This is a genomic window from Sphingomonas sp. (assembly GCF_035944535.1).
Lineage (GTDB): Bacteria > Pseudomonadota > Alphaproteobacteria > Sphingomonadales > Sphingomonadaceae > Sphingomonas_B.
The window spans coordinates 1-56,757 of sequence record NZ_DASZBC010000001.1 but is presented as its reverse complement, the minus strand read 5'-3'; the positions used below and the strand labels follow the sequence as shown (position 1 = coordinate 56,757).

At 65.0% G+C, this 56,757-nt stretch carries 50 protein-coding genes, 2 tRNA genes and 2 pseudogenes (1 of these 54 only partly in view); 32 read left to right on the top strand and 22 right to left on the bottom strand.

The window, feature by feature from the left end; translation table 11 throughout:
- The 4 genes from VGT77_RS00265 to VGT77_RS00250 all read left to right on the top strand — a co-directional run.
- Positions 1–233: the 3' end of a sugar ABC transporter permease gene (locus tag VGT77_RS00265; RefSeq protein WP_327458489.1), read on the top strand. It extends 649 nt beyond the left edge of the window; 233 of the gene's 882 nt are visible here — the last part of the coding sequence; its start codon lies off the left edge, out of view; the stop codon is at positions 231–233.
- A complete protein-coding gene (locus tag VGT77_RS00260) occupies positions 223–1,056 on the top strand; it encodes a carbohydrate ABC transporter permease (RefSeq protein ID WP_327458411.1) in 834 nt (277 codons plus the stop codon). The genes VGT77_RS00265 and VGT77_RS00260 overlap by 11 nt, the downstream gene beginning before the upstream one ends.
- Complete coding sequence (locus VGT77_RS00255) at positions 1,053–2,378, top strand: extracellular solute-binding protein (protein WP_327458409.1); 1,326 nt, start codon at positions 1,053–1,055, stop codon at positions 2,376–2,378. The genes VGT77_RS00260 and VGT77_RS00255 overlap by 4 nt, the downstream gene beginning before the upstream one ends.
- Positions 2,379–2,533: 155 nt before the next feature.
- Entirely contained in the window at positions 2,534–5,245 is a 2,712-nt protein-coding gene (locus tag VGT77_RS00250) for a TonB-dependent receptor (protein WP_327458407.1), read from the top strand.
- A gap of 6 nt (positions 5,246–5,251) precedes the next feature.
- On the opposite strand, the gene VGT77_RS00245 is transcribed toward VGT77_RS00250, so the two are convergent.
- From VGT77_RS00245 to VGT77_RS15555, 3 genes are all read right to left on the bottom strand, one after another.
- A complete protein-coding gene (locus tag VGT77_RS00245) occupies positions 5,252–6,286 on the bottom strand; it encodes a glycoside hydrolase family 43 protein (protein ID WP_327458405.1) in 1,035 nt (344 codons plus the stop codon).
- 676 nt (positions 6,287–6,962) lie between these two features.
- The gene (locus tag VGT77_RS00240; RefSeq protein ID WP_327458403.1) at positions 6,963–7,364 is read right to left on the bottom strand and encodes a nuclear transport factor 2 family protein; all 402 of its coding nucleotides are present in this window, start codon (positions 7,362–7,364) and stop codon (positions 6,963–6,965) included.
- A gap of 721 nt (positions 7,365–8,085) precedes the next feature.
- Positions 8,086–8,433, bottom strand: coding sequence for a DUF6894 family protein (locus VGT77_RS15555; protein ID WP_414713334.1), 348 nt, complete (start codon positions 8,431–8,433; stop codon positions 8,086–8,088).
- A gap of 56 nt (positions 8,434–8,489) precedes the next feature.
- On the opposite strand from VGT77_RS15555, the gene VGT77_RS00235 reads away from it, so the two are divergent.
- On the top strand, positions 8,490–9,626 hold the full coding sequence (locus VGT77_RS00235; RefSeq protein ID WP_327458401.1) for a sensor histidine kinase: 1,137 nt from the start codon (positions 8,490–8,492) through the stop codon (positions 9,624–9,626).
- 159 nt (positions 9,627–9,785) lie between these two features.
- On the opposite strand, the gene VGT77_RS00230 is transcribed toward VGT77_RS00235, so the two are convergent.
- Positions 9,786–10,505: a Crp/Fnr family transcriptional regulator gene (locus VGT77_RS00230; RefSeq protein ID WP_327458399.1), complete on the bottom strand. Its 720-nt coding sequence runs from the start codon at positions 10,503–10,505 to the stop codon at positions 9,786–9,788.
- A gap of 277 nt (positions 10,506–10,782) precedes the next feature.
- Complete coding sequence (locus VGT77_RS00225) at positions 10,783–11,166, bottom strand: response regulator transcription factor (RefSeq protein ID WP_327458397.1); 384 nt, start codon at positions 11,164–11,166, stop codon at positions 10,783–10,785.
- A 534-nt stretch (positions 11,167–11,700) separates the two neighbouring features.
- Here VGT77_RS00225 and VGT77_RS00220 point away from each other — a divergent pair.
- A complete protein-coding gene (locus VGT77_RS00220; RefSeq protein WP_327458395.1) occupies positions 11,701–12,465 on the top strand; it encodes a DUF2243 domain-containing protein in 765 nt (254 codons plus the stop codon).
- 27 nt (positions 12,466–12,492) lie between these two features.
- Here VGT77_RS00220 and VGT77_RS00215 read toward each other — a convergent pair whose 3' ends face one another.
- Positions 12,493–13,236 carry a Crp/Fnr family transcriptional regulator gene (locus VGT77_RS00215; RefSeq protein ID WP_327458393.1) on the bottom strand — a complete coding sequence of 248 codons (744 nt, stop codon included), beginning with the start codon at positions 13,234–13,236 and terminating at the stop codon, positions 12,493–12,495.
- Positions 13,237–13,402: 166 nt separating this feature from the next.
- Between VGT77_RS00215 and VGT77_RS00210 the strand changes: the two genes are divergently transcribed.
- Complete coding sequence (locus VGT77_RS00210; RefSeq protein ID WP_414713333.1) at positions 13,403–13,717, top strand: DUF6894 family protein; 315 nt, start codon at positions 13,403–13,405, stop codon at positions 13,715–13,717.
- 156 nt (positions 13,718–13,873) lie between these two features.
- The gene (locus VGT77_RS00205) at positions 13,874–14,029 is read left to right on the top strand and encodes a DUF6894 family protein (protein WP_327458389.1); all 156 of its coding nucleotides are present in this window, start codon (positions 13,874–13,876) and stop codon (positions 14,027–14,029) included.
- Between the two features lie 774 nt (positions 14,030–14,803).
- Here the strand turns inward: VGT77_RS00205 and VGT77_RS00200 are convergent.
- A tRNA-Ser gene (locus VGT77_RS00200) sits at positions 14,804–14,893 on the bottom strand.
- A 122-nt stretch (positions 14,894–15,015) separates the two neighbouring features.
- Between VGT77_RS00200 and hspQ the strand changes: the two genes are divergently transcribed.
- Positions 15,016–15,387: a heat shock protein HspQ gene (gene hspQ / locus VGT77_RS00195; protein ID WP_327458387.1), complete on the top strand. Its 372-nt coding sequence runs from the start codon at positions 15,016–15,018 to the stop codon at positions 15,385–15,387.
- Here the strand turns inward: hspQ and VGT77_RS00190 are convergent.
- A complete protein-coding gene (locus tag VGT77_RS00190; RefSeq protein ID WP_327458385.1) occupies positions 15,384–16,175 on the bottom strand; it encodes a Crp/Fnr family transcriptional regulator in 792 nt (263 codons plus the stop codon). The two genes, hspQ and VGT77_RS00190, sit on opposite strands and share 4 nt — an antisense overlap.
- Before the next feature lie 413 nt (positions 16,176–16,588).
- On the opposite strand from VGT77_RS00190, the gene VGT77_RS00185 reads away from it, so the two are divergent.
- The 6 genes from VGT77_RS00185 to VGT77_RS00160 all read left to right on the top strand — a co-directional run bounded on the left by VGT77_RS00185 (position 16,589) and on the right by VGT77_RS00160 (position 24,304).
- On the top strand, positions 16,589–17,296 hold the full coding sequence (locus tag VGT77_RS00185) for a hypothetical protein (RefSeq protein ID WP_327458383.1): 708 nt from the start codon (positions 16,589–16,591) through the stop codon (positions 17,294–17,296).
- A 98-nt stretch (positions 17,297–17,394) separates the two neighbouring features.
- The gene (locus VGT77_RS00180; protein ID WP_327458381.1) at positions 17,395–18,159 is read left to right on the top strand and encodes a hypothetical protein; all 765 of its coding nucleotides are present in this window, start codon (positions 17,395–17,397) and stop codon (positions 18,157–18,159) included.
- A 181-nt stretch (positions 18,160–18,340) separates the two neighbouring features.
- Complete coding sequence (locus VGT77_RS00175) at positions 18,341–19,084, top strand: TnsA endonuclease N-terminal domain-containing protein (RefSeq protein ID WP_327458379.1); 744 nt, start codon at positions 18,341–18,343, stop codon at positions 19,082–19,084.
- On the top strand, positions 19,081–21,231 hold the full coding sequence (locus VGT77_RS00170) for a hypothetical protein (RefSeq protein ID WP_327458377.1): 2,151 nt from the start codon (positions 19,081–19,083) through the stop codon (positions 21,229–21,231). The genes VGT77_RS00175 and VGT77_RS00170 overlap by 4 nt, the downstream gene beginning before the upstream one ends.
- Entirely contained in the window at positions 21,228–22,331 is a 1,104-nt protein-coding gene (locus VGT77_RS00165; protein ID WP_327458375.1) for an AAA family ATPase, read from the top strand. Before VGT77_RS00170 ends, VGT77_RS00165 begins: the two co-directional genes overlap by 4 nt.
- On the top strand, positions 22,328–24,304 hold the full coding sequence (locus VGT77_RS00160) for a TniQ family protein (RefSeq protein ID WP_327458373.1): 1,977 nt from the start codon (positions 22,328–22,330) through the stop codon (positions 24,302–24,304). The genes VGT77_RS00165 and VGT77_RS00160 overlap by 4 nt, the downstream gene beginning before the upstream one ends.
- Before the next feature lie 153 nt (positions 24,305–24,457).
- On the opposite strand, the gene rnhA is transcribed toward VGT77_RS00160, so the two are convergent.
- Positions 24,458–24,904: a ribonuclease HI gene (gene rnhA, locus VGT77_RS00155; protein ID WP_327458371.1), complete on the bottom strand. Its 447-nt coding sequence runs from the start codon at positions 24,902–24,904 to the stop codon at positions 24,458–24,460.
- Complete coding sequence (gene thrB / locus VGT77_RS00150; protein ID WP_327458369.1) at positions 24,901–25,830, bottom strand: homoserine kinase; 930 nt, start codon at positions 25,828–25,830, stop codon at positions 24,901–24,903. Before thrB ends, rnhA begins: the two co-directional genes overlap by 4 nt.
- Positions 25,831–25,928: 98 nt before the next feature.
- Here thrB and VGT77_RS00145 point away from each other — a divergent pair, with 98 nt between their 5' ends.
- Both VGT77_RS00145 and VGT77_RS00140 read left to right on the top strand, forming a co-directional pair.
- The gene (locus tag VGT77_RS00145; RefSeq protein ID WP_327458367.1) at positions 25,929–27,995 is read left to right on the top strand and encodes a hypothetical protein; all 2,067 of its coding nucleotides are present in this window, start codon (positions 25,929–25,931) and stop codon (positions 27,993–27,995) included.
- A gap of 136 nt (positions 27,996–28,131) precedes the next feature.
- Positions 28,132–29,454, top strand: a complete 1,323-nt coding sequence (locus VGT77_RS00140) for a PEPxxWA-CTERM sorting domain-containing protein (protein ID WP_327458365.1) — start codon at positions 28,132–28,134, stop codon at positions 29,452–29,454.
- Between the two features lie 150 nt (positions 29,455–29,604).
- On the opposite strand, the gene rplL is transcribed toward VGT77_RS00140, so the two are convergent.
- Both rplL and rplJ read right to left on the bottom strand, forming a co-directional pair.
- The gene (rplL, locus tag VGT77_RS00135; protein ID WP_327458363.1) at positions 29,605–29,985 is read right to left on the bottom strand and encodes a 50S ribosomal protein L7/L12; all 381 of its coding nucleotides are present in this window, start codon (positions 29,983–29,985) and stop codon (positions 29,605–29,607) included.
- A 90-nt stretch (positions 29,986–30,075) separates the two neighbouring features.
- On the bottom strand, positions 30,076–30,591 hold the full coding sequence (gene rplJ, locus VGT77_RS00130; RefSeq protein WP_327458361.1) for a 50S ribosomal protein L10: 516 nt from the start codon (positions 30,589–30,591) through the stop codon (positions 30,076–30,078).
- Positions 30,592–30,901: 310 nt separating this feature from the next.
- Between rplJ and VGT77_RS00125 the strand changes: the two genes are divergently transcribed.
- The 5 genes from VGT77_RS00125 (at position 30,902) to rplA (ending at position 34,655) form a co-directional block, all read left to right on the top strand.
- The gene (locus VGT77_RS00125; RefSeq protein WP_327458359.1) at positions 30,902–31,915 is read left to right on the top strand and encodes a heme-binding protein; all 1,014 of its coding nucleotides are present in this window, start codon (positions 30,902–30,904) and stop codon (positions 31,913–31,915) included.
- Between the two features lie 141 nt (positions 31,916–32,056).
- Positions 32,057–32,773, top strand: coding sequence for a PEPxxWA-CTERM sorting domain-containing protein (locus VGT77_RS00120; protein ID WP_327458357.1), 717 nt, complete (start codon positions 32,057–32,059; stop codon positions 32,771–32,773).
- Complete coding sequence (locus VGT77_RS00115; RefSeq protein ID WP_327458355.1) at positions 32,766–33,374, top strand: L,D-transpeptidase family protein; 609 nt, start codon at positions 32,766–32,768, stop codon at positions 33,372–33,374. The genes VGT77_RS00120 and VGT77_RS00115 overlap by 8 nt, the downstream gene beginning before the upstream one ends.
- Before the next feature lie 153 nt (positions 33,375–33,527).
- Positions 33,528–33,959 carry a 50S ribosomal protein L11 gene (gene rplK / locus VGT77_RS00110; protein ID WP_327458353.1) on the top strand — a complete coding sequence of 144 codons (432 nt, stop codon included), beginning with the start codon at positions 33,528–33,530 and terminating at the stop codon, positions 33,957–33,959.
- 3 nt (positions 33,960–33,962) lie between these two features.
- The gene (gene rplA, locus VGT77_RS00105; RefSeq protein ID WP_327458351.1) at positions 33,963–34,655 is read left to right on the top strand and encodes a 50S ribosomal protein L1; all 693 of its coding nucleotides are present in this window, start codon (positions 33,963–33,965) and stop codon (positions 34,653–34,655) included.
- Positions 34,656–34,747: 92 nt separating this feature from the next.
- Here rplA and nusG read toward each other — a convergent pair whose 3' ends face one another.
- The 4 genes and pseudogenes from nusG to VGT77_RS15550 all read right to left on the bottom strand — a co-directional run.
- Positions 34,748–35,287: a transcription termination/antitermination protein NusG gene (gene nusG, locus VGT77_RS00100; RefSeq protein WP_171131858.1), complete on the bottom strand. Its 540-nt coding sequence runs from the start codon at positions 35,285–35,287 to the stop codon at positions 34,748–34,750.
- 17 nt (positions 35,288–35,304) lie between these two features.
- On the bottom strand, positions 35,305–35,505 hold the full coding sequence (gene secE, locus VGT77_RS00095; RefSeq protein ID WP_327458345.1) for a preprotein translocase subunit SecE: 201 nt from the start codon (positions 35,503–35,505) through the stop codon (positions 35,305–35,307).
- 300 nt (positions 35,506–35,805) lie between these two features.
- Positions 35,806–35,881 (bottom strand) — tRNA-Trp (locus VGT77_RS00090).
- A gap of 70 nt (positions 35,882–35,951) precedes the next feature.
- Positions 35,952–36,053: pseudogene (locus VGT77_RS15550) on the bottom strand (PEPxxWA-CTERM sorting domain-containing protein); the annotation flags it as partial.
- Between the two features lie 618 nt (positions 36,054–36,671).
- Between VGT77_RS15550 and VGT77_RS00080 the strand changes: the two are divergent.
- Positions 36,672–38,198 carry a winged helix-turn-helix domain-containing protein gene (locus VGT77_RS00080; protein ID WP_327458341.1) on the top strand — a complete coding sequence of 509 codons (1,527 nt, stop codon included), beginning with the start codon at positions 36,672–36,674 and terminating at the stop codon, positions 38,196–38,198.
- On the opposite strand, the gene VGT77_RS00075 is transcribed toward VGT77_RS00080, so the two are convergent.
- Together VGT77_RS00075 and VGT77_RS00070 are read right to left on the bottom strand one after the other, a co-directional pair.
- Positions 38,195–40,129, bottom strand: a complete 1,935-nt coding sequence (locus tag VGT77_RS00075; RefSeq protein WP_327458339.1) for a putative bifunctional diguanylate cyclase/phosphodiesterase — start codon at positions 40,127–40,129, stop codon at positions 38,195–38,197. The two genes, VGT77_RS00080 and VGT77_RS00075, sit on opposite strands and share 4 nt — an antisense overlap.
- A gap of 155 nt (positions 40,130–40,284) precedes the next feature.
- Positions 40,285–42,006 (bottom strand): fatty acyl-AMP ligase, encoded by a 1,722-nt coding sequence (locus VGT77_RS00070; RefSeq protein WP_327458337.1) that lies wholly within the window; start codon positions 42,004–42,006, stop codon positions 40,285–40,287.
- 162 nt (positions 42,007–42,168) lie between these two features.
- Here VGT77_RS00070 and VGT77_RS00065 point away from each other — a divergent pair, with 162 nt between their 5' ends.
- The 4 genes and pseudogenes from VGT77_RS00065 to VGT77_RS00050 form a co-directional block, all read left to right on the top strand.
- Positions 42,169–42,708: a regulatory protein RecX gene (locus tag VGT77_RS00065; protein ID WP_327458335.1), complete on the top strand. Its 540-nt coding sequence runs from the start codon at positions 42,169–42,171 to the stop codon at positions 42,706–42,708.
- A gap of 75 nt (positions 42,709–42,783) precedes the next feature.
- Positions 42,784–43,380, top strand: coding sequence for a cold-shock protein (locus VGT77_RS00060; protein WP_327458333.1), 597 nt, complete (start codon positions 42,784–42,786; stop codon positions 43,378–43,380).
- 58 nt (positions 43,381–43,438) lie between these two features.
- Entirely contained in the window at positions 43,439–43,840 is a 402-nt protein-coding gene (locus VGT77_RS00055; RefSeq protein ID WP_327458331.1) for an NADH:ubiquinone oxidoreductase subunit NDUFA12, read from the top strand.
- Positions 43,837–44,262 (top strand): annotated as a pseudogene (locus VGT77_RS00050) (DUF2155 domain-containing protein); the annotation flags it as partial. The gene VGT77_RS00055 and the pseudogene VGT77_RS00050, both read left to right, overlap by 4 nt.
- 35 nt (positions 44,263–44,297) lie before the next feature.
- On the opposite strand, the gene aat reads toward VGT77_RS00050, so the two are convergent.
- Entirely contained in the window at positions 44,298–45,029 is a 732-nt protein-coding gene (aat, locus tag VGT77_RS00045) for a leucyl/phenylalanyl-tRNA--protein transferase (RefSeq protein ID WP_327458329.1), read from the bottom strand.
- Between the two features lie 95 nt (positions 45,030–45,124).
- Between aat and VGT77_RS00040 the strand changes: the two genes are divergently transcribed.
- Positions 45,125–45,469, top strand: coding sequence for a VanZ family protein (locus tag VGT77_RS00040; protein WP_327458327.1), 345 nt, complete (start codon positions 45,125–45,127; stop codon positions 45,467–45,469).
- Here VGT77_RS00040 and VGT77_RS00035 read toward each other — a convergent pair.
- Entirely contained in the window at positions 45,457–46,071 is a 615-nt protein-coding gene (locus VGT77_RS00035) for a PilZ domain-containing protein (protein ID WP_327458325.1), read from the bottom strand. The genes VGT77_RS00040 and VGT77_RS00035 overlap by 13 nt on opposite strands.
- Before the next feature lie 115 nt (positions 46,072–46,186).
- Between VGT77_RS00035 and VGT77_RS00030 the strand changes: the two genes are divergently transcribed.
- Positions 46,187–48,259, top strand: coding sequence for an autotransporter assembly complex protein TamA (locus tag VGT77_RS00030; protein WP_327458323.1), 2,073 nt, complete (start codon positions 46,187–46,189; stop codon positions 48,257–48,259).
- Positions 48,259–52,398: a translocation/assembly module TamB domain-containing protein gene (locus VGT77_RS00025; RefSeq protein WP_327458321.1), complete on the top strand. Its 4,140-nt coding sequence runs from the start codon at positions 48,259–48,261 to the stop codon at positions 52,396–52,398. The genes VGT77_RS00030 and VGT77_RS00025 overlap by 1 nt, the downstream gene beginning before the upstream one ends.
- 91 nt (positions 52,399–52,489) lie before the next feature.
- Here the strand turns inward: VGT77_RS00025 and VGT77_RS00020 are convergent, their stop codons facing one another.
- Positions 52,490–52,900, bottom strand: a complete 411-nt coding sequence (locus tag VGT77_RS00020) for a cell envelope integrity protein TolA (RefSeq protein WP_327458320.1) — start codon at positions 52,898–52,900, stop codon at positions 52,490–52,492.
- 67 nt (positions 52,901–52,967) lie between these two features.
- The gene (locus VGT77_RS00015; RefSeq protein ID WP_327458319.1) at positions 52,968–53,399 is read right to left on the bottom strand and encodes a hypothetical protein; all 432 of its coding nucleotides are present in this window, start codon (positions 53,397–53,399) and stop codon (positions 52,968–52,970) included.
- Between the two features lie 377 nt (positions 53,400–53,776).
- On the opposite strand from VGT77_RS00015, the gene VGT77_RS00010 reads away from it, so the two are divergent.
- Positions 53,777–54,913 carry an NAD(P)/FAD-dependent oxidoreductase gene (locus VGT77_RS00010; RefSeq protein ID WP_414713336.1) on the top strand — a complete coding sequence of 379 codons (1,137 nt, stop codon included), beginning with the start codon at positions 53,777–53,779 and terminating at the stop codon, positions 54,911–54,913.
- A complete protein-coding gene (locus VGT77_RS00005) occupies positions 54,910–56,427 on the top strand; it encodes an acetyl-CoA acetyltransferase (protein ID WP_327458315.1) in 1,518 nt (505 codons plus the stop codon). The genes VGT77_RS00010 and VGT77_RS00005 overlap by 4 nt, the downstream gene beginning before the upstream one ends.
- Positions 56,428–56,757 lie beyond the last annotated feature (330 nt).

Genomic DNA, 56,757 nt, shown 5'->3' with positions numbered 1-56,757 from the left:
TGCAGACTGCGGCGCAGTTGCAGATATTCGGCCAGGCGCAGCTGCTGACTGGCGGCGGACCTGGCGGCGCGACCCGCACGATGGTGCTCTTCATCTTCGAAGGCGCGTTCGGCCGGTGGGAGCTGGGCTATGCGGCCGCCGCCGCGGAGATCCTGTTCCTGCTCATCGTGCTGCTCACGCTGACGCAATATGCTGCCACCATGCGCGGCTCCGAAGACGAACGTGGCCGCTAAAGGAAGCCAAGCACGGTCGCCGCTGACCCTAGTCGCGCTGCTACTCGCCGCGCTGGTGATGCTCGCGCCTCTGATCTGGACCCTGCTGCTCTCGCTCAAGGAGAATAGCGAGCTGGTCGGCAATAGCGGCGCAGCCCTGTCGCCGCCCTATACGCTCGAAAACTACGCCTCGATCCTAAAGGGCAATCAGGTGTTCCGCTGGCTGATCAACAGCTTCATCGTGTCGACCGGCACCACCATCGGCGTGCTCGCCCTCTGCAGCCTGGCCGGCTACGGCTTCGCCCGGCTCGACTTCCCGTTCCGCAAGACCTTGTTCGTGTTCATTCTGCTGGGCCTTGCCATCCCCGAGCAGGCGGTGATCCTGCCTCAGCATCGGCTGTTCGCAGACCTTAGGCTCCACAATTCCTATCCCGGGCTGATCCTTCCGGGCCTGGCGGGGCCGTTCGGCGTGTTCTTCATGACCCAATATTTCCGGGCGATCCCGCGCGACCTCGACGAGGCTGCGATGCTCGACGGCGCGTCGCGCTTCCGGACCTTCTGGACGGTATTGCTGCCGCTCACCATGCCGGCGCAGGCGACGCTCGGGGTTTTCACCTTCCTGGCATCGTGGAACAGTTACTGGTGGCCGCTCATCTCGGCGACGCGCAGCGACATGTACACGCTCACCGTCGGGCTCGCCTCCGCGCAGATGAATTACGCGCAGACCAGCGGCCTCGGATTCCTGATGGCGCAGGCGGTGTTCGCCTCGATTCCGATCTTCATCGTCTACGTCCTGTTCCAGAAGCAGATCGTGCGCGCCATGGCGGGGACGGCGGTGCGATGAGGTGGCCATTCCTCATCCTTGCGCTGCTGATCGCCGGCAGCTGCGCCCAAGCTGGCGATGACGAACGCGCGGAAATTTACTTGCAACGTTTCTTCGGCGAGTGCGGCGCGGAGTTCGGCAGGGCCACCGACGTGTCAAAGGCGGAGGGCGAGTGCGGGATCATCACCACGATGATCAACAAGTTCAACGCGCAGAACCCCGATATCGAGCTGAGCAGCAATGTCGTTGCCTGGCCCGGCTACCCGCAGCTCAATGCCCAGATGGCGGCGCGCGACCCGCCCGATCTGGTGACCATGCACACCGGGCTGATCTCCGACTATGCGGCAAGCGACCTGATCGAGCCGATCGGCCCATATCTGGCCGAAGCCGGCCTCTCACCCGACGCTCTCACTGACGCCAGCCGCAGCGCAGTGGCACTCAACGGCCAGCTCTACGGCCTGCCGTTCGACACGCACGGCGGCCTGTTCCACATCAACACCAAGCTGTTTGCGCAAGCCGGGCTGATGAAGAACGGCAAGCCGGTCCTGCCGACCTCGCCCGAGGAATTCCTGAGCCAGTCGAAGCAGTTCACCGAGCGCACGGGCAAGCCCTACATCATCCAGAGCCTGGTCGGCGACAACGCCTATGCGGCGCGCAACTTATACACCTATCTGCTTGCGCAGAACGCCGCCTTTTTCCCCAATGCCCGGGAGATAAGGCTGCGGACGCCGGAAGCCGAGCGGATCGTGGACCTGTTCCGCTCGATTACCGCGTCGGGGGTGAGCACACGCAACCAGGACACGCCGGCGGCAATCGCCAGCTTCGTCGGCGGCGAGGGAGGTATCTATCCGACCGGCACCTGGATGATCGGCCAGTTCGAGAAAGAGGCGAAGCAGCCGGGGCGGCCGCTTTACCAAAGCTATGCCGTCTACCCCTATCCGCGGCTGTGGGGAGAGCATGTCAGCTATGTGAGCGGCCACGCCTGGGTGGTCCCGAAGCGGAAACGGACGGACAAGCAGCGGCGCGCCATTGCCCGCTTCTTCCGCTTCGTCGCGGATTACAATTTCGACTGGGCACGGACCGGGCACCTGCCGGCATTCAAGGCGGTGGTGGAGAGTCCCGCCTTCGCCGCTCTGCCCTATCGTCAAGGCATCGCCTCGGTGGCCACCACGGGCCGGCCGCTACCGGCCGGCGTGCAGCGGCAGAACGCAATCGAGGGTCTCATCGGCGAGGAAGTCGCGGCGGCGTTCAACGGCCAGAAGAGCACCAAGCAGGCGCTCGCCGACGCCGAGCGGCGCGTGAACGAGCTGTTCGCCGAGCTGTTGCCGACAAGCAACAACTGACCGAAAATCGTCACACAGGACGATCTGCCCCCGCTTCCAAGAGCCGGAACTGCGCTAGGTCGATGCGGACAAATATTTGTGCAGCAACATTATCGTTTCGGGAGCGTTACGTTCGAAACGGCTGTGCACGGCCAAGAAGAAGTAAAGGGGAGAAGATGATGCGCACCATGTATCTGCTTGCGGCGACCGTATCGCTGGCCGCCCTGACCGCCGCGCCGGCTCAGGCGCAATCGCCTGCACCGACTAACACGGATGCCCCCACCGAAGCGGCGATGGAAGAGACTGGCGAAGCCGACATCGTCGTGACCGGCCTGCGCGCGGCCCTTGAGTCCGCTCAGACGCTCAAGCGGACCGCGCCGCAGGTGGTCGACGCGATCGTCGCCTCCGACATCGGCAAGCTCCCCGACCTCGCGGTCTCCGACACGGTCGGACGTCTGCCGGGCGTTCAGGTCTATCGCCAGGCGGGCGAGGCGTCGCGCGTACTGATCCGCGGCCTGCCCGACTTCGCCACTACCTATAATGGCCGCGAGATCTTCACCGCCGAGACCCGCGTCGTGGCGCTGCAAGACTTCCCGTCCGCAAACATCGCCGCGCTGGAGGTCTACAAGACCTCGACCGCCGATCTCGTCGCGCCGGGCCTGGCCGGGCTCGTCAACGTCCGATCGCGGCGCCCGTTCGACTTCGAAGGCGGCCAGATCGCCGGTTCGGCTTGGGGCCTCTACACGATCCAGGCGGAGAAGCTCACCCCCAACTTCAACGTGCTGGCGACCAACCGGTGGGAGACCGGCGCCGGCGAGTTCGGCCTGCTCGTCAATGGCTCCTATACCGAGCTTCAGTATCTCGACAGCGAGCCGTCCAACACCGACTTCCTCCAGACCTTCCGGCAGGAAGGGTCTCGCCTGATCGCCGATGGCGCTGGGCAGGCAGCGCGTTTCCCGGACATCCAGCGGCTGTTCTACCGTTCGGGCAACCGCGTCCGTCCTTCGATCAACGCCGCGGCGCAGTGGCGGCCGAACCCGGACCTCGAAATCTACGCCGACTTTTTGTGGCAGGGCTTCCGTAACAAGATCGACGACCGCCTGGTCGCGGTCGAACTGTTCAACGGCTCCAGCTATTCCAATCTCGCCTTTCGCCCGAACTCCAACCTGCTGAGCAGCGGCACGGTGGTGGGCGCGCCCAATTCGGTTTTCACCTTCCAGGGCGGCACCTACAACAAGACGAACACCTTCCAGTACGCAGGCGGGGCCAAGTACGACAACGGCCAGTTCAAGATCTCCGCCGACCTGGCTTACACCAAGTCCACCTTTACCGGTTCCACCGAGTCGGTCGATCGGCGCTTCGCCGGCACGCCGACCATCACCTTCGATCTGGAGCGCCCGCAATTTGCGGTTTCCGGCCTCAACCCGCTCGATCCGAACGCCTTCATCTTCGCCGGCCTGTTCGAGGAAAATCAGCGCTCGTCGGGCCGCGACTGGCAGGGCCGGGTCGACGCGCAATATGACTTCGACGACGACTTCTTCATCCGCAACATCCAGCTCGGCGCACGCTTCACCGACCGTGACGCCATCCGCCAATATGCGAACCGGTTCGCCGGGCCGCTGGTGCCGACCGGCGGCGGCGCCCTGCCTCTGACTTTCCGGACGACGCCGGAAGGCTTCAAGGGCGCGGGAGACCTGCAGCCATTCCGCCAGTTCGCGTCGCCCACCTACGGCAGCATCCGCAAGAACCGCGAAGCGCTCCGTGCGATCGTCGGCTTCCCGGCGGCGCCAGTCGAGCGGCGTCTCGAATATACCGCGGACGAGCAGACGCTCGCCGGCTATGCGCAGCTTGCTTACGGCTTCGGCGAGAATGTGGATGGTCAGATCGGCATCCGCGTCGAGCGCACCGAGACGAAGGTTGCGGGCCCGATGCCGACCGGCATCGAGGCGATCGATAGGGGCAATGAATATACCGACTGGTTGCCCAATGCGAGCATCCGCTTCCGCATGATGCCCGAGCTGCAGCTGCGCCTTTCCTACGCGCAGACCCGCACACGGCCGAATTTCGTCGATCAGCGGCCCAACATCCAGCTCGGCGCCGCGCCTCCGGGCGGGGTGGGTACCGACAGCGCGCCCTATCCGGCGACCGGCGGCAATCCGTTCCTGCAGCCCTTCACGTCCGACAACTATGACGCGAGCCTGGAATATTATTTCGGGCCGTCGAGCTTCGCCTCCGTGGCCGTGTTCCGGCGCAACATTGACGGCTTCATTCAGCCCTCCGCGTTCCGTTTCACGGATCCGAATCTCGGCGTCGTCCAGGTCACCGGCCGCACCAACACCGGCAAGGGACGGATCACCGGCGTCGAGGGTCAGTTCCAAACCTTCTTCGACTATGAGTTCTTGCCCGACTGGGCGCGCGGCTTCGGGGTGCAGGCCAATGTCACCTATCTGGACGCAGAGACCCAGCAGCTCGTGTTCGGCGGGCCGGCCGGCGCGCTGGAGTTCGACCGCATCTCGTTCGACGATGGCATTCGCAACGGCGTGTCGAAGTGGAACTTCAACTTTGTCGGCCTGTACGAGCGGGGGCCGCTATCGGCTCGCCTGACCTATTCCGGCCGGTCGAACTTCCTTGCTTTTCGCGACAATCGCGGGACGTCCGACCCCTATCGCGAGTTCGGCAACCCGAACGACCGGCTCGACCTGTCGGTCAACTACAATATCTTCGAGAACCTGACCGTCTTCGCCGACTGGACCAACATCACCATGAACCCGTTCGAGGTAGACTTCAGTTCGGCCCGCGACGGCCGGCCGGAGGCGCGCTATCCGCGCTACCTGCGCTATGATGAGTCGACGGTGTCGCTTGGCGTGCGTTTCCGCTTCGGCAAGTAGGGCAAATTAGCGCAGACTTGCGCCGATCACCGGTGTGGCGCCGTTCCACGTAAGCGGCGCCACATACATATAGCGGCCCTGGCCCGCGCGCAGGCAGCGTGCCGTCGCAGACCAAGCGTGAAAGACCAAATACTGCCGCCCGCCAGTCTCCAGAACCGTCTGGTGGCCCGGCCCGCTCAGGCAGCCGCGGCTCTTTCCGTAATAGCTCTTGAGGATCGGGTTCTCGGGCGCCTTCGTGCACGGCCCCTGCGGTCCGGCGCAGGTCGCGTAACCGATCGCGTAGTTGGACAGGCGCTGGTCATTCTCCCAGCCGAAATGATTGGCTGAGAAGAAGAGCACGTAGCTTCCATTGCTGGCGAGGGTCATTGCCGGCGACTCGACCACCCGCCATTCCCATTTGAGAGTGTTGCCAATCAGGGGTTTCGCAGCACCAGTGAGTGACAGCCCATCGGGGGTCAGCGGCTGCACCCAAATTTGCGAGGGCTTCAAAACCAACGGATTGTTCCCGTCATTCTTGTAGTAGAGGTAAAGGCTGCCATTGCGATCGCGAAAGGGGCTCGCATCGATAGTGCCGCCGAGGTCGCGTTGGCACACGAGCGGCGCTAAATCTTGTGAGACATAGGGTCCGGTAAGCTGCTTAGACGCAGCCGCGCCCACACATTGGAGTCCGGTCCCCCTCTCGCGCGCCGTAAAATAAAGCACGTAGCGGCCGGCGATCTGCATCACTTCCGGAGCCCAGGTGCGCCCCGCTTCTGCCCAGGGCGGCAGCTGCGGCATCGCATCGTGCAGGCGCCCGCCTGCCTCCATCAAGGACCAGCTCTTTAGGTCCGGCGAGCGAGCCACTTGTACATTCGCCCGCAGCTCTGTGGCGTTCGTGGCGAATGCGACATAGCCGTCGTCTGCCGCTATGATGAAGGGGTCGGGAAAGTCGGTCGCAAAAGTGGGCTGGAGACGCGTGCCGGAATCTGGCTGTCGCGCCATTACGAGATCGCCCGCGACCGCCGCGCCAAGCAGACAGCCAGCCCGAAGCAAAGTGCTCATGTTCGTGTATGACCACATCGGGTTACCTCCAGCTGCGAGCATAACTCCCCTCAGACATCGACGAGGCAAGTCCATGTCGTGACAACGATGCTACGGGCAGTTGGTATGCCCGTTCGCTTGTAGATCAAAGACGCCTTCGTTCGACGAAGTGAGTGGGTGCCGAAGAGAGCTGGGTCCAACCCGATTGCCGCCAACCACTCTCCGGCCAAACGAGCGTAACAGCGCGTGCTGATGTGATCACTTGGTTCTATCCGGTGGGAAGCGGAAGTCCTTAGGCCTCCCAGCAGACGGCACGCGGCATTGTTCGCAATGGATCGAATAAAGGACGCTCCGAGCGAGGCGCCAGTTGGCAGCTATAGGCGCTAAGCGGACGTCCACCCCTCCAGCACTGCACGGCAGAGATGGGCGCGTTGCGGACGTTGGAGCCGGCCAGACGCCGAATGTCCGCTATGGGTGGAAAGCAGACATCCACGCATGGTTGGAAAGACTGAAGATCCCAACTTGGGGGCCAGCCTCCTCTTGGATCATCCCAAGAGTTGGCCAATTACGCGGCAAGCCGCTGATGCGCTCCGAAGGCGCTGCCTTACGGGTCGCGAGGAACAGGCTGCGGCGTGTTGGCCGAAATAGGCTGGTCCGGGATCGAGGGAGCTGAAGGTTCCGGTGGCTAGCAAAACCGCTACTTCGTTCGATAAATCGTGGCCTGGCGGATGGCGAGCTTCCAAGTCCCGGAGAGGTCGGTCCACACTTCGGTAGTCCGTCTTCTGATCTTCTCACCTGCGAACTTGGCCTTGCCAACCGGCGTCAACACTTCCTCACCCATGAGCACCACGTCGTGATCGCCGCGAGTGGCGGCATATTCGATGCTGCGCTCGAGAGTAGCGTAGTCGATGAGGCCGGTGGCGAGGTTCCGCTCAGCGTCCTTTTTGCGCGCGATCCGGTTGAACGGGTTGTTCACGACTGCGTCGTCCGCGAAGGCTGCAGAAAACTCGACCGCGTCTCGGCTCAGGATCGCCCTTGTCCATGCGATCGGCCGCTGCCAACGCCGCAGCAATGCGCGGCGTGCGAGCAGCGGACTCAACAGCGGGATTCGCGGCTCGCCACGAAGCTGATGCGGGTGCACTCAGAAGGAGGAGCGTGCCGAAGATCGTACCGGTTGCGCGCATAAAGCCTCCAGGTCTGGGTGAATAAGTTGGGCTTAGCACGGTTTGCACAGCTTCGTCGTGTGTCGCGGGGCTATTCATTCCCCTCTAGGCGTTCGTTCCGGACTGGACGGCTGTTCGGAACCGTCTTCGTCTGCGGTCCGCTCGTAAGTGTCTGCCAGTTCGAGAAGTGACGCTCTCAACTGATTATCGGTAGTGCCGCGTGCGAGCCGTCTGCATCGTTGAGCTTGCCCGATTAGGAAGTTCCGACCCGGCATCGCGGCTCTAACGGTAGCCGCTGACCGTCGTTCCAACCTAAGTTGATTTAGTAGAGGACTATTCTCACGCGACCTTCGGACGGGATGGGAGCTTCGCGACCATACGCGCCGCCTTGCCATAGCTCGCAGTCATAATCGTCGTGCTCACGATCCCGTGCGATTTTTACCGCCGCCTGATCGTCTGTCGCTTCGATGTCGTGCGCCTGCTTGATGTGACCGTCCCCATCCAAGCAGTAAAGCCGGTATTCCGACATACGCTCATCCCCCACACACGAGTCGTCCAGACATCGTAAACCACGATTAGTGCGCGGAAAATGGGCAGTCACCGACACAGGTAATAGGATTGACGGCGCCTATCTGATCTTGGCAGCGGCTGCGAGGCTTAACCGCCCATGGAAATCTCCCACAGCGCGAGCCCACCTTCGTCTTTGACAGTGACGCTCCACGGACGAGAGCCCCAAAATCCATCTGGAGCATCACGCATCATCTCGCCACAGGTGCGGATAGCTGTCGTCGCGCTTCCACCGCACTGTCGAGGTCCAGACCCTCCGCGTCCCCAAGCGGACGTCCCCTCGCGAGGTAGCAACGGGCGCTGGCGCGGCGCCTTGTATGGAGCGAAGTTCGGCGCTGCGACCGTATACCTGCAAGCTGAGAGGCTGGGCCCGAAGAAAGAGATTGGCTCCGCGCCCGCGCGCTGAACGTCCGCCACGAGTAAAGCGCAGACCCGCATACAAGCTGATGCGTCGGTTTCGATTGCGCATGCCCGGCATAAGCCTACGCAGGCTCATGAACGAATATGAAAGTGGTATCGCAGATACCAACGCGCGGACTTCGGCCGAGGGCCAGATCGAAGATACCCGGCTGCGAGGCGGCATTTTCGTAGATGCGGTCCGGCTCACTCGCATGCCGATGATGGTTTCCGATGCGACGTTACCAGGCAATCCCATCGTGTTCGTGAACGAGGCGTTCCTCACCCTGTCCGGCTACTCCGAGGAGGAGCTGCTTGGGCAGCAGCCTCACTTCATGAACGGCGTCGCCACCGACCCTCACGCCATTGCTGCCTACGAAGCGGCAATGGACCAGGGCAAAGACGCGACCCTGGAACTGCTTCAATATACCAAAGGCGGTGAGCCATTTTGGGCGATGCTATTTGCCAGTCCGCTACTCGATGATGACGGTAAGGTCCGGAACCACTTCCTTTCATTCCTCAACATCCAGGCTCGCCACGATGCCGAGGATGCCCTCAAGCAGGCATCGCGCGAGCTGGAATCAAGAGTGGCTGAGCGAACAGAAGAGCTGCGAAAGCTCGTCGCGGAGCGCGAGTTGCTGATGACAGAGGTCAATCATCGCGCCAAAAACAGCCTAGCCGTTGCAGCGTCGATTTTGGACATGCAGGTCAGGCGGCAATCTGATCCCGCGGTAGTCGAGGTCTTCGCCGAAATTCGTGAACGGATAACGTCAATGGCTCGGCTTCACGATCTTCTAAGCCGAGGGTCATCCGTGCAGCACGTCGATCTGGCAGCCTATATTGCGGATTTGTGCGAGAGCATCAAAGCCTTAAATCCAAGCGACCGTATCAAGATGCACATGTCGGCAGAATATGGGATCAACGTGAAGGCCGATACCGCTTTCCCTCTCGGTATCGTCATCACGGAGCTCATCACCAACTGCGTGAAGTATGCCTTTCCCGAGCCCAATACAGGTGAGATTGTCACCTCGATCGAGCGAGACGACAATGGCTGGGCGACGCTCCTGGTGCGTGACAATGGGGTGGGCATGGGGGAGGTGCGTGCAGGATCGCTAGGTTATGGCTTGGTCCGCGCACTGGTAAAGCAGATCAACGGACAGATCGAGATCGAGCACAAGCAAGGTGTTGGTGTGCTCATCAAGTTCCCGGCGCCGGTGCTAGATATAGCAGCCTAGCTTCGCAGCCCCGTCCATGGCTTGAAAGCGGCAGGGCCCGAACGGTAGCAGTCGCCAAGCAGGCCGTGAGAACGTCCGCTATGGTGGTTGGCGGACCTTTCCGCCGGTTGTAACGTCAACATCTGCGAAGGTGAGAAAATCGATCTTCGGCTGCCACCCTCAAGCTAGCGCAGGCTCACTTTGACGCAGATGCAGGTAGGTGCTGTCGAAGTCTCCAGCCTCGGCAAGTTTCTTCCAGTCGCCGATGGTGACGGTGCGGCTGGAGCGCCTGGTAATCAACTGCTCGGCCTCCAAGACCTTCAGCGTGCGGTTCACGTGCACGGGAGTCAATCCAGTGCAGTCGGCCAACTGCTCCTGCGTCATCGGCAGCTCGTACTCGGTCGCTTCGCCAAGGCCGGCTACTTTCAAGCGAAGGGAAAACTCGCAAAGGAGGTGTGCCAGGCGAGTGTGTGCATCACGGCGCCCCACGTTCGCGATCCACTCCCGGAAGATCGAGCCATCCACCAACGTGTCAAACCACATTGCCATGCCTACGTTCGGACGGGAGAACGCAAGTTCCTTCACGTTTTCCCTTGGAATGAAGGCAACCTTGCCGGGCGTGATCATCTGAACGCTATGATCAGCAACTCCGAGAAAGGAGTTCTGCAGATCAACCAGATCGCCTTTCATGTGCACGGCGACGATTTGCCTCGCACCATTCGAGACGATCTTGTGCCGGATCGCAAACCCTTCAATCACCAGACAGGAATGCGTGGCCATCTCACGCTCCCGCACGACGAATGCATGACGCTCCATCAGCTTCACCTTGTGGGGCAACCGAAGCAGCGCTTGCGTGTCGTCATTGTCAAGCGACCCCCAGTAGGACAGCTTATCCACCATCGGGCGCAATGCTTGATCTGAGGGGCTGACCAACGGAGTTCTCCACTTAGGCGGGAGCACGTCGGTCTCACAGTCGCTGATATGCCCGAAAAGGTTCAGCGATGTCGAGGTTATGCGCCTTTCTAGCAGGCGGTTCCATGACTTATGTTCATGCCTACATCAAACCCTCGAACACCCGCCGCAATCGCTCGGTACGCCGCGCTACTTTCTTGGGCTTGATGGATAGGAAATGCCTTGCAAGGGATCGCTCGACTTCTAGCGCCGGGGCGTGGCTGAGTTACGCGGGCGGAAAGGCGTTCAAAAGAGTCGAAATGGCGGTGATTATCTGCACCGACGCGAACGGCTTCTGCACCATAATGCTATTCGGAACGCCGCTTACCGTGTGCTGGTGCGCGCTGTCACCCGAGACGTAGATGACGGGGACATGGGGAATCAGCTCGCGTGCATGGCGAGCAACCGCCCAGCCATCAACGTCTCCGCCAAGCTGAATGTCAGTGATGACCCCCGCCACGTTGGCCTCGCAAGCATCGATCGCCGCGAACGCACACTCCCCGTCGGGTACGTGACAGACTGCGAAGCCCGCCTCTTCTAAAGCTTCCTGCAGGTTGAGCGCTATCAGGGACTCGTCCTCCACTAGCAGGATTGTGACTACGTCGCGCATGCATGATCCACGATGGCTGGGTGGAGAGTCGGTCGAAGCGATCTCTCGGCGCGGGCAAGCCAACCAAGCGGGCGGTAGATGACCTTACCCGTAGGCTGCTGACAAAGATACTGTTTAGAGCAGACCCAAAGAAGGACTGACATCTGAGCTCCGGGCTAAGATGACTCTGATGCAAATCAAAAATCCAGTTGAGCGCGAACCGACTGCCGATGGAGGATAAGGGCGCGGCAAAGCTGGGAGCTGTTATGAGCGTAGATGACCTCATCGAATATCATTCGAGCCGTGCCACCGAAGAGCTGGACCGTGGTCTTACCACAAACGGACTAGCTGCAGCGCGAGCCCACCTCGGGCTTGCGACCCTTCACTTTGATCGACTGAGGAGCCTCACCGTTAGCTCCGGTCATAAGCTATCACCACCATTGCAGATGTAGCGCCAGCCAATCCCGAGGTGAGTTGCCACTGCCGCTTGAGCGGCTCAGAGGTTGAGCGCAATCCTCTAAAAGTCGTTGCTTGTCGGGCGAGGAGGCCATTCGGATGATCAGCTTTGTCAGAGATCGTTTGCTAGTTGCCTGCGCCATAGTCGGCGTGGGGCTAAGCGGCTTCTTCGACGGTATTCTCCTGCATCAGGTTCTTCAGTGGCACCACCTCCTGAGCCTAGTCCCAGGGGAAAGGCTTCAAGACATAGGCAATCAGATCTTCGCCGACGGCATGTTCCATGTCTTGATGTACCTTGTGACCGGCTTCGGCCTCTATCGCCTGTATCTGGCTCGCGAGGATCTCCGACTGGCTGGTGCCGGCCGACGAGCTATCGCCGGCGCACTCCTGGGCTTCGGCCTCTGGAATATCGTTGATGTCGCTGGCTTCCACTGGCTGCTCGGCATTCACAGGATCAGGGTCAATGTCCCCAACCCGATGCTTTATGATGTAGGCTGGCTCACTCTTCTCGGCCTGCTGCCGGTCGCTGTAGGAGTGACCCTTGTGAGACGACGAGGGGGGATGGCAGGCTCCTCGGCCGGAGCGATCTTACCCGCCCTAGCCTTGATCGCTGCACCACTTGCTTCGCTTCCGGCGCCTGGGTCAACGTCAGCTCTCGTGGTCTTCCCCCACTCCTACGGTGCTGCGAACGCGCTCAATGCAGTTATAAGCAGCCACTCAGGCATTCTGTGGGCCGACACGGCGGGCCGCTTCGTGGCCGTCCGGCTCCAAGACGATAGCTCGGCAAAGCAGCTCTATCAGTCGGGCGCTCTGCTGGTCACGCGATCGCCGGCACTTGCTGGTTGCGTGGCGGCAGTCAGCTAACGGCTGCAAGCTGTAGCGAAATCTCAGCTAGCTACCGGACCGCTGCGGCTCCAGGTGCAGGTAGCGTTGATTGAAGTCGCCAACGCGACGTAGCCGGTTCCAATCGGGAAAACCGACTGACCGTTTCGAGCGCACGATCAGGCCTTCCGCTTGAAGCGCTTTCAACGTGCGATTGACGTGCACGGGGGTGAGGCCAACAGCATCGGCTAGCTGCTCCTGGGTCATGGGCAGCTCGTAGCCATATTCCATCGCCAATCCCTCGACGTCTAGGCGTACGCCAAGCTCGCAGAGAAGGTGCGCGATCCTGGTCCTCGCGTCACGGCGCCCTACGTTGAGCACCCACTCCCGGAAGATGGAGGCCTCAACGAGTGTTTTCACCAAGATCGCGTGCCCGACGGCCGGTCGTTCACGGGCAAGCACCTGTAGATCACGCATCGGCACGAACGCGACCTCAGCACGGGTGAGCATCTGAAGGCTGTGATCCGAGACGTCGAGAAAAAGGTTCTGAAAGTCGAGCGCGTCCCCAGGAATGTGGAGAGCAACGATCTGCCTAGCCCCATCCCCCGTCAGCTTCTGCCGATAGGCGAAGCCGGACATCAGCACTACACAATGCTCGGGAGCGTCGGCCTCCCGTATCGTGTAGGTGGCTGCTTCGAGGGTGGGAACGGTGTGAGGCAGGCTAAGCACTGCCTTTCGGTCTTCCTGAGGCAGTGGGGAGCGCAGTTCGAGGTTTCGAACCAAGAGTTCGAGAGGATGGCGAGCGCTACTCATGTCGTTCTCCCGTGCGGGGCGGGAGCACGAAGCATCTCTCGGTCGCCGGAGCCCTTATAGCTTTCCAACGATGCTCCACCATAACATGCGGTGCTGCAGCAGCGCAACCAAATGTTTGAAACATTTGATAAAAACATAGATTGGATGAGAAAGGTGTGTTATTTCAGTGCATCGTCGAGAAAGCCTTGGACCTCGATGGCTGAGAGACCCGCAGTGCTCCCGCCCTTTTCGCGAGGAGCCGCTTGTGCCACGCTATTTCTTTCACGTGTACGACGATATCATTGCTCAGGACGAAGAGGGCGAAGAGCTGCCAAACTTCGCGGCTGCTCGCCTGAACGCTCTGAAAGGTGCTCGTGAGCTTATCGCAGAGCAGGTGAGGCACGGTTACATCGTTCTCTCCCATTGGATCGATGTTGTGGACGAGCAGGGCGACGCCGTGCTCACCGTGACATTCAAGGATGCTGTGGACATCAAGGAGTGAATTCGGCTGATCACTTCAAAACAGAGTTGGCGCAGACCAAACGCATGTGAATGCGCGGCACCTCGCCGCTGTTAGCATCCTCTGATCGCCGGCTTGATCTGGGCGCCGACGGCTGAGAGACCGCGCGCGCTCCCGCCCTTATGTAGGAGCCGGTCAGTGCGGATTTATTTCTTCGACACGCGAGACAACGACACCTTCATCGAGGACGATGTTGGGGTCGAATACCCCCACATAGAGGCCGTGAAAGCCGAAGCCGCACGTTCGCTCGCCGAACTTGCGCGGGATGTCATCCCCGGGCACTCTCAGACGTGAGCTGGCTGTCGAAGTTCGTGACGAGCTTGGGCCGGTCCTGATCGCTAAGATGACGTTCGAGGCAATCGTTCTGAGAGCCGCAGTCTAGACGAGGTAAACCTGCCGAGCCGCCCAACTGGCTGGCGACGGTAACTGGGCGATGTGGCTTCGCCCTCATCGACAATCTGGCGGAGGACCTTAGCCGCTCGTCGCGTGGCTATACGGCCGCCCGCAATGTCCGCAATGGGTCGTTAGCTGATGTTCGCAGTAGCACTGCGGAAGGTCGGCTAAGGGCGCACAGCGGCCCTCACGAGCGATTGGATGCGATGGTTGCCCATGTCATCCATGTGCCCTTTGCAATTGATGCTGCGGACTTGCCTCCTTAAGCTCAGGCGATCAGGCTCGAAAAAATAATCTTTTTTGCGCGGTACTACTTTCAGATTTGACCCCGGGAGGGGCGAGACAGTCTGAATGGAACCCCAAAGATTTCGACCCGGGCTCGCTACACCACGTGTAGGGTGACGCCTGTGCCTCAACTCCGCGGCAAGATTTGGTTGTAGTGCTATTGTCAGTTTTGTCGGTGCGAGCTTGGGTTGTTTGCCGACAGGAAATCGACGTGCGTCTGTGCCGCTGCATTAAGCCGTGGCCTGGTGGCCGACCTCCGGTGAGCGCGGAACGGCCGGCCATGCTCGCGGGCGTTCGCCTGCAGTTAGTCCGCATTGTGGGAGGCGATGTGGGATAAACTCTATCGATGGGCAGTTTATCTGCCTAAAACATAAACTTACGTCAAGGTAATGGCGGAGAGGGTGGGATTCGAACCCACGGTACCGTTGCCGGCACGCCGCATTTCGAGTGCGGTGCTTTCGACCACTCAGCCACCTCTCCTGGAAGATACTTGGGCCCCTGAACGGGCGCCCGGTCGAGCGAAGCGGTGCCCCTAGCGGAACGGAAGGGAGGGCACAAGCGTCTGCTTGTCTGTGCTCCGGCGCGACCTAAATAGGTGCGTAATGAACAAAGCGTCCGCCCTGCCTGACACCCACCTCGCCGCCCCGCCGATCGTGCATGCACGTTTCACCGTGGGAGACGTCGTCCGCCACCGGCTGTTCGATTTCCGCGGTGTGGTGTTCGACGTCGACCCTGTCTTCGCCAATTCCGAGGAATGGTATGAGGCGATCCCCGAAGAGGTGCGGCCGCGTAAGGACCAGCCTTTCTACCACCTGCTCGCCGAGAATGCCGACAGCAGCTATGTCGCTTATGTGAGCCAGCAGAACCTGATCGCCGACGATGAAGCCGGGCCGGTCAGCCATCCGGCAATCAACGGCATCTTCGAGGATTATCGCGACGGCCGCTATCAGCTCCGCCGCGAACATCGCCATTAGGTCGCGGTCTTCGCGTCCACGACTTTCTGCGGCCGCGTGTCGGGCAGCACCGCGCGGAAATGATTCTGCACGTCCCGATAGCATTCGCACGCGCATTGCTCGATCGCCGTGCGGTCGAGAATGACCATGCGGCCGCGGCTATACGCGATCAGGCCGCGTTCCTGCAGCAGCCGGGCGACGCCGCTGACTGTCGTGCGCTGCACGCCCAGCATTTCCGCCAGATATTCCTGCGTCAGTGCGATCTCGTCGGAATCGACCCGATCATGCGTGGTCAGGAGCCAGCGGCACAGGCGCGCGTCGATGGCGTGGAGCGCATTGCAGGCGACCGACTGCATGGTCTGCGCGAGCAAAGTGTCGGCATAGCGGCTGAACAGGTCGCGGATCACCGCGGAACGTTCCTTGGCAGCCTCCAGCGCCAGCGTCTCCATGCGGAGAGCCGTGCCGCCGATCTGCACGACGGCGCGGGCGAAAGCGGGTTTGTTGCCCGCGCTGACGATGCCGCCGATCGCGCCTTCGCGGCCGATCGTGCAGGCCTCCACCGCACGGCCGTCGCTCATCGTCACGACCAGCGAAGCGACTACGCCAGGACCCGGGAAATAGGTGTGAGTCACGTCCTCGCCTGGCTCGAACAGCACGTCGCCGCGATTGAGGATGATCGCGGTCATCAGCGGCTCGAGCATGGCGCGCTCCGCCGGCTTTAGCGAGGCGAGCAGGCGATTGCCGGCAAATTGCAGCGCGACGTTGAGGGTGGTGACGTCGCTGCGCCCATTATTGTTTTCGTTGCTCATCGCGCCCCCCGGCGAGGTCATGCCCCCCACGGGCACAACCGGACATTGGCGTAACGACTATCGTCACTTAGCTGACACGTCTGTCCGCAAGCCGACATAAGCGGACACAATCATTCTGTGTCACTTCGGCACAACATTCCAGATCAAGTCCGGAGGCGAAATGAGTTAACTGAGGGCGCGGGCATAAGATGTCCCCACCTTCCCCGCCGCGCTCTCGGCGGACGAGCCGTGGACAGCTAGCACAAATAGGCCGCTGCCTGGCTATAATCTGTCCTGCTCGAATACGCCGTCGGTCAAAATCTGTCCGACCGCGGCTGCCCAGCCGAAACTAACCCCACCATCTGACGATCGCACCTCGTCGGCGGACAATCCGCCCGACGCGATCTGTCGTGCCCAGATTCTGGAGAACCAAAATGAGCGCGATCAAAAACGCCATGCACGACGCAATGGACGCCCTCGGCGAGGAGGCGTTCGACTCTCTTTTGGCGAACGACGTCGATCGAGCCATCGACGAGGTGATCGAGCAGAGGAAGGCGATTGAGCAGGCCTATGAGCAGCTCCGTTCAGGTGGACTGGAGGTGCAGCACCAGACACTGCGGACTGTGCTCATGCGACTGCATGGCGTCCAGCCCGAGGGCACGCCTGCCTTCAACGCACGACTCAAGCACCTGCTTGAGATGGGCCTAATCACCGATCGTCGAGTGCTCGGAAGAGGGCGGCGGTCCTATCGCCTTGTCGACATCCTCGAGCTCGCGCTCTGCCTACAGCTGCAGCGCAGCTATGTGCCGCCAGCCACCGCGGTCAGGTTTGTCATGGTCAATCGAGACCATCTGGATAAGGTTTGGGTAGGCGGTTCCACCGGCAATCAGACTCCCCTCCACCTCCGGGTCGATGCCCTGGCCGCAATAGGCGATGCCAGTCGGACGATGGGGCGAGGATCTCGCGGGAACGAAACCGGCACCATCAGCCTGACAAGGATGAGGCATCCCGGCCCGAAGGCCGTGCCGCCGGCCACGCTCACCGTCGATATGCTGCATCTGCAGCTTCTCGTGCATGATCATCTCGTTCGCGCTGCTGTTCAGCGTCTGGGACTGATCCGACCATCCGGAGATGACCAATGAGGAACGGAGCCTGCCCACGATGGCGACCGCTCATCGAAGCGCTTCAGCAGGAAGCCGGCTTCGACCCGGAGCTCGACGATGTGCGCAGCACCGCCACAATGCTGGAGATCGACACCACGTTCAAAGGCTTCAAAGCCACCTACTATCTCAGCAACTACGACTTCGGTCCTAGTGCCAACGCCCAAGCCGATGCGCAGGAACTGGTAGCCTTCCTGCGGGAGAGGCAACTCCTTCGGGAAGGCGACCTCGTCGCGCCTCTGGAACGGCATCTACCAAGACACCGGCTGATGGAGGCGATCACATCCCACGCAGGCATCGAGACCCAGCTACTGCTCAACGAGCTATGGCGACTTAGGATCGAGCATGAAGCGCGGGTCGGCCCGAGGGCCCGCTACCGGTGGGCGACCGTTCCAGATCTGCCAGCCATTCTGTTGGAGAAGAAATCACTCGCGGCGCGCGAGATCGACGGATACGCCAAGCTTCCGAATGGCGCTCCCTATCTCGCTGGAGATCTGCTCAACGGGTCTTGGGTCATCGACACCGTGGTGCTCGCAGGAAGGGTCATCATCACCATCGAGAACCAGGGGATCGTCGCATCCTTTCCCGACAGCGTTCCCGAGACGGTGATGGCAGGGATAGTCGGTCGGCGACTGCGCGAGATCGTCAGCATCCCGGCGCTCGATCCGCTCGAAATCGTCGTGTCGGCTGCCAGGCGCCGGGGTGAGCTCACCGCACTGTGGCTTGGTGGACCTGATGTACGCGAAGGCTGGCCGTCGGGGCAGACCATCGATCCATCCACAATGGGCGAACTGCCGCACACCACCGCCGCCTTCGCAGCGCTTAATAGGCGACGCTGGCGCTAACTCCGGAAATAACCTCGTCTTTACGCGACTCCGCGCAGGACGACGCGACAACCCCGCGCCCGGCTCGATCACTAAAGAAGGGTAATGTCCCGTCATGAGACGGTGCGATTCAGCAAATTTGCAATTTGAACCGCAGAACACATGTCCATGACCATTCGCTGTTTGGACTAGGAATGGTCTAATGATGTTCCGCTGGTGGCCTGGGCTCGACATCTCGATGACGCCGCTGCGAAAGGTCGTCAGCCGATCGTCATCCGTGAACAATGGCTGGCACCGCACCACCAAGCATCCTGCCGGGTTCATTGGGGCGGAGTCCCGACCAGAGCTCGCGCTGTTCCTGGTCCTCGCTGAGATGGACCCGAACGTCACGGCGATCGCCGCACAGCCCACGAAGGTCGACTTCGAGCTGGACGGCAAGTCGTGTCGCCACTTCCCAGACTTTGCCGTGATCGAGGCGGAGGCCAGTCGCATCTACGAGGTGAAGACGGCGAGGAAGTATGCGGACGAGGCCATTCGCCGCCGCCTTTCCGCCGCCGCTCGATCGATCGAGGCGCGGGGCTGGTCCTACGACGTCGCCCTCGACACGGACATGCGGAACGATCCTCGGTTCCGGCATGTCGAGGCGCTGTGGCGCCGCCACCGCCCAATCTACGACAAGCTACAGCAGTTCGCGGTCGAGCAGGCCGTCGGAACCGGAGAGCGGCGTGTCGCCGACGTCGTCGCTGATCTCACGCAACTGGGAGACAAGGCGCCTAGGACGGAGCACGTCCTGTCCCTGGCCGCCAACGGCAAGGTGTTCATCGACCTTACAGCGCCGATCGGACCGGCAAGCCTGATTCGGCGTGCGGATCGAAGCGCGCTGCCTGAGCCACTTCTCCCTAAGCGGAGGCCAGCCGACGATCTGCAATGGGCGGACGCGGCATGAGCTACGCCAACATCGTTACAGGGGCCTGGATCGACTATCGAAGCCAGCGCTGGAAGTTCGAGCGCCGCCAGGGCCGCCGGCTCGAATGGCGCTCGTCCTCGACGTTCGAACACATGGTATTCACCGACGCCGAGCTTCAGCGCGAGATCGCAAAAGGCAAGGTCCGCCTCTTCGACGGACGGGGCCGTGCGCCTGCGACGGGCACGGGGTCGCGCATTCATGGCCAGCGAAAGGCCACGAGTGACGACCTGGAGGAGGCCAGGCGCAAACTGGTCTATGTGCTCGCTATCCGCGAAGCTGGCATGCCGCGCGAGGATGCCACACCCGACGATTGGCAGGTGGTCATCGACGCTGTCTACGAGGAGCAGGGGCGCCACTGGAAGCGGCTCCGCGGCGGCCGCAAGGGCGAAGCTGTGGATCAGCCCAGCCTCAAGAGCGTGCGACGCTGGGTTGCCGACGGCGGAGACAATCCCACGCTGGCTAAGCTGACGCCGCGCCATCGGCACAAGGGCAACTACACAGACCGTATCGATCCAGAACTGCGACAGCTGATTTCAGAGAAGGTCGACGAGCACTATCTAAAGCGGCCGCCGATCACACTCCTTCAACTGAAGGAAATCGTCGCTGGCGCCATGAACGCCCTCAACGAGAAGCGCCGGGCGGAGGGCAGGAAAGCTCTTCCAGCACCGGGAGTAGAGGCGATCCAGGCCTCGATCGACGGGCTGCCGAAGGATCAGGTCAAGCGGGCCCGCTACGGCGAGATGGCAGCCTTTCTCGCATACGGATCGGCCCAAGCGCAGGCGGACCCTGAGTTCCCCCTTGATCGGGTGGAGCTCGACGCCACAGTGATGGACCTGTTCGTCGTCGATCCGGACACGAGCCTTCCTATCGGCCGGCCAACCTTGGTCGTGGCGCTGGACCGCTGCACACGGATGGTGCTGGGCTGGTTCGTCACCTTCGAGAAGCCGAGCATCCTCGCCCTGATGCAGTGCCTGCGGAACGCCATCCTACCCAAGGACTACCTTGCGAGCATCAAGGAGGAACGAGGCTGGATCATCAACAATGAGCCCGAGACCTTCGGCGTGCCGCGGGTTCTGGTGCTCGATCGCGCGCGGGAGAACATAGCCGAGCACATCGCCCGCTTCGCAGTCCGCGCCGGGATCAACCGGGTCGAGATCATGGCCGGGAAGAAGCCGTGGCTGAAGGGCGCGGTCGAGAGGGTGATCAAGACAGTCTCTGAGCGCCTCCTTCATCCCACTGCGGGGACGACCTTCCACAACACGCTCATGCGGCTGGGATATGATCCCATGAAGGACGCCGTCTGCACGCCCGACGATCTCGACTACGGCCTGCACAAGTTCTTCATCGACGTCTATCCGTTCGAGGAGAGACGCAGCCTCAATGGTCGGCAAGCCATCAAGGTCTGGCGGGAAAAGACGCTCGAATGTCCCGTGGACAGCATCGGCGACATCGAAGACGTTGCTCACCTGTTCGGACGAACGGATCAGGCGAAGCCCGGTCGGCACGGCATCAACGCCAACGGAATGCAGTACTTCTCCGATGAACTGCTCCAGGTGCAGCGCAACGCCCAGTTCGGACGGGCGCTGGCCAAGCAGGGCGGCAAGCTCGAGTATCACCTCGATCCGGCGTGCATCGACACCATCCACGTCCGGCTGCCCCACAGGGAAGGTGTCATCCACGTGCCCGTTGCACCCAAGTGGACCAACTACGCGCGTGGCCTGTCGCTCTGGCATCACCGCAAGATCCGCGAGTTCATCCGGGCGGACGCGCGGACAGACGCGACGGCCCTTCTGAAGGCCAAGATCGAGCTCATGGAGATCATGCGTGGCACGTCGCTGTCAAAGCGGGGCGGACTGCGCGCTCGGCAGATCGTCGCGAGGATGGAAGGAGTGCAGCGCGTCGCTCCGGCAGGCACCGACCCGAACAACACCGTCGCCGGCAGCGAGGCACACCCGGGTCGAAGCCTTCCCGTGCCATCGAACGACAAGGCGACCACGACGGTGACCCCAAGGCTGGTTACGAACGCCAGCGAGGCCGTCGCCGAGTCCCAGGTCCAAGCCTCATCCACCCAGAAGCCCGAGCAGCCGGCAGCGCCGCGTCGGCCGAGGAAGGGCTACAGGCCGTGACGAACAACGCACTGGACTCGATCGAGATCGCTGATGCAGCCGATGAAATCCCGTGGTCGCAGGCGCCAGCTGAAGCACGCAGGGAGCAGCTAGGAAAGCTGTTCGTGAAGCGCGACATCGAGGAGCGGGTCGTCGCCGCCATCGACTCCGCCCGCAGAGAGCGCCTGATACTCCCCGAAGCCCAGAACGTCGTCATTATCGGCGAAACAGGCGTCGGAAAGTCCGAGATCGCGAAGCGCTACCTCGCCGCGAACCCTGAGTATCGCGACCCAGAGACGGGATGCATCGTCAGGCCCGTGCTCTATGTCGACGTTCGGAACTCGTCCACGCCGAAGGGCGTCGCCAAGGCCATGCTGCGGCAGCTCGGCCTGGACGATACGGCTGACGATGACGACGGCAAGGGATGGGGCGCCACCAGTGTCTCCGACCTCACGCACTGTGCGAAGAAGCAGATGGTCGGCCAGCAGGTCGAGGTCGCCTTGCTGGACGAGTTCCACAACACTGTCACCGACAATGGCGCTGTGCGTCTGAACCGCATTGCGGAATGGGTGAAGGACTTCGCCAAGTCGAAAAGGAGAACTGCGGCCAAACCCGACGGCGAGCGGAACGAGAACATCGTCTTCGTCCTCATCGGCACCCGCAAGGTGAAGAACATCGTCGACCCGACCGTGAACGCCGAGCTCGCGAGCATCACGCCTTATCGCGTCGAGATCGATCGCTATCGATACGGCTCCGTTGCCGAGAAGGAGGAGTTCAGGGCCTTCCTCAACGACCTCGATTACGAACTCCCTTTCGACGAGGACAGCAGGCTCGGTGAGCCCGGCCTCGCCGACAAGTTTCACATCGCGACCTTCGGCCTGCTCCGGCAACTCGGCCACATCGTCACCAAGGCGGCGGACCTGGCGATCGAGGACGGGTCGAACCGTATATATGAGCACCATCTGCACGCCGCCGTCGAACTGAAACGGGGCGTCCTGGAGTCGCACCTCATGAGCGAGGAAAGCCAGGGCGATGAGCGGCGGGTCGTCTCCAATCCATTCACGCCACCGCAGCTTCCGGTTAGCGAGAAGCCCTCCCGGCGACGTGGCTGGAAGGGATGACGGCGACGAGCCTTGCTCTCCCGCTCGTCGTCAGGCCAATCGACGGCGAAAGCGCGTTCAGCTTCATCTCCCGGCTGGCTGACGCGAACGGTATCAGGGTCGCAGCGCTCCTCCACGACGTGGCCGGGAACGCACGACGGCGGCCTGACCAATTCGGCCAAGCCCAATGGGAGCGGCTCGCCAACCGCGCCAACCTGTCCATCCAGGCGCTATATGAACTGGTCACGCCAACATCCGCGCGCGGCAGGACCGACCTCACGACCTTCCTAGGCTCGACGCTGAAATGGGCCCACCTGGTCAAGCAGCGCATCCGAGTGTGCCCAGCGTGCCTGAGCGAACGCAGGATGCTGCGGGCGGTCCGGCGGCTCCAGCCATGGACCGCCTGCATCGAGCACAGCACTCAGCTGGTCGATGCCTGCGACTGCGGCCGTCATATCGATCACACTACACGCGGAACCGACCCGTTCACGTGCCTGTGCGGAAAACCCTTCAGCGAGATCACGACACAGCCGGCGTCCGAACTGGCGATCGCAGGGATGCAGTGGCTCATCCAGCTGATCGGACCGCGCCTCAGCGCCACCGATCCCACCCGTTGGTTCGACAAAGCCGGGCGGCTACCCGAGCCATTCTCGCCGTTTGCGGAAGATGCGCCGATGACGCTCTTCGATGCCATCGTCCTGACAGAAGTGATAGGGGTCAGCGCGACGACGCCGGCTTCCGAGGATCCGGCGCGCGACCCCTCGCGCCTGTGGCAGGAAGGAAGCTTCCGTAGCCGCAACGACCTTCGACAGTGCACCGCCCATGTCGAAGCCACGATGGCCGTGCTGCGACGATGGCCGCAGGGATGGCACGACACGCTGGAGCAGGTGGCAGGACGCAACGTGGATGCCGGCTCCAAGGAGCCGAAGCACCTCTTCGCAACGCAGGTCGGGCGCATCGTCCTCACTCCATTCAAGGGCTTGGACGGCCGCCCCTGCCAGGTCTTGCGAGCCGAGACGGATCGGTGGCTGCAGGCGCGCGGCTATAACATCCGGCGCAAGATGCCGGTCTATCACAGCGATACAGCTCGAGCGATCTACCGGACGCTAAATATGAGCCACGTCGCGAAGCGCCTAGGCATCACCAAGCATCGCGACGAGGCCTTAGTCCGGATATACCGCCAAGTCGTTGACGAGTTCGACAAGGCTCACGACCGCCCGACTGAACGTGAAGATCTCGCGGAAGCGGTCTTCAAGGAAGTGAGCCATCGATACGCCCGCATCGACGACTACCGATACCGCCCCGAGGATTGCATGGCCTCGGTCGCCACGGCCGCCTACCTGTCGCACCCGAATGGCAGCGACATCGCCGATGCCTGGGTTCACCCAGAGCTCCTCACGCCTGTGAACCATCATCGTCGCACCATCTTCCGGCGCGAGAGCGACGTATTCGACCGCGCCCAGGTCGAGGCGCTCCGACGCCGTATCGAGGCTGCGGCAACGTTGGTCTCACCTGATGCTATTCCTGACGGCTTCCAACCCTATGCGATCGCTGGACGCCGCGTCGTCGAGCAGGACTATACCAAGACAGACCTCATCCTGGACGTGCTGAGCGGCGTTGTGGCGACCGTCAGGACGGGTCCGGAACCGCGACTGAGCGATCTGCACATAGACGTCGTAGCCGCCAGGCGCCGCGCTCTCGACCAGCGGTTCGAGCGGATGGTCGTGCAGGACAAGTTCTTCGCGACCAGCCGGTGCCAGGAGATCCTGGACATCCTGTGGCCCGGCCGGGTCGAGCGCATCACGCCCGAGGTCAACCGGACCTATGTCGGCCGGGATGGCTTACGCGTGGAGCAACGGATCAGCCGCACCCAAGGCCGGGAAAAGCCCTACAACTTCTATTCGATCCGCGACCACATGGCGCGGCTCCACAGGCATGAAGGTCCGTGTGGACTGCCCAATCTCGATGCTGCGATCAGCCGCCTGCACGGCTGAAGCGACCCGGTCCGCTGATACGCTCGAGCCTGCGAATCCTGCACGTCCTGCAACCCGAAGTCGTCCCGGCCACCCGAGAGCGGCCGGCCAACTTATGCCCCTGCCGGGGCCAAGATATGCCCGTTTCCGGGACAACTTATGACCTAGTTTTCATTAACGCGGCTGGGCCCGCGCGGCCTCGCTGGCGAGCTTGTCGGCGCGTTCATTGTCCGGGTGGCCGGCATGGCCCTTGACCCAGCGCCACTCGATCCGGTGCGGCGCTGCGGCGTCGATCAGGCGCTGCCAAAGGTCGGCATTCTTGACCGGCTTCTTGTCGGCGGTCTTCCAGCCGTTGCGCTGCCAGCCCTTCAGCCATTTGGTGAGGCCGTCCATCACATAGCGGCTGTCGGTGGACAGCTGGACGCGGCAGGGGCGGTTAAGCGCGTTCAGCGCCTCGACCGCCGCGGTCAGCTCCATCCGGTTGTTGGTGGTAAGCGGCTCGCCGCCGGAGATTTCCTTCTCCCGCTCGCCATAGCGGATGATTGCGCCCCAGCCTCCTGGACCCGGATTGCCCTTGCACGCGCCGTCGGTGGCGATTTCGACCGTGGGAAGTTCGTTCACAGCGCGGCGTAGTGGTCCAGTCGCTTGAGAAAGGCGAGGGGGTCCTTGCGCGTGACGAGCGCGTCGGCGGGCGTATTCAGCCAGTCCCAGGCGCGAGTGAGCAGGAAGCGGAGGCAAGCACCGCGGGCGAGGGCGGAAAAGGCGGTAACCTCCTCCGGTAGAAGCGGATGCTCGGCGTCGTAGCCCGCGATCAGCGCATCCCCGACCGCCGCATCATAATCCGGCGCGAAAGCCCAGGCGCTGTGCATCACCGCCAAATCCCAGGCACGCACCTCGGTGCAGGAGAAATAAAAGTCGATCAGCCCGGTCACCCGGTCGCCGAGCATCAGTACATTGTCGGGGAAGAGATCGGCATGAACCACAGAGCGTGGCAGGTCAGCCGGCCAGTGCGCGTCCAGCCACTTCAGTTCCGCCTGCACCCGACTGCCCAGACCGGGCGCGATCTGGTCAAGCTGACTCCCGCAACGCTCTGCAAGTGCGTGCCAGCCGGCGGGGCCGAGGCTGTTGGGCCGCCCCAAGGGGAAGTCGCGCAAAGAGTTGTGCATCCGGCCAAGCGCCGCACCGGCCGCCTGCGCCTGTGCCGCCGTCGGCCGCGCGACGGATACGCCCGGCAGGAACTCGATCAGACACGCCGGCCGGCCGGCGACGCGCTGCACCTGGACGCCGTCGCGATCCTTGAGCGCGCGCGGGACCGGACTCGCGCTATCGGCGAGATGGTCGAGCAAGGCGAGAAAGAAGGGTAAGTCCGTTTCGTCGACCCGCTTCTCGTAAAGCGTCAGGATGAAGCGGCCGCCGGTGGTATCGACCAGATAGTTGGAGTTCTCCACTCCCTCGGCAATGCCCTTGGCCGACACGAGCTCGCCGACCCCGTAGCGTGCGATGAGTTCCGCGAGCTCTTCGGTGGGTACCTGGGTGTAGACGGCCATGCGGCGTGATCGACGCTCGCGGCAAAAATTGAAAGCTCTCCAGCGACGATTCGCGCCTCAACGCCCGATGCGGTAAGATGCCAGGGGAGAATGGTGCCATGTCTCAACTCTCGATCGATGTCGTGACCGAGCCATGGCTGGTGCGTTGCTGGGGCTCGTTCGCCATCCTTGAATTGTCCGGTGGCGGCGACGCCCGGCCAAAGGGACGCAAGGCCCGCGCCTTGATCGCATATCTGGCGATGCACCCAGGCAAGGCGATCAGCCGCGAACGCATCGCCGGTCTGTTGTGGGCGGAGCGTCCTGACGAGCAGGCCCGCGCCAGCCTGCGCCAGACGTTGCACGAACTTCGGGATTTCGCCCGCGGCGAGCTGCCGATGCTGCGGATCGATCGGGAAACGGTGATGCTCGATCCCCGGGCAGCGATAACCGATATCGACCAGCTGCGCCGCTGCCTGATTGCTGGCGATTACACCGCGCTGATCGAAGCCGCCCCCGATCCAGACGACGTCCTGTTTCACGGGCTCGATGGGGTGGATGGCGGTTTCGACGAATGGCTGCAGATCGAGCGGACGCGGCAGCGGGAAATCATGGTTTCCATCCTGGCCGATGGCTCTGCCGGCGCGGTCGCCTCGGGACAGACCCGCGTCGCCCGGGCGCTTCACGCGCGCCTGCTGGAATTCGACCGTGACGCAAAGGGCCACCCGCCAGGACCTCAGCCTGGGATGGACGCAATCCATCCCGCCGTTCCGGTCTCGCGCCCGCCCAGGCACGTTGCCATGGCCGCCAGCGCCTTTCTGGTCTTGGCTGCGACTGCCGGCGGCATCCTCTGGCTCCGCCCGCAGGCGGCGGTCGCATCGGCACCGAGCCGCGAGACCCGGCAGCTGCACGAGGCGGCGAGGACGATCATCTACCAACGGAGACTGGCGGAGTTACCCGTCGCGCGAAAGCTGCTGGAGCAGGCGCTGCTGCAGGATCCGGACTATGTACCGGCCATGGCGAGCTTGGCGACTGTCCTGGCCATGGGCGGTCCGAACGCGCAGGACGCGGCCGAAGCCGAACGGTTGGCCCGGCGCGCGGTCGAGCTCGACCCTCGATCGACCAAGGCCTGGGGCGTACTCGGCATGGTCCTGGACTTCGAATCGCGCGAAGCTCGGGCCGCGATCAAGCGCGCCGCCGGGCTCGACTCTCGCGATCCCGAGATTCAGTTTTGGCTGAGCAATGTACTGGGCATCGAAGGCGCCTATGCCGACCGGCTGCAGGCGCTTAGGCGAGCAGCCGCCACCGACCCCCGATGGGATCGCGCATCCGGCTCCGCCGCGCTCGCGGCGTGGGAGTTCGGCTTCGAGCAGGAGGCCGAGGCCTATGCAGCACGGCTGAAGGAAGCCGACTTCGCGCGTTCGTTCGAGTGTTCCTATGCAATCGACGCAGCGCGCGGCGACTATGCCCGGATTGTGCGCGAAACGCTCGCCGTTCGCGACCGTCTCGACGAGTCGAGCGCCGCCGATTTCAAACTGGGCCACGCCTTGCTGACGCTCGGCGAGGTAAAGGCCGCACGTCTGTTACTCAGATTGCCGCCGCTGATGTGGCGCATCACCAGCGGAGAAGGACCGCGGCCGGGCGAATTGCAGCCGTTGCTCATCGCCTCGGAGCGTGACTCGCGTGCCGACGCCTTGGTGCTGACAGCGCTTCGGCAGGTGCTGAAGGCGGGCCGGCCTCAGGAAATCGTACAGGCGTATGACCGGAGGGTCGGGCGGCTCGCTCACCTCGACAACGCCAACGCGGCCAATAGCTTGATCATGACCGATGGGCTCCAGGTCGCGCTCGCCCTGCGCGCGGTCGGGCGGACACAGGACGCCGACCGGCTGCTGGCACGGGCGGATGCGGCCGTCCGCGCCGCCATGAGGCATGGCGAGGTGCCCAACTGGCTGCCAGCCGCCGCCTCCGGCGTCTGGGCCGCGCAGGGGCGGCACGAGGAAGCATTGGTCGCACTGGAACAAGCCATAGAGAGAGGCTGGCACTATACGCCAAAGACGCCTTTACCCGACATGGCCGACATCCCGTCCTTTGCCGGCCTGGTCGGCAACCCTCGGTTCGAGCGGCTCCGCCATCAACTGCGCGACCACATCCGGCGCGAAGCGAAGGCGGTGAGGGGCGTCTTCATTTAGGACAGAAGCGACATCAAAGCCGGTGTCGCGTCGAATTAACGATCAGCTGACGATCGTTTCACGATCCCTGACACGTCGATCCGCCACTCCTCGACTCACGGCCGCTCGGCGGTCGATATCAGGGGAGTTGAGGACAATGAAGATCCGCGTATCGGGCATGTTTGCCTTGGCCATGACGACGTTCCTGACCGCACCGGTGGAGGCTGCGATCACTGCCGCGAGCGATCCGGTGCTGTTCTGGAACGATCTTGCGATCAAGACGGCAGGCGGCAATCCGGCCAACCAGGCGCGGGTGATCGCGATGGTCAACGCCGCCATGTATGATGCCGTCAACCGCACCTACAACGGCGCAGGCAACTATTATAATGTCGGGGTTGTCGCACCGGGCGGCAACGTGCGTGCGGCCGCATCGCAGGCTGCTCATGACGTTCTCGTGGCTGTGAATGGTTCGCAAGCCGCGACGTACGGGGCCGCGCTGACGGCAAGTCTCGCGCTGGTTGCGCCGGGAACGGCCAAGGCCAATGGCGTCGCGACTGGGGCCGCATACGCCAGTGCGCTGGTTACCCTTCGCGCAAATGACGGCTCCACGCCGCCCCCTGGCTTCAGCTATACGCCCGGTAACTTGCCGGGCCAGTGGCGCCCCACGCCTCCGGGCAACGCCCCGGCGGCAATTCCCTTCTGGGGCAATGTCACGCCGTTCCTACTGAACTCGGGCAATCAGTTTCGACCGCTCGCGCCGCCGACGCTGGACAGTGCGGAGTATCTGTCGGCCTATAGCGAAGTTAAGGAGATTGGCTCACTCACCAGCGCGTCGCGCACCGCCGACCAGACTGCGAGTGCGCTGTTCTGGGACGTATCGAACGGCACGACCTGGAACAGGATTGGACTCGATCTGATCTCCGACGACGGCTTGTCCACGCTGGAGAATGCGCGCGTCATGGCAAAGCTGTCCACGGCGATCGCGGACTCGCTGATCGCTGGGTTCGATGCCAAATACGCTTATAACTTCTGGCGTCCCGTCACAGCGATCCGAGAAGGTGACAATGATGGCGTGGCCGGCACGAGCGGTGATGCCGGCTGGAGCGCGCTCTTCGCAACGCCCGCCCATCCGAGTTTCGTCTCGACCCACTCGACCCAATCGGGTGCAGCTTCCGCTGTCCTGCTGAGCCTCGTGCAGGACCAGGCCTTCTGCAACACCATCTCCGGTGACACGCGGTGTTTCACCGGGATTGCAGATGCGGCCGCCGACGCGGCCAACAGCAGGGTTTGGGGCGGTATCCATTTCCGTTTCGATAATGAGATTGGGCTCGCCACTGGTCAGGCAGTCGCCGGGTGGGCATTGTCGCAGGCCGCTTTCAACGCTGTGCCGGAACCGGCCAGCTGGGCGCTGATGATCGCGGGCTTCGGCCTTGCTGGATCGGCGCTGCGGCGGCGTAGTTCGAAAGTCGCTTACGCCTGAACGAGAAAGGGGCGGCCCGTCGCCGGACCGCCCCTTAGTCTCTTCGGCCAAGCCGTCACGAGCAAAGCCCGTGACGTCAGTCGGCGCAACGCGCCGCTGGCCGGCCTGGCGGAGTCCGGGAGCTTGTTCGCTCCCGGACTCCGCTGCGGCTTACTTGAGTTCCACCGTCGCGCCGGCTTCCTCGAGCTGCTTCTTGATCTTCTCGGCTTCGTCCTTGCCGATGCCTTCCTTGACGGCCTTCGGCGCGCCCTCGACCAGGGCCTTCGCCTCGGTCAGGCCGAGGTTGGTGATCGCGCGGACTTCCTTGATGACGTTGATCTTCTTGCCACCGTCGCCGGTGAGGATCACGTCGAACTCGGTCTTCTCTTCCGCGGCTGGAGCAGCGGCGCCGGCGCCACCGGCGGCCGGGGCAGCAGCCACGGCAGCGGCGGCCGAGACGCCCCACTTCTCTTCGAGCATCTTGGACAGGTCGGCCGCCTCAAGGACGGTCAGGGTCGAAAGCTGGTCAACCAGCGACTGAAGGTCTGCCATTTTGTTCACTCCGTTGTATCATGTGCTCCGGCGAAGGCCGGAGCTTTGCGTCACAGCGCTCCGGCCCTCGCCGGAGCACACCAAGTTTGTTCAAGCGTCTTCTTTGGCGGCATAGGCCGCGAACACCCGTGCAAGCTGCGCGGCAGGCGCCTGGGCGATGGTCGCGAGCTTGGTCGCGGGCGCTTGGATGAGGCCCACGATCTTGGCACGCAGTTCGTCCAGCGACGGCAGCGAAGCGAGTGCGGTTACGCCCGCCACGTCCAGGGCAGTCTCGCCCATCGCCCCGCCCACGATTTCGAACTTGTCGTTCGTCTTCGCAAAGTCGACGGCCACCTTGGCGGCCGCAACGGGATCGTTGGAATAAGCGAGGCCGGTCGGCCCGGTCAGCATCGTGCCGATGCTGGCATAGGGCGTTCCCTGGATCGCGATCTTGGCCAGGCGGTTCTTCGCCACCTGATAGCTGGCGCCGGCCTCACGCATCTTGTTCCGCAGGTCCGTGGACTGCTTGACGGTCATGCCCTTGGAACGGGTCACGACCACCACGCCCATGGTGGACAAGGTGCTGTTCAGCTCTTCGACCAGCTCTGATTTTTGAGCTCGATCCATGCCATTCTCCTCATGACGCGCGGAAAAGCTCCGTGCGCCGGTCACTCTTGTCCGTGGGGAATGGGCAGGGGCGCCGAGGCTCAGGCTTGTGCGGAGCGGCGGCAGACCCGAAACTTTCTTCCCCGTCTAGGCTGGAGATTAAGAGGCGAACCTCACCAGCTGTCTCGGACGGTCACGATCAGGGCATGCCCCGATCGAAGCGCGCGCCTATAGCGGCTCGGCGGGCAAGGTCAAGCCGTGGAACGACTGGCGCATGCGGGTCGTTCGACGCTATCACCGTAACGACCTGCAGCATCCCAAGGGGACGATCATGGCCGAAACGCCCGCCGACAAGCCCAAGCGCCGCCGCACCACCAAGACGCAAGCAGGCGAGGCATCCGCCGCGAAACCGGCGCGTACGACTCGTGCAAAAGCGCCCGCCAAGAAAGCCGAGGCTCCGAAGGAGGAGCAGCCGAAGGCGGCAGCGGCTCCGGCGAAGAAGCCGGCTGCCTCGCGGGCCAAGGCTCCGGCCAGGCAGGGTCCGGCCAAACAGGCTGCGGCACCCGCGGCTGCCGCCAAGCCGGCGCCGCGCAGGCGCGCAGCTCCCCGCAAGTCACCACCCACCCCAGCAGCCACGCCCGCTCCGACTCCGGCTCCCGCTCCGCAGACCAAGGCAACCGCCCCTGCGGCGGCCAGACCCGCCGCTCCGCCGCCGGTGGAACGCGAGAGTTTTCCCGAGCCGCCGAAGGTCGGCTGGCTCGCAGCCCTCGGAGCCGCGGCTGCCGTCGGCGGTGCCTGGTTCGTGTGGCGGGCGTCTCGCGCGGAAGAGCCAGACTATCAGACGATCGAAAGTGACGGCGCGGTGGAGATCCGCAAATATCCGTCGCTGGTCACCGCCGGCACCCATGCGCGCGGCGAGCGGCAGCAGGCGCTGAACGAAGGCTTCCGCACGCTTGCAGACTATATCTTCGCCAAGTCGCGGCCGGGCGCCAAGCTGCCGATGACGGCGCCGGTCCTTGCCGATGCCTCCGGCAATGGCGGCTGGCGGACGCGCTTCATCATGCCCCGCGGCAAGGCGCGGGCGGAGCTTCCCGCGGCGCCCGACGGTGTCGAACTGACGGCAGAGCCCGCCGCCCGCATAGCCGCCATCCGCTTCCCCGGCCGGGCCGACGATGCCACGCTCGAAACCAAGGAGGCGGAACTCCGCAGCTGGCTGCAGACAAAGGGTCTGCCGCACGAAGGCAAGGCGGTGCACGCCTTCTACAACGCACCGTTCCTTCCGGGTCCCTTCCGGCGCAACGAGGTGCTGATCCGGTTGAGCGACGAAGGCGGTATGACCGCCTGAAGAGGCCGCAAAGCAACGCCCAAGAAGAACAGGCGCGCAAAGTCGTTATGTTCCTGAAACTTCCAGCGCGCTCATCGGTTTAACGCGAGAGAGACTAGCCGCCGACTATGTATCGGCGGCAGCGCCTCGGGAGTGTTGCTTATGGCTTACGGGTCGTACCGTCCGGCCGCGCCCCGCCGCGGCGAGGGGGGCCGTGCTTTGCCTTCAAGGCCGAATGTCGAGGGGCGGAGCGCATTTCGCGCCGCCTCTGGGTTGAAGCTGGCCGCCGCGTTCGCGCTGGTCGCGCTCGGCTCGGCCGCCACGCTCGGCGAAGGCATGCTGAATGCAGGTGTGGCCGCGGCGCGCGATATGGTAGATGCGGTAGGGGGGAGGTCCCCGGGTGAACGGACGCAGGCGTCGATGACCAAAGGCAAGCCGCGGATCGCGGTCGACCGCGTCGCGCGCGCACTGCCGCGCATCCGCGATGCCCGTGCCTCGTCGCAGCCTCCGGCTGCACCCGCCGCTGCAGCTGCTGCGCCCGCAGCGCTCGGTGCCCCCGCAGCGGAAGCCGCACCGGCCTTCGTGGCGTCGCCGTCCGCCTTTGCCGAAACGCCGGGTGGCGTGTTCGTCGGCAGCCCCGGTCCGGGCGGAGTGTTCGTGCCGTCGCTTCCCGGTGGCGGCGGCGGAGGCGGTGGGCCCATCCTCATTGTGCCGCCCGGCGAGACCCCGCCCGGAACCGAAACGCCACCGACGGTCACGCCGCCGGTGGTCACCGCGCCCATTCCGGAGCCGGCGACCTGGGCGATGATGCTCCTCGGCTTCGGCGCTGCCGGTGCCGCCATGCGCACACGAAGGCTCGTCGGAGCGCACAGTGTCTGAAGGCGGCGCGGGGCTCGGCACCTGGCTCTTCCGCGGATTGCTCGCCACTTTGCTGATCGGCGCCATTTCGCGCGTCGGTGCTGATCCCGTCCAGCCTGCCAGAGCGGTCCAGGCCAGCTGGAGCGACCCGGACCGGATCTTCGGCTCCTCAAGCCGCGAGATCGCCCTTGCCGGAGTCGACAGGGGAGCCGTGCAGAGCGTCCTTAAGGTCACCGGGCCGATGGACTATGGCCAGGCGGTCTGGCGCGAGCAGGGGGTTCCTGACGGGCCGATCTGGATCCGAGTCGACCGCCATGCCCAGATCCTGTCGGTCTTCCGCGGCCCGCATGAAATCGGCACCGCCGTCATTCTCTACGGGGCGCCCGAAAAGCCGACGCCAGCTGGCCGCTACCCGGTACTGGGCAAAAAGGCCTATCACATCTCCAACAGCTACAATGCAGAGATGCCCTTCACGCTCTGGCTCACGCACGACGGCGTCGCCATTCACGCCGGCAATGTGCGCCAGGGTGCCGCCACCCATGGCTGTATCGGCGTGCCCCGCGAGTTCGCGCGCCGGCTGTTCGATCTGGCCAAGGTCGGCGATCCGGTGATCATCGTTTAAGGCTTTCCTCCAGAGGCGCTTTCCGCTAAGGGCGCGCCCTTCCAACGCATTGCCGTGGAATCTGCGGGAGACGCTTGCGGGCGTCGTCTGGACCGCTGAACTTGAAACGGGCGGGGCGCCTTGGCGTCGCGGCCACTACAGAGTGAGTAAGACATGGCTAAGAAAATCACCGGCTATATCAAGCTGCAGGTGCCGGCCGGCGCCGCCAATCCGTCGCCGCCGATCGGCCCTGCTCTGGGTCAGCGCGGCGTCAACATCATGGAGTTCTGCAAGGCGTTTAACGCTCAGACCGGCGATCAGGAAAAGGGCACGCCGCTGCCGACCGTGATCACCGTCTATGCGGACCGCAGCTTCTCGTTCGAGACCAAGACGCCCCCGGCCTCCTATCTGCTGAAGAAGGCGGCGGGCCTGAAGTCGGGCTCCAAGGAGCCGGGCAAGGCGGTGGCCGGCCGCATCAAGCGCTCGCAACTCGAAGAGATCGCGAACGCCAAGATGAAGGATCTGAACGCGAACGACCTCGGCGCCGCGACGAAGATCATCGAAGGTTCGGCCCGTGCCATGGGCCTCGAAGTGGTGGAGGGCTAAACCATGGCCAAGCTGACCAAGAAGCAGAAAAACTGGGCCGTCGACAGCGAGAAGCTGTACGGCGTCGACGAAGCCATCGCGCTGGCCAAGCAATACGCCACCGCCAAGTTCGACGAAACGATCGAAGTCGCGCTGAACCTGGGCGTCGATCCGCGTCACGCCGACCAGATGGTCCGCGGCGTCGTTACGCTCCCTAAGGGCACCGGCAAGACCGTGCGCGTCGCCGTGTTCGCCAAGGGCGCCAAGGCCGACGAGGCGACCGCTGCCGGCGCCGACATCGTCGGTGCGGAAGACCTGCTGGAAACCGTCCAGGGCGGCACGATCGATTTCGATCGCTGCATCGCCACGCCCGACATGATGGGCCTTGTCGGCCGGCTCGGTAAGGTGCTTGGTCCCAAGGGCCTGATGCCGAACCCGAAGCTCGGCACAGTGACGATGAACGTCGCTCAGGCGGTCAAGGACGCCAAGGGCGGCCAGGTTGAATATCGCGTCGAAAAGGCCGGCATCATCCATTCTGGCATCGGCAAGGCGAGCTTCCCTGCCGAAGACCTGCGCGCCAACTTCGACGCGCTGGTCGACGCGGTAGTCCGCGCCAAGCCGTCGGGCGCCAAGGGCAAGTACGTCCGCAAGGTCGCGGTCAGCTCGTCCATGGGCCCGGGCATCAAGGTCGACGTGGCGGAAGTCGCCTCGGCCTGATCTCTCTGCCGCAGGTAAAGAAAAGGGGCCGGTGCGAGCCGGCCCCTTTTTCGTAGTTGCTGTTTTCCGACCCCCGCTGAGTCCGGCTGAGCTTATTTGACCCGCTCGACCTGCTCGAATTCGAGCTCGACCGGCGTTGCGCGGCCGAAGATCGAGACGCTGACCTTCACGCGGCTGCGGTCGAAATCCAGTTCCTCGACCACGCCGTTGAAGCTGGCGAACGGACCGTCGAGCACCTTGACCTGGTCGCCGATCTCGTAATCGACCTTGATCTTGTTCTTGGGCGCGGCGGCCGCGGCCTCTTCCTTGGTGCTGAGGATGCGCGCGGCCTCGGCCTCGCTGATCGGCTGCGGCTTGTTGTTGGTGCCGAGAAAGCCCGTCACCTTGGGCGTGTTGCGCACCAGGTGATAGACGTCGTCGTTCATCTCGAGCTTGGCCAGCACATAGCCGGGGAAGAACTTCCGCTCCGACTGCACCTTCTTGCCGCGCCGCACTTCGGTGACGGTCTCGGTCGGCACCTCGACCTTTTCGACCAGCCGGTCGAGCCCCATCCGCGTCGCTTCCGACAGGATGGCGTCGCGGACCTTGTTCTCGAACCCCGAATAGGCGTGGATGATGTACCAGCGTGACATGTGTTTCGTGCTTCCCGTCAGGCAGCGAGGTTGAGCAGGAACTTGACGATCGCGGCGAACACCGAGTCGATCGCGAAGAAGAAGACGCCGAGGATGGTGGTCATGATGATCACCATCACCGCGGTCATCATCGTCTCGCGGCTGGTCGGCCAGGCCACCTTGGCGGTTTCCGCGCGCACCTGCTGCACGAACTGAGGAATGTTGCCGATCTTCGCCACTGTCTTGTCCGTCTTTCGGGTGAACGCCCCCGTCCGGGCCAGCGCCCGAGGAAAGCATCACCGATGTAGTGAGAGTTGAGGCGTATAGAAAGGAGCGGGGGGCGAGGCAAGAGGAGGCTAGTGCCGGCTTACCTCCAGCCCGTTCGGGCTGAGCCTGTCGAAGCCCTGTTCTTCTGTTGAGCCGTGGGCCGTCACGGGAGCAAATCCCGTGACGTCAGTCCTGCGGCGCAGGCTGGCCGGCCGTTCGCGTGCTCCGCAGGAGCACCAGCGGATAGCTTCGCTATTCGCCTCGCTCCGGCCTGGCAGGAGTGGAGGGACTCGAACCCCCGGCCCTCGGTTTTGGAGACCGATGCTCTACCAACTGAGCTACACTCCTCCATGCCGGAGGCGGAGGGCGATGTAGCCGGGGGAGGGCCGCCACGCAAGCACGCGCGGCGGCCGCTCTGTCAGGCTAAGCCGGGCGCGGACACCCGCCGCCGTATCGCGGCGCCGGCGAGCGCAAAGCCGCCGATCATCATCGCCCAGCTCGCCGGCTCGGGAATGCCCGGAGCTTGGAGGACGCCGCTGAACATCTGGGTGACTGTCGGGCGACCACCGGGGAAGGTGAGCTGCCCGGCGCTGTCGAATGATCCCGTCGCGTTCAGGAACTTGCCCAGCCCACCCGTGACGATGTGGGTCTGGTTGATGTTGAACACGCCGGGCGAGGCGAAGGTCACGACGCCCGAATAGGTGCCGAGCAGCACATGGCCGCCGCCGAAATCGAAGCTGAACTCGCCCAGGTCGAACGGCGTCGAAGCACCGAGCGGCAGCTGGATGCAGTGGCTGAGAATGGGCGTGAACGCGCCGAGATTGGACGTGCCGACGGACGTGGAGTTGGCGCTCGGCCGGATGTTCGCCGTGTTTCGGGAGCCGCAGCGCGGTGCGGCCGGCCCCGGAGAATCCACATTGGTGCGGCTGCCGGAGAAAGTGATGGTGGCGGCCGGCGCCGCGCCTGCACTTGCCGCGATAATCGCGGCGGCCAAGGTTACGGAGATCGCACGCATTTTCTTGTCACCCCTTGTTCAAGGAAGCCGTCGTGCTTCCCGAGCGGATGATCTCGGCCGCGACCCGTGATAAACAGGACTCAAATCCGATGATTTTCCGATTTCGGAGGAGCGGACAGGGGAATGGCGTCGGTAGCGTCGCTGGTCGAGGTCGGAAGCTTCCGGATCGGGTCGGTCGAGATTCGTCCGGGCACGCGCGAAGTGATCGGCCCCGGCGGGACCGAGGTGATCGAGCCGCGCGTGATGCAGGTGCTCGTCGTTCTTGCCAAGGCAAAGGGCGAGATCGTCACCCGGAACGCGCTGGTCGAACGCTGCTGGAAAGGCCGCGCCGTCAGCGAGGACGCGATCAGCCGCACCATCCAGCGGCTGCGCCGATTGAGTAAAGGCGCTGCGGCCGGCAGCTTCACAATCAAGACGGTGCACAAAGTCGGCTATCGCCTGCTCCCGGCCGACAATGACGTGGCGCTGGAGAAGGATGCGCTCGTCCGCGCTTCCGAGCAGAGGCAACAGCTTTCGCGCCGGCACTGGCTGATCGGAGCCGCGGCTGTCGTGGGCACCGGCGGAGCGGCAATGCTCTTGCGCGATCCTGGAAGGCGGCGGGCGGACGAGCTGGTCGGCCAGGCGGATCAGGTCGCCCGCGGCGGCATGCCGGACACCGACGCACGGGCGGCCGCCCTGCTGGAGCAGGCGGTCAAGCTCGCGGCCGATCATGCCGAGGCTTGGGGCAAGCTTGCCCTTGCCCGCTATTATCGGTCGGAGTTCGCCCCGCCTCCCCAGGCCACGCCGCTAGTTGCCGGCGTGCAGGAGGCATCGCGCCGTGCGTTGGCGCTCGATCCACGTCAGCCCGACGCCCATGCCGCACTCGCGCTGCTGCCGCCCTATTTCGGCGACTGGTACGCGGCCGAGCAGCGCATGAAGCGCGTGCTGGCGATTGAGCCAGGGCATTTGCCGACCCGCGACGCGATCGACTTCATGTACACGACCGTCGGCCGGATCCGCGAGGGATGCGGCGACCGTGTCAAGATGGCCGCGAAAGACCCGCTCCACGCCACCTACCAGTTCAAGCTGATCTTCGCCCTGTGGCTGCTGGGGCGGTTGCCGGAGATGGACCGCGCCGCCGACCGGGCGCTCCAGCTCTGGCCCAGGCATCCCGGCATCTACATGGCGCGCTTCTACACCTATGCGTTGACCGGACGGCCCGAGCGGGCGCTCGACCAGCTGAACAGTCTCGCGGCCAATCCGGGGATGCCGCCGCCGCTGATCGCGGCCGTCCGCGCCGCTGCGGAGGCGCTCGCCAGCCGTCGCCCCGCCGATGTGGAGGCGGCGAGCCGCATGCTGGTCGGGTCCGTCGAGCATGCCTCCCATGCCGCCACCAATGCCGTGACGCTCCTGACCGGCCTGGGTGAGATTGATCGCGCCTTTGCCGTTTCCGAAGCCTATCTGCTCGAACGGGGTCCGCTAATGGCGAGCGTCCGCTGGCGGGAGCAGGGCCTGCCCTTCCGAGATCAGCGACGGCGCAACACGATCATGCTGTTCATCCCGCCTGCCGCCGGCATGCGGTCCGACCCGCGCTTCGCCCGGCCGGTCGAGGATGTGGGCCTGGCAAGCTATTGGCGCCAGGCGCGGGTCACGCCCGACTATCTCGCCTAGGCCGCTGCCGCCTTCGCGCCGGCCGAGAACAGGCCGCGCGCATCCGCCGCGCTCATCGGACGGCCATAGAGATAGCCCTGGACCTTGCGGCAGCCGAGCTCACGGATCATCGCCAGTTCGTCTTCGGTCTCGACGCCCTCGGCCGTGGTGCTCATGCCCAGGCTGTCGGCGAGCGCCACCACCGCACGGACAATGGCGATGCTCTCAGGCGCCTTGCGGGCGGCGCCGACCACGAAGCTGCGGTCGATCTTGATCGTCGAAAACTTTGTGCGGCTCAGATAGCCAAGCGACGAATAGCCGGTGCCGAAATCGTCGAGCGACAGCTTGACGCCCAGCGCCAGCACGTCGCGCAGCACGGCGATCGCGTGCGGCGCTTCGGTCATGAACACGCTTTCGGTGACTTCGAGCTCCAGCCGGTGCGGCGGCAGGCCGCTCTGCTGCAGCGCCGCCGCGACCGACTGAGCGAAGTTGCGGTTGTGCAGCTGTTCGGCGGAGATGTTGACGGCGACGCGGACGGTCGACGGCCAAGTCATCGCTTCCTTGCACGCGGTGGTAAGCGCCCATTCGCCGATCGGCCCGATCAGCCGCGCCTTTTCAGCGAGCGGGATGAACTTGTTCGGCGGCACATTGCCCAGTTGCGGGTTCTGCCACCGCATCAGCGCCTCGAAACCCTCGATCGTGCCCGTGTCGGCGGAGACGACCGGCTGGTAGTTGAGCTGCAGCTCCTTATTGGCGAGTGCGCGGCGCAGCGCGATCTCCATCACCCGCCGCTCTTCCGCATCGACGTGCAGCTGCGGCTCGTAGGCGTGGAGCGCGCCGCCGCCCATGTCCTTGGCGCGGTAGAGGGCGAGGTCGGCCGAGCGCATCAGCATCTCGGCGGTGTTGCCGTCGCGCGGCCCTATCGCGGCGCCGACGCTGGCCCCCACATAAAGGCTGTGATTGTCGATGTCGTAGGGCTGGGACAGCTCGTCGATGATGCGGTGCGCCAGCCGCTCGATCCGTGATTGATCGGAGCCGTCCTTCAGCACTACGCCGAACTCGTCGCCGCCCAAACGGCCGCAAAGCTCCTTGTCGCTCATCAGCGATGCCAGCCGCTCGCCGACCCGGGCGAGGAGGCGGTCGCCGACGGCGTGGCCGAGCGTGTCGTTGACGCCTTTGAAGCGATCGAGATCGATGATCAGGAAAGCGCAGCGGCTGCGCCACTTCTCCGCCTCGATCAGCGCCTCGGCGAGCGATTCCGCCATGTGGAGCCGGTTGGGCAGGCCGGTCAGCGTGTCAAACCGCGCCATGCGGTTGATCTTGTCGGCCGAATGCCGCTCGGCAGTGACATCGACACCAGTGCCGCGAAAGCCCGCGAAAGCGCCGCGATTATCCATGTGCGGCGCGCCCGACAGCTCCCACCACAAGGTCTCGCCGCCTATCTCGACAGGCAGGATCAGTTCCTCGAACGCCTCACGGGCCTTGATCTTCTCGGACAAGGTACGGAGCGCCGCCGCGAAATTTCCGCTGACCCAGGCATCGCCCGCGAGCAGCTGGAGAAAGGATTTGCCCTCGAGCGCGCCTGGATCCTGGCGAAAGGCGTGGGCGAGCCGCGCCGACACGCCGGTCAGGTTGCGCGAGGCGTCGATCTGCCAGCTCCAGTCGGCGGCGTGATGGTCTTCGCCGAAACTCGCCGGCGTGGCGCTTGCGATCGGCAGCGCCGCAAAGCCCGTCTCGCCGCCATGTTGCCGCGCCCGCTGCAGACAGCGATGGATCAACACGGCATCGACGGCGAGCGTCGCCGCCAGTACCACCAGGGCCGAGCCCATGCCCGCCGCGCCGCTGAACAGCATCCAGCCGATCGCGACCAGCGGCACGGCGGAAGCGAGCAGCACATAGCCGGCGACGCCGGAGGCGGTCGACAGGGTGGCGGGCGAAGAGCGCACGGTCATAGGCGCGCCACGCTAGCGAGCCTTGGTTGACATAAGGTAAGCGGTCAGACGCCTGCTCACCCGCCCCATCTCGTCATTGCGAGCGGAGCGAAGCAATCCATCCGCCAGCGCGGCTGGATTGCTTCGCCGCTGCGCTCCTCGCAATGACGAAAAGCTTAGGCCGCCAGCGGCTGGATCTCGCCCGAGAGATAGAGGTTGCGCGCCTTGGCCCGGCTGAGCTTGCCGGAGCTGGTCCGCGGCAGGGTGCGCGGCGGCACCAGTTCGACCACGCAGTTCATTCCGGTGATGCTGCGCACCTTGTCGCGGATCGCGTCGCGCAGCCGGGCGCGCTCGTCCTGGTCGGACGTGCGGCACTGGACCAGCACGGCCGGCGTCTCCTCGCCACCCGGCAGGGTGATCGCGAAGGCGGCGATGTCGCCCGCCTTGAAGCCCGGCAGCTGCTCCACCGCCCATTCGATGTCCTGGGGCCAATGGTTTTTGCCGTTGATGATGATCATGTCCTTGGCGCGGCCGACAATGTAGAGATAGCCGCCGGACAAATAGCCCATATCACCCGTGTCCAGCCAATCGTCGATCAGGCAGGCCGCGGTGGCGTCAGGGTCGCGGAAATATCCGGCCATGACCGACGGTCCCTTGCACCAGACCTTGCCGATGGCGCGCTCGGGCAGCGGCGAGCCGTCTTCGTCGCGCACTTCGACGGTCATGTCCTTGACCGGCTTGCCGCAATTGACCACCGCGCGGAAACGCTGCGGCCCATCATTGGCGGCCGCGCCCCCGGACAGCTCGGTTTCCTCGACCAACTCCACCTGAATGCCTTCGCCCGGAGGCATGATCGTCACCGCCAGGGTGGCCTCGGCCAGGCCATAGCTCGGCAGGAAGGCGCTCGCCTTGAAGCCGGCATCGGCGAAGGCGTCGACGAAGCTCTGCATCACGTCCGGGCGGATCATGTCGGCGCCGTTGCCGGCCAGCCGCCAGCGCGACAGGTCGAAGCGGTCGGATGCGCGCGTCTGGCTCGACATGCGCCGCGCGCAAATGTCGTAACCGAAAGTCGGCGAATAGCTGATCGAGGTGCCCTGGTTGCGGCTGATCAGGTCCAGCCAGGCAAGCGGGCGGCGGGCGAAATCTTCGGTCTTCAGATAATCGACCGACACCTGATTGGCGACTGGCGACAACATGCAGCCGACCAGCCCCATATCGTGATACCAAGGCAGCCACGAGATGCAGCGGTCGCTGTCCTGCAACTCCATGCCGTGTGAGTGCGCCGACAGGTTGTTGAGCAGAGCGCGGTGGGTGACCGCGACACCGTGCGGAAAGCGCGTCGATCCGCTAGAATATTGCAGATAGGCAATGTCATCCGGCCGGGCGGTGGGAAGGTCCGCCGGCAACGCCGCGACCTGGCCGAAGGACTCCCAATCCGTCGCCGCGACATCCGCCTGGCGCGCGGCCTCGCTCGCCATGCTCTCCAGCTCGGCGGGGTAGAGGAGCAGCACCGGATCGCAGCTGTCGAGCTGCACTTTCAACTGGTCGACATAGGCAGCCGCGCCGCCGAACGAGGTTGGCAAGGGCAGCGGCACCGGCCAGGCGCCCGCATAGACCGTGCCGAAGAACAGCGCCGCGAATTCGGGGCCGGTTTCGGCGATCAGGGCGACGCGCTCGCCTTTGCCGATACCGCGCGCGACAAGCCGGTGCGCATGGTCCAGCGCGTCGTCGCGCAGTTCGGAATAGGTGTAGGGCCGCGCCAGCGATCCGCGCGCATCGCAGAAATTGAATCCGCGCTTACCCTGCGCCGCATAGTCGAGCGCTTCCCCGAGCGTGTCGAAGTCGGAAAAACGGCGCGGCAGCGCATCGTCGGTCGGCGTGGCAATCAAATCTGTCATCTCTTGCGTATACGACCCTGTTTGGACGGCGACGGGCGCGTGCAGCATCGCTTCTGCCCCTTTTCTCTTGCCTCAACCTGTCTTCAACCTGACACTGTCAGGCGTGACGCGGATGCAACTCGTCCTATTCCCCTGTGCGCGCGGTCTAAATCGGACCTGACTGTGGCACAATCGTGGCGTCATGACCGGCAGGTGCCGCCGCTGGACCCTGCCGCGCTGGAGCGGCTGGCGCTCCGCTATGTCGAGCGGTACGCGACCAGCCGCGCCAAGCTAGCCCAATATCTGCAGCGCAAGCTCCGCGAGCGTGGCTGGAGCGGCGATGAGGCGCCCGATGCGCACGCATTGGCGGAACGCATGGCGAGTCTCGGCTATGTCGATGATCGCGGCTTTGCGCAGTCCAGAGCCGGTGCCTTGGTGCGGCGCGGCTATGGCCCGCGACGGATCGGTCAGGCGCTCAAAGCGGCCGGCATCAGAGAAGAGGATGCGGCGCCGGCCCAGCAGGATGCCCGTGCCGGCGCTTGGGACGCCGCGCTCGACCTCGCGCGGCGCAAGCGGATCGGCCCGTTCGCGGGGGTAGCGCCGGATCGCGCGGGACGTGAAAAGGCGATCGGCGTGCTGCTGCGGGCCGGACATGATCTCGCCACCGCACGCCGGTTGGCGGAGGCTCGGCCGGGCGAAATCCCGGAGCGGGACGATCGTTAACAGATGATGAATCTTCGTTTCGGATTTGCTACATTTCCGCTATGCTGGCCCCGAGCGAATAGGGGGTAACGTCGCGTGAAGACGGAGAGGAATGCCGTGCCCGTGCTCGACGTCATGGCGGACAACCGCTGGGCGGACGAAGTGCAGAGCGGCCAAGTACATGAGCTTGAACGGCATTCCGGTGCCGTCAAATGGTTCGACGCGACTCGCGGCTTCGGCTTCGTCGTGGCTGACAACGGTGTCGGGGACATACTGATCCACTTCTCCGTGCTGCGCGATCATGGCCGCCGCAGCCTGCCCGAGGGCTGTCGAGTCGAATGCCTGGCAGTGCGCCGCGACCGAGGGTTGCAGGCGCGCCGGCTGTTGAGCTTCGATCTTAGCACTGCGACCGGACCCGATCTCGACCTGCTCTCGGCGCCGAAGGACCGGGTCGACCCGCTGCAACTGGCCGATCAGGCGGGCGAGCCCGAGCCGGCGAGCGTCAAATGGTTCAACCGGCTAAAGGGCTATGGCTTTCTGGTGCGCGGTTCCGATGGCGCCGACGTGTTCGTCCATATGGAAACCTTCCGCCGCGCCGGCATCATCGACGTCCAGCCGGACCTGAAAGTGTCCGCCCGGATCGCGGAAGGGAAGAAGGGGCCGCTCGCCGTCGAGGTTCAGGCGCGCGCATAGGGCGCTCGGCGCAGAAGCGGCTTTCTTCCGCACGGGCCTGCCGCTAAACGGCCTGCCCATGGGTTTGCTCGCATCGATCTTCACATGGTGGAACGGCGCCACCATCGGCACCGCGCTGCACACGCGCCGTCATGGCGGCAAGGTCGGCGAGGACCAGTGGGGCAATGTCTATTTCGAGGGCAAGAAGCCGAACGAGTTCGGCTATCGCCCCCGCTGGGTGATCTACAAGGGCGCGAACGATGCCAGCCGGGTGCCGCCCGAATGGCATAGCTGGCTGCACCACCAGGCCGAGGACGTGCCGGACAAGGCGCTGCCGCCCGCGCGCTCCTGGCAGAAGGAGCCGGTGCCGAACCTGACCGGCACCGCCCAGGCCTATCGTCCGCCCGGCGCGCTCGAAGCCGGCGGCGTCCGCGCCGCTTCGACCGGCGATTACGAGGCCTGGAGTCCGGACGAGGCATGAACCGTCCTCTGACGCTGGCGACCGGCTTTGCCGCGCTTGCGGCCCTCGCCGGCGGTGCCGTCGCGCTGCAGAATGAGAGCGCCGCGCCCGTTTCCACGGAGGCGCCGGCAGCACCGAAAGCGACGTCCAAGGGGGGCAGTGCGCGCCCCGAAGCGGCACCGCCCCCGGTCACCGGCAAGGAAACGCCGATGGCCGAGCGGGTCGCCGTGATCGGCCTCCTCAACAAGCGCAACGGCATCTCCCGCGACCTGACGATGAAGCCCGGCCAGGCTCTGCGCGCCGGCAATGTCATCGTGCGCCTGCGCGCCTGCGAGACGACCGCGCCCTGGGAGACGCAGAAGCTCACCGGCGCCTTCGTGCAGGTCGATCGGCTCGGCCTCGAGAATAAGTGGCGCCGCGTCTTCTCGGGCTGGCTCTACAAGGAATCGCCGTCGCTGAACGTGGTCGAAGACCCGGTCTATGACGTCTGGCCCAAGAGCTGCACGATGACGCATCCGGAGATCGGCCCGGCGACCATCCGCGCCACTTCCGGATCCTCGTCCGGCGGCAACACGCCGGCCAGGCGGTCGAGCTCGCGGAAGTCGGGCGGCGATGCGCCTGCCCCTCCGGCGCCTGCCGAAACGGCCGCGCCCAGCAATCCGACATAGGCCGCGCGCGGCACCTCGACCGCACCCAGTGAAGCAAGGTGGTCGGTCAGGAACTGGCAGTCGAGCAGCCGGTATCCGCCCACCCGCAGCCGCGCGACCAGATGCGCCAGCGCCACCTTCGACGCGTCGCGCGCGCGGGAGAACATGCTCTCGCCGAAGAAGGCGCCGCCCAGGCTCACTCCGTAGAGCCCGCCGACCAGCTCCCCCTCCTGCCAGCATTCGACCGAATGGGCGTGACCGCGGGTGAACAGCTCGTTGCAGGCCTGTTCAATCTGCGCATTGATCCAGGTGCCGCCCTCGCGCACGCGCAGCTCCGCGCAGGCGCGGATAACCTCGGCAAAGGCCCGGTCGGCGGTGACGGTGTAGCGGTCGGAGCGCACCGTCTTGGCGAGCGACCGCGACAGGTGAAATGCGTCGAGCGGCAGGATGCCGCGCATCGCCGGTTCGACCCAATAGACTTCGCGCGCACGCCGGCTGTCCGCCATCGGAAAGATCCCGGCCGCATAGGCGCGCAGGAGGAGATCGCTGTCGAGCGGCCGCATCGCGCGCCTAGATAGCGGCTGGATCGGAAAAGGTGAGCCATTTCCTTCGTGCCGCTACTGCCGCTAAGGGAGACCGCCCAACAGCTCAGGTTCCCGTGCGCACGCTCTTCATCGCTCTCTTCTGGTTCGCCGTCTTGGCCACTCTCTACGTCACGCTGCGACCGATCACGGTGACGGTGCCGGGATCGGACAAGACCCAGCACGCGATCACGTTCGGCGTGCTGATGGGCCTGGCCGGGCTAGCCTATGCGCGAACGCATCTGCTGAAGCTCGCGGTGGCGCTCTCAGCCTTTGGCGCGCTGATCGAGCTGGTGCAGCCCTATTTCGGCCGCAGCCGCGACGTGCGCGACTGGATCGCCGATAGCATCGGTATTGCCGTGGTGCTGGTCCTGCTCTGGGCATGGCGCCGCTGGACCAGCGTGAGGCCTCAGCGCGGCTGAGCCCGGTCGAGCCAAAGCTGGAACGGGCGCCAGGGGAGCGGCTTTTCGAAGCTGATCCCGGCGACATCTCCCTTGGTCCAGCGGACCAGAGCGTTCGTCACCGCCACTTCGTCGATCGCCACCACTACCGGGCCGCGCTGAACGGGTGCATCGAGGCGGCAGCTGACGCCGGTCACTGATATGTCCACCACTTCGCCGGCAATCGTTTCGCCGTCGACGACCACGCGCAGCGGTCCGCGGCGGGCGAAACGCGGCGCCCGCGGCCGCACGCGCAGTAGCGAGCTCCGTTCCTCGCGCAGCATCCGCTCGACATCTATCGGCTGGTCGAGTTCGACGCCCGCGCCATTCCCGCGTGTCCAGCGCACCACGCCGTGCATCTGCTTGTCTGATCGCAGCTCGATAACCAGCTCCTGTCCCACCTCCGGCATGTGCAGGCATTCGAACATCAGCCCGCCTTCGGAGATGTTGCGGACCACGCAGAGCTGGTCGCGGCCGTTCCAGAGACCCCTCGCCACGCGGAGCACGGAGATGTGCCGCGCGCCGGTCCGGCGGTCGTCCGGCTCGTCCTGCGGCTCGGGTTGGAAGGCGAGGGCGGTGCTCATGGCGCCAAGCTACGGGGCAATCGCCTAAATTCCGTTAATCTGCGGCAGCATTTCGTGCCGCCTGCGGAACCATGCTGCACCTGCTCGCGTTGCGGTGCAGAAAGGGGTTTCGCGTTTGAAGTCGATTGGTTTGGCTGCGGCGGTGCTGGCCTGTGTGCCCGGCGCGCAGACCCTTGCGCAGCAGCCGGCGCCGGGGGAGGCGATCGTCCCGGACGCGGAGTTCGAGGCGGCCTTGCCGCGTGTCGAGGACAATCTGGACGCGCCCCTCGCGCCGATCGAGGATTTCAGCCAGCCGCCACCGCCCGTGCAGGATCCCGCGCTCACCGAGCCGCTGCCGCCGCTCGCCACCTTCGACGTGACGACGCCGACCGAACCCGTCGCCGCTGAGGAAGAAGAGAACGCTGCCACCGTCCGTTACCGTGTCGCAGTCGAAGGGCTCGACGCGGTCGATCTGGAAGGCCGCTTCCGCAGCTTGTCCGCACTCGACAAGGGCGACGGCCAGGCGGCGAACGGCGCCGTCATCTCAGCGCGGGCGCGGGAGGATGAGCGGCTCGCTCTCTCCATCCTCCACTCCGAAGGCTATTATGACGCGGTCGTCACGTCGCGCGTCGAGCCGGTGCCGAACGAGACCAACCGCAGCATCGCGACGATCAGCGCGGTGCCGGGTCCGCGCTACAAGCTTGGCGCCATCGCCGTTACCGGGCCGGACACGCTGCCGCCCGGCCTCGCACGCGATGCGCTGGAGCTAAAGCCGGGCGATCCGATCGTCGCCGCCGATATTGAGGCGGGCGAGGCGAACGTCCTCCTGCGCCTGCCGCAGAACGGCTATCCCTTTGTCGAGCTCGGCCGGCGCGACGTGCTGCTCGATCCGGCGACGCAGCTCGCCGACTATACGCTCCCGGTCGATTCCGGCCCGCGCAGCAGCTTCGGCGGCGTGACCACGACGGGCAAGCTCGCCTTCGACGCGCGCCATGTCGGGGTGCTGACCCGCTTCAAGCCCGGCGACCTGTACGACAGCCGCAAGGTCGACGATCTGCGCGAGGCGATGGTCGCGACCGGGCTCTTCTCCAGCGTCGCGGTCGAGCCGGTGCGCACGGGCCAGCCGGGGCCGGATGGTACCGAGCGCGTCGACCTGCGCGTTGTCCAGCAGGCAGGTCCGCCGCGCACCCTTGCTGCGCAGGCGGGCTTCGCGACCGGCCAGGGCTTCACGCTGCGTGGCAGCTGGACGCACCGGAACCTGTTCCCGCCCGAAGGCGGACTGATCGTCAGCGGCGTGGCGGGCACACAGGAACAGGGCGCGTCCGTCACCTTCCGCCGCAACAATGCTGGCCGCCGCGACCGCACCGTCAGTCTCACGCTCAATGCCTCGCACCAGGATTATGAGGCCTATGAGGCGTTCACCGCCCAGCTCGCCGGCCGCATCTCGCGCGAGTCGACGCCGATCTGGCAGAAGCGCTGGACCTGGAATTATGGCTTCGAACTGATCACCACCGACGAGCGTCGTAAGCTGCCAGGCCGGACGCTGGGCGACGGCACTTACTTCATCGGCGCTTTGCCCGCGCAGCTCGGTTACGACCGCTCGAACAATCTGCTCGATCCGACCAAGGGCTTCCGCCTCACCGGCCGGATCAGTCCCGAAATCTCACAGCGGGCCAAAGGCTCGATGGAGCAATATGTTCGGACGCTGATCGACGGCAGCGCCTATTATCCGGCAGGCGACAGCTTCGTGCTCGCCGGGCGCGTCCGCTTCGGCTCCATCGTCGGCGCGCCGCGCGACGAGATCGCCCCCTCCCGACGCTTGTACGCGGGCGGCGGCGGCTCGGTGCGCGGCTTCGGCTTTCAGGAGCTCGGCCCGCGCCAGGTGGTGCCGAACCCAGACTTCGATCCCACCGAACCGGACAAGGAGCCGGAAACGCTCTCGGTCCCGCTCGGCGGCCGCAGCGTCAACGAATTCGCGATTGAGGGCCGCTACCGCTTCGGCAATTACGGCGTGGTCGCCTTCCTCGACGCGGGGCAGGTCTATGAAGGCAGCACGCCCAAGCTGTCGGACCTGCGCTTCGGAGCGGGGATTGGCGGGCGGCTCTACACCAATTTCGGTCCGCTTCGCGTCGATGTCGCGACGCCGCTCGGCCGCCGCCGTGGTGAGTCCTGGATCACCCTCTACGTGTCGATCGGGCAGGCCTTCTGATGCGGGCACGGCGGATCGCGCTCTGGGCCGGCGGCATTCTGCTCGCGCTGCTGGTGCTCGTCGGCGTCGCCCTGCTCGGCCTCAACACTGATCCCGGCAAGCGCTTCGTCGCCGACCGGATCGCCGGCTTTTCGACGGCTTCGGGACTGCGCTTCCAGGTCGGGCGGATTGAAGGCTCGATCTACGGCAAGATGGTGTTGCGCGACCTGCGCGTCAGCGACACCAAAGGCGTATTCGCGACGGCCCCGCGTATCGAAGTGGACTGGCGACCTTTTGCTTACATCCGCAATCGCGTGGATATCCGCTCCGCGACAGCGCCGCTGGTCACGCTGATGCGCATGCCGGCATTGAAGCCGGTGCCGACCGACCCGAACGCGCCGATCCTGCCCGACCTCGATATAGACATCGGCCGGCTCCGCGTCGACCGGCTGGTGCTGGAACCCCCGGTTGCGGGCCAGCGCCGCGTCGCCAGCATCGATGGCAGCGCGCGCATTGCCGATCGTCGCGCTCAGGTCCGCGCCAATGCGGTGGTCGCGGGCGGCGGCGACCGGCTGCGGCTGGTGCTCGATGCCGTGCCCGACGACAACAAGCTCGACATCGAAGCGCAGCTGACTGCGCCCGCGGGCGGCGTCGTCGCGAACATGGCCGGCCTGACCCAGCCGCTCCAGGCGCAGATTGCCGGCCGCGGCAGTTGGCAGGCCTGGAACGGCCGCGTCCAGGCAGCTTTGGCTGGCCAGCCGCTGGCGAACCTTGCCCTGGCAGCGCGCAACGGCAGCTTCACTTTGCGCGGACCGACACGCCCCGGCCTCTACAATCCCGCCCTGACGCGATTGGGGCCGGTAGTGATCGTCGATGCGACTGCCGCGGTCGAGAAGCGGATCGCCGATACCCGCTTCGCGCTCCGCTCCGACGCCTTGTCCGTGGACGGACAGGGCGAAGTGGATCTCGCGCGCAGCCGCTTCGGCGCGCTGCGGGTGGATAGCCGCCTGATCCGCCCGGCTTCGCTGGCGCCAAACCTCAGCGGCCGCAACGTCCGGCTGCGGATGCTGCTCGACGGCCCCATGGCGCGGCCGGTGGTGGACTATCGCCTCACCGCCGAACGGATCGGCTTCAACGACACTCTTGTCCAGGGCCTTCAGGCCGGCGGCCGCGCGCGCGTCAATGCGGACCGGATCATCGTCCCGGTCAGCGCCCGCGCCGCCCGCATCACCGGGCTGAACGCGTCGGTCGCCGGCCTGCTCACCGATGTCCGGATCGATGGCGATCTCGCGGTCGCCGGCGACACCATCCTGTCCGACAATCTCCGCATCCGCTCGCCGCAGATCAACGCCGTCGCCGTCGTGGTCGCGGACCTGTCGAGCGGCGTCTATCGCGGCGGGCTGAAGGGCCGGATCAACAATTACCTGATTGAGGGCATCGGCATCATCGGCCTCGACACCGATGTGAACCTGGTGACCACGCCGCGTGGCGGCTTCGCGCTGACCGGCCGTTTCGCCGCCCAGACCCTCCGCATCGACAATGAGAGCGCCCGCAACCTGCTCGGCGGCCGGACTTTGGTCACCGGCCGCATCGCCTATGGCGATGGCGGTCTGGTGACGATCAGCCGCCTCCGCCTCGCAGCGCCCAAGCTCCGCATCAGTGACGGCGGAGGCACCTACCGGCCGGACGGCGGCATCAGTTTCCGCGCAACCGGCGTGTCGGACGATTACGGCCCGCTGACGGTGTTTGTCACGGGCACCGCTACGCGGCCGCAAATCCGCATCCGCGCTGCGCGGCCGAACATCGGCATTCAGCTCACCAATGTCGACGCGGTCGTCCGTTCGACCGGCAATGGCTATGCGATCACCGCCAGCGGTGGCTCGCCCTATGGCCCGTTCAGTGCCGACCTGTTCGTGCGCGCGGGCGGCAGTCCGCTGGCCGTCGACATCAGGCGTGCACGCTTCGCCGGCGTCGATTTCGCAGGGCGCGTGGTGCAGACCGCGGCCGGTCCATTTGCGGGCCAGCTGAGCCTCAATGGCTCGGGCTTCACCGGCACTGTCCGCCTCGGTGCGCAGGGCCGCATTCAGACCGCCCAGGTCTCCGCCCGAGCCAATAACGCTGTCTTCCCCGCCAATCCGCCGATCCGCATCGGCCGTGCGCTGGTCGAGGCACGGCTGGTGCTCTATCCGACAGCGCCGCTCGTGATCGCCGACATCCAGGCCGCCGGCGTCCGCCAGGGCAATCTGCTCGTGCAGACCGCACGCGCGCGCATCAACTATCAGGGTGGCCGCGGCACCGCGGCTCTCGTTGCCAATGGCCGGAGTGGCGCAACCTTCAACATCGCGGCCAATGCCGATCTCTCGCCCGGCCTCTACCGCGTCGCCATGCAGGGGCGGGTGAACACAATCCCCTTCCGTCTCGCGCGTCCGGCAGTGATCCGGGCTCAGCGGGGCGGCTATGAGCTCGAGCCGGCCTCGATCGCCCTGCCGCAAGGACAAGTCCGTCTTGCCGGCCGCTTTGGTCCGGGTCTGGAACTGCGCAGCCGCTTCGACAATCTCGACCTTTCCGTGCTGAACGCCTTCGCGTCCGGAGCGGGCGTGGGCGGCCGCGCCACCGGCAGCCTGTCCTTTGCGCAGACCGGCAACGCTTTCCCACGCGCCGATCTGCGGCTGGACGTGGACAATTTCGCCCGCTCGGGCGCGGCCGTCGTGTCCCAGCCGGTCGATCTTGCCGTGCTCGGCACGCTGCGGCCGGAAGGTGGTGTGCTGAACACGGTGATCCGCCGCGGCGGCGCGGCCATCGGCCGGCTCCAGGCGCGGCTGCAGCCGGTCGGTGGCGGCGGCAGCTGGAGCGAGCGCCTGCTCGCCGCGCCGCTTGCAGGCGGCATCCGATATAACGGCCCGGCAAGCGTGCTTTGGTCATTGACCGGGATCGCCGACCAGCAGCTGACGGGACCCATTGGCCTCGCCGCGGATTTCAGTGGCCGGGTCCAGCGCCCGCAGCTGACCGGCATCGTCCGCGCCAATACGCTCGGCTATGTGAACGAGACCTACGGCACGCGCATCCGCAACATCCGCCTGACCGGCCGCTTCAGCAACGACCGGCTGGAGATCAGCGAGTTCGCCGGCCAGGCAGGCGACGGCACCGTCACAGGCCGCGGCACGGTCGGGCTCTCCTCTGCCGCCGGCTATCCGATCGATATTCGCGCGACACTGAATCGTGCGCGCCTGGCCCGCTCCGACGCGCTCGGCGCCACCGCGACAGGTGAGGTGCGGCTGGTCAAGGTTGCGGGCGCCAATGCCACCATCTCAGGCGATGTCCGCCTGCCCGAAGCGCGCTATCAGATCGTGCGTCAGGGCGCTGCCGAAGTCGCGGTGCTCGAAGGCGTGCGCCGCAAGGGCGCGCCGCCGCCTTCGACCGAGCCGGATGAGGCAGTCCCGCTTTCCGGCCTGTTCAACCTCGACCTGCGGGTCCGCGCCAACAACCAGATCTTCGTGTCGGGCATGGGCCTCGAGTCCGAATGGTCCGCCGATCTGCGGGTGACCGGCACCTCCGCGGCGCCGATCGTCTCCGGCCGCGCCGCGCTGATCCGCGGCACTTACAGCTTTGCCGGGCGCCGCTTCGAGCTGGACGATAACAGCAGCGTCACCTTCACCGGCGGCACCAACCCCACGCTCAACATCCGCGCGACCGGCGACGTGCAGGGCACCGCCATCACGATCGTGATCGGCGGCCGCGCGCAGAGCCCGCAGATCAGCTTCACGTCCAACCCGCAGCTGCCGCAGGACGAACTCCTGTCCCGCGCCCTGTTCGGTGAATCGATCACCAACATCTCTGCCATTCAGGCGGTGCAGCTCGCCGCCGCGCTTAACAGCCTGCGTGGCGGCGGCGGCGGCTTGAACCCGCTCGGCAAGCTCCGCTCGGTGGCGGGCATCGACCGGCTCCGCATCCTCGGCGGCGACGAGACGACCGGCCGCGGCACCGCCGTCGCTGCGGGCACCTACATCTCCAACCGCATCTATGTGGAATTCATCACCGACGCCCGCGGCTTCACCGCCACGCAGATCAACGTCGCCCTGTCACGGGCGCTGAGCCTCTTGTCGCAGGTCAGCAGCTTCTCCGGCACCAGCGTCGAGCTGCGCTACCGGAAGGATTACTGATCCTTCGTCATTGCGAGGAGCGCAGCGACGAAGCAATCCAGCGGTGTTCAGGCTCGACTGGATTGCTTCGCTATGCTCGCAATAACGGGAGTTAACCCCTCAGCGCCGGACTGAATGTCAGCTCGAAGTCGTTCCATCCGAACTCGTAAAGCTCGGGCGGCAGCTTCAGCGGCGAGCAGCGCACTACGGATGCGATCGCCGCCTGCGCCATTTCGTCGGCGAAAATGTGATTGGCAGGCGTCACCCCGCTCTGCGCGATCACCGTCGGCAAGCCGATGATCGTCCCGTCCGGCGCATAGCGGACATGAAGCCGGGTGGTGATCCGTTTGCCTTCGCCCAGGACCTTGGGGGTACGGTAACAGCGCCGCACCTGCGCCGCCGCATCCGCGGTCACCTTTCTGGCCAGCTCCGGCGCAAGGCCACGGCGCGGCGGCGGCGCGGACGTTGCGCAGGCCGAAAGCGACAATCCGCCGAGCGTCAGAAAAGTAAGCGATCGCAACATGATGGCGCGCGATATAGGTGCGGTTCCAACGAGTTGAACCGCATCCTATCACGAAATCGTCGTGGGACTAGCTTCGCGGCTTGGGCGGCCCGCGCCGTCCGCCTGGACGGCCCCCGGGGCTGGACGGTCCGCCACCCGGTCGCCCGCCCGGTCCTCCGGGCGCCCCTCCGCCTGGCCGACCTGCAGGAGCCGGAGGGCGCCTTTGTCCGCGCCCGACCACGGGCGCAGGTGCCGGCGCGCGCCGCTCGGGCGTGCCGCGTCCCGGCTGAACCGAATAGCCTTCCTTCAGCAGGCGGGTGAAGGCGGAGCGCACATTGGTCGCGATCGCCGCCTGCACCTCCTCGGGCAGGTCGGCCACGGTGATATTGGCGTGGATCGCGTTCAGGTCGCGCAACAGCGTGTTGGGCAGGCCCTTGGATGCCGTCTTCAGCGCCTGAATCGAGTCGATCACGGCGGAGAAGATGATCTCCTGCATCAGGTCGGTTGCGCTTTTCGTCATGCCGCCCCTCTAACGCCTGGAGCGGCATTTGGTAGCGGGTTCAGGCGATGGGCAGGTTGGTCATGGCCGGGCCGACTGACGCGGCGAGGCTCAGCGTCGCGAGCAGCAGCGCGCCGGCAAAGGCGAAGAAGCGGGCGGTGAGGTCATTGGTGCGGGTCATGATCTTTGTCCTTCACTGTTTCGGCGGGCCGTCCGCCGCTTGTCCTCTCCTTCGCAACAGCCGTGCCAAATCGCTAAGATGTTCAGATTACTGAATACAGCAACTCCCTCCGCTTCTAAGTTGGCGAAAATCGCTATGCCTTGGCGAACGCTTTGCTAAGGCTCGCCCCGTGAACGACTATGATGCGATCGTGCTGGGCGGCGGTGCGGCCGGGCTGATGTGCGCGGCCGTGGCAGGCCAGCGCGGCAAGCGGGTCTTGGTCGTCGAACATGCGGATCGGCCGGGCAAGAAGATTCTGATCTCGGGCGGCGGCCGCTGCAACTTCACCAACATCCACACCGCGCCCGACCGCTATCTCTCCGCCAACCCGCATTTCGCCAAGTCGGCACTCCGCCGCTACACGCCGCAGGACTTTATCGACCTGGTCGAGCGCCACCGCATCGCCTGGCACGAAAAGACTCTGGGCCAGCTCTTCTGCGACGGCTCGGCACGGCAGATCGTCGACATGCTGCTCGCCGAAGGCGAACGCGGCAGAATAGAGCTGTCGCTCGGGCGTGCCGCCGGCGAGATCGGCTATGCCGATGGCCGCTTCCGTGTCGCGCTCGGCAGCCGCGAAGTTCAAGCGCCTGCCCTTGTGATCGCCACCGGCGGACCCTCCATCCCGAAGCTTGGCGCGACGGGCTTCGCCTACGACCTCGCCCGTCGCTTCGGCCTGAAGGTGGTGGAGCCGCGCCCCGCGCTCGTCCCACTCACCCTGGGCGGCGACGAGGCCTTGTTCCGCACCTTGTCGGGCGTCGCCACCGAAGTCGTCGCGACCGCGAACAAGGCCAGCTTCCGCGAAGCCGCACTCTTCACCCACCGCGGCCTGTCCGGCCCCGCCATCCTCCAGGTCTCAAGCTATTGGCGCCATGGCGAGCCTGTCGCGGTCGACTTTCTGCCCGGCCGAACGCCGGATTGGCTGCTCGAGGCGAAGCGCACTTCACCGCGCATCACCCTGCGCAGCGAATTGTCCAGGCACTTGCCCGACCGCCTCGCCGAAACCTTGGCCGAGAGGATCGGCCTGACCCGCGAACTGGCCAACACGCCCGACGCGCAACTTCGGCAGGCGGCGCAGCGCCTGTCCGCCTGGTCCTTCCACCCAAATGGCAGCGAAGGTTTTGCAAAGGCCGAAGTCACTGCCGGCGGCATCAGCACCGCCGAACTTTCCTCCCAGACGATGGAGGCGCGCCGCGTGCGGGGCCTATACGCCATCGGCGAGGCGGTGGACGTGACCGGCTGGCTCGGCGGCTATAACTTTCAATGGGCCTGGGCGAGCGGCTGGGCCGCCGGCACTGCGATCGGAGGAGAGCCATGAACACCCCCGTGCTGATCGGCGTCGGCCAGACCGTCTATCGCGGCGAGCCCCGCAAGGCTCCCGAACTCTCGCCCGTGGGTCTCGCCGCCGAGGCCGCCCGCCGGGCCCTCGCCGATGCCGGCCTGACGCCCGAACAGGCCGGCATCGACCGCATCGCTGCCGTGCGCATGACCGCCGATAACCGCCCGCCCGGCCGGCACCCGTTCGGCGCCGCGTCCAACTTCCCGCGAGCCGTCGCCAACCGCATCGGCGCCGCTCCGCGCATCGCCATCTACGGCGTGATCGGCGGCCAGTCGCCCCAGGCCTTCGTCAACGAGTGCGCCGAGGCGCTCCACGCCGGCGCATGCGAGATGGCGCTGATCGTCGCCGCCGAGGCGACCGGTCTCGAGCGCGCAGCCACTCGCGCCGGCATCGAACTCGATTGGCACGAGGAGGTGGAGGGCCAGCTCGACGATCGCGGCCCCGGCGACATCGCCATCCACCCGCTCGAGGTTCGCCACGGCCTCTACGTCCCGGTGATCGTCTATTCGCTCATCGAGCACGCCCAGCGCGCCCGCCTCGGCCGCAGCCGCACCGCGCATCTGAAGGCCATGGCCGAGCTTTTCGCCGGCTTCTCGAAAGTCGCCGCAGCCAATCCCTATTCGCAGTTCCCGCTGGAGCGCTCGGCCGGTTTCCTCTCGACCGTCAGCGCGGACAATTACCCGGTCAGCGATCCCTATCCGAAGTGGCTGGTCGCGCAGGACGCCGTGAACCAGGGCGCCGCCGTGCTGATGACCACGGACGCGCGCGCCGACGCGCTGGGCGTTCCGCGCGAGAAGCGGGTCTATCTGCACGGCTATGCGACGCTCGCGGATCTGCCGCTGATCGAGCGCCCGGATTTGGGCCGGTCCCGCGCCGCCGGGCTTGCCGCCGCCGCCGCGTTCGACATGGCCAGGGCGCGCGCGGAGCAGGTCGGGCCGATGGATATCTACAGCTGCTTCCCTTGCGCGGTGGTCGCCGCCTGCGAAGCGCTCGGTATTCCGGCCGACTACGGGGAGCGGCTGACCGTCACCGGCGGGCTTCCTTATTTCGGCGGGCCCGGCAACGCCTATAGCCTGTTCGCGATCGCCGCTCTGGCCGAACGCCTCCGCGCGGCACCCGGAGAGCTCGGCCTGATCAGCGCCAATGGCGGCTTCATGTCGAAGGAGTCGGTCGGCCTCTACTCGACTAATCGCCCGCGGAAATGGCGCCCGCTCCAGGCCAGCGAACTGGAGGCGCGCATCACCGCCGAGCGCGTCCTGGTTGATCCGACGCCTGATGGGCTTGCGGCCATCGAGAGCTTCACCATCTCCTACGCGAAGGGGCAGCCCGTCGGCGCTGCAATCATCGCCCGCACCGAAGCCGGTGCGCGCACCGCTGCGGCGGCTCTGCCCGGTTCGCCGGAGTTCGGCGCGCTGCTGACCGGCGAGCCGATCGGGCGCCGGATTCGGGTGGAGTCGGGGGCGAAGGCCAATGCCTTCCGCTTCTCCGACTGAACGGAATTGCGGAGAATACGGGGGATTTCAAAAACTTGGAAAAAAACCGATCCAAGAGTTGACGCTCCGGAATCGCCCCCATATATGCGCCTCCACCGCAGCGACGCGGACCACATGGTCCCCACTGAGGCGGTCAACGGAATGAGGGCGCTGATCACCCTAGCAATAGGGCAAGATCGGTTGTCCTTCGTTTTCGGCTCTTTGACATTGTTGATGTATGATGAAGGGACATGTGGGCGGCGGCTCCGGTTTCTGGCGGCTTCTAGGCGTCGGGTAATCGGTTAAAGCCAAGTCTGTCTGTATGTCCTTCACGTATCCATACGTAAGGAG

Bases quoted from the DNA above. Each gene is read 5' to 3' on its own strand.
- VGT77_RS00160 (WP_327458373.1), top strand. From the start codon at position 22,328: ATGACGGCGACGAGCCTTGCTCTCCCGCTCGTCGTCAGGCCAATCGAC.
- VGT77_RS00125 (WP_327458359.1), top strand. From the start codon at position 30,902: ATGGCCGAAACGCCCGCCGACAAGCCCAAGCGCCGCCGCACCACCAAG.
- VGT77_RS00190 (WP_327458385.1), bottom strand. From the start codon at position 16,175: ATGAGCAACGAAAACAATAATGGGCGCAGCGACGTCACCACCCTCAAC.
- VGT77_RS00005 (WP_327458315.1), top strand. From the start codon at position 54,910: ATGAACACCCCCGTGCTGATCGGCGTCGGCCAGACCGTCTATCGCGGC.
- VGT77_RS00010 (WP_414713336.1), top strand. From the start codon at position 53,777: ATGTGCGCGGCCGTGGCAGGCCAGCGCGGCAAGCGGGTCTTGGTCGTC.
- VGT77_RS00220 (WP_327458395.1), top strand. From the start codon at position 11,701: ATGATCAGCTTTGTCAGAGATCGTTTGCTAGTTGCCTGCGCCATAGTC.
- rplA (WP_327458351.1), top strand. From the start codon at position 33,963: ATGGCCAAGCTGACCAAGAAGCAGAAAAACTGGGCCGTCGACAGCGAG.
- aat (WP_327458329.1), bottom strand. From the start codon at position 45,029: ATGCGGCCGCTCGACAGCGATCTCCTCCTGCGCGCCTATGCGGCCGGG.
- rplK (WP_327458353.1), top strand. From the start codon at position 33,528: ATGGCTAAGAAAATCACCGGCTATATCAAGCTGCAGGTGCCGGCCGGC.
- VGT77_RS00025 (WP_327458321.1), top strand. From the start codon at position 48,259: ATGCGGGCACGGCGGATCGCGCTCTGGGCCGGCGGCATTCTGCTCGCG.
- VGT77_RS00035 (WP_327458325.1), bottom strand. From the start codon at position 46,071: ATGAGCACCGCCCTCGCCTTCCAACCCGAGCCGCAGGACGAGCCGGAC.
- VGT77_RS00070 (WP_327458337.1), bottom strand. From the start codon at position 42,006: ATGACAGATTTGATTGCCACGCCGACCGACGATGCGCTGCCGCGCCGT.
- VGT77_RS00180 (WP_327458381.1), top strand. From the start codon at position 17,395: ATGCTGGAGATCGACACCACGTTCAAAGGCTTCAAAGCCACCTACTAT.
- VGT77_RS00245 (WP_327458405.1), bottom strand. From the start codon at position 6,286: ATGAGCACTTTGCTTCGGGCTGGCTGTCTGCTTGGCGCGGCGGTCGCG.
- VGT77_RS00170 (WP_327458377.1), top strand. From the start codon at position 19,081: ATGAGCTACGCCAACATCGTTACAGGGGCCTGGATCGACTATCGAAGC.
- rplJ (WP_327458361.1), bottom strand. From the start codon at position 30,591: ATGGATCGAGCTCAAAAATCAGAGCTGGTCGAAGAGCTGAACAGCACC.
- thrB (WP_327458369.1), bottom strand. From the start codon at position 25,830: ATGGCCGTCTACACCCAGGTACCCACCGAAGAGCTCGCGGAACTCATC.
- VGT77_RS00250 (WP_327458407.1), top strand. From the start codon at position 2,534: ATGATGCGCACCATGTATCTGCTTGCGGCGACCGTATCGCTGGCCGCC.
- VGT77_RS00255 (WP_327458409.1), top strand. From the start codon at position 1,053: ATGAGGTGGCCATTCCTCATCCTTGCGCTGCTGATCGCCGGCAGCTGC.
- VGT77_RS00075 (WP_327458339.1), bottom strand. From the start codon at position 40,129: ATGACCGTGCGCTCTTCGCCCGCCACCCTGTCGACCGCCTCCGGCGTC.
- VGT77_RS00020 (WP_327458320.1), bottom strand. From the start codon at position 52,900: ATGTTGCGATCGCTTACTTTTCTGACGCTCGGCGGATTGTCGCTTTCG.
- rplL (WP_327458363.1), bottom strand. From the start codon at position 29,985: ATGGCAGACCTTCAGTCGCTGGTTGACCAGCTTTCGACCCTGACCGTC.
- VGT77_RS00080 (WP_327458341.1), top strand. From the start codon at position 36,672: ATGGCGTCGGTAGCGTCGCTGGTCGAGGTCGGAAGCTTCCGGATCGGG.
- VGT77_RS00185 (WP_327458383.1), top strand. From the start codon at position 16,589: ATGAGCGCGATCAAAAACGCCATGCACGACGCAATGGACGCCCTCGGC.
- VGT77_RS00215 (WP_327458393.1), bottom strand. From the start codon at position 13,236: ATGAGTAGCGCTCGCCATCCTCTCGAACTCTTGGTTCGAAACCTCGAA.
- VGT77_RS00230 (WP_327458399.1), bottom strand. From the start codon at position 10,505: ATGGTGGATAAGCTGTCCTACTGGGGGTCGCTTGACAATGACGACACG.
- VGT77_RS00225 (WP_327458397.1), bottom strand. From the start codon at position 11,166: ATGCGCGACGTAGTCACAATCCTGCTAGTGGAGGACGAGTCCCTGATA.
- VGT77_RS00140 (WP_327458365.1), top strand. From the start codon at position 28,132: ATGAAGATCCGCGTATCGGGCATGTTTGCCTTGGCCATGACGACGTTC.
- VGT77_RS00175 (WP_327458379.1), top strand. From the start codon at position 18,341: ATGATGTTCCGCTGGTGGCCTGGGCTCGACATCTCGATGACGCCGCTG.
- VGT77_RS00055 (WP_327458331.1), top strand. From the start codon at position 43,439: ATGGGTTTGCTCGCATCGATCTTCACATGGTGGAACGGCGCCACCATC.
- nusG (WP_171131858.1), bottom strand. From the start codon at position 35,287: ATGTCACGCTGGTACATCATCCACGCCTATTCGGGGTTCGAGAACAAG.
- hspQ (WP_327458387.1), top strand. From the start codon at position 15,016: ATGAACAAAGCGTCCGCCCTGCCTGACACCCACCTCGCCGCCCCGCCG.
- VGT77_RS00015 (WP_327458319.1), bottom strand. From the start codon at position 53,399: ATGACGAAAAGCGCAACCGACCTGATGCAGGAGATCATCTTCTCCGCC.
- VGT77_RS15555 (WP_414713334.1), bottom strand. From the start codon at position 8,433: ATGCGGGTCTGCGCTTTACTCGTGGCGGACGTTCAGCGCGCGGGCGCG.
- VGT77_RS00120 (WP_327458357.1), top strand. From the start codon at position 32,057: ATGGCTTACGGGTCGTACCGTCCGGCCGCGCCCCGCCGCGGCGAGGGG.
- VGT77_RS00235 (WP_327458401.1), top strand. From the start codon at position 8,490: ATGAACGAATATGAAAGTGGTATCGCAGATACCAACGCGCGGACTTCG.
- VGT77_RS00145 (WP_327458367.1), top strand. From the start codon at position 25,929: ATGTCTCAACTCTCGATCGATGTCGTGACCGAGCCATGGCTGGTGCGT.